This window comes from Kitasatospora sp. NPDC101176 (assembly GCF_044768035.1).
Lineage (GTDB): Bacteria > Actinomycetota > Actinomycetes > Streptomycetales > Streptomycetaceae > Kitasatospora.
Window position 1 is genome coordinate 56,819 of the sequence record NZ_JBIWPA010000020.1, and the last position, 55,403, is coordinate 112,221.

Annotated in this window: 52 protein-coding genes and 1 pseudogene (1 of these 53 cut by a window edge); 29 read left to right on the plus strand and 24 right to left on the minus strand. The window is 74.4% G+C overall.

Going from position 1 to position 55,403, the window contains the following annotated elements; genetic code table 11:
- Positions 1–73: 73 nt before the first annotated feature.
- Together lepB and ACIRS1_RS24980 are read right to left on the minus strand one after the other, a co-directional pair.
- Positions 74–1,000, minus strand: coding sequence for a signal peptidase I (gene lepB / locus ACIRS1_RS24975; RefSeq protein WP_402843555.1), 927 nt, complete (start codon positions 998–1,000; stop codon positions 74–76).
- A gap of 64 nt (positions 1,001–1,064) precedes the next feature.
- A complete protein-coding gene (locus ACIRS1_RS24980) occupies positions 1,065–1,661 on the minus strand; it encodes a helix-turn-helix transcriptional regulator (RefSeq protein WP_360206054.1) in 597 nt (198 codons plus the stop codon).
- A gap of 305 nt (positions 1,662–1,966) precedes the next feature.
- Here ACIRS1_RS24980 and dacB point away from each other — a divergent pair, with 305 nt between their 5' ends.
- Positions 1,967–3,559: a D-alanyl-D-alanine carboxypeptidase/D-alanyl-D-alanine-endopeptidase gene (gene dacB, locus ACIRS1_RS24985; RefSeq protein ID WP_402843558.1), complete on the plus strand. Its 1,593-nt coding sequence runs from the start codon at positions 1,967–1,969 to the stop codon at positions 3,557–3,559.
- Between the two features lie 299 nt (positions 3,560–3,858).
- Positions 3,859–5,196 carry an FAD-dependent monooxygenase gene (locus tag ACIRS1_RS24990; RefSeq protein ID WP_402843561.1) on the plus strand — a complete coding sequence of 446 codons (1,338 nt, stop codon included), beginning with the start codon at positions 3,859–3,861 and terminating at the stop codon, positions 5,194–5,196.
- A gap of 176 nt (positions 5,197–5,372) precedes the next feature.
- Here ACIRS1_RS24990 and ACIRS1_RS24995 read toward each other — a convergent pair whose 3' ends face one another.
- The 9 genes from ACIRS1_RS24995 to ACIRS1_RS25035 form a co-directional block, all read right to left on the minus strand.
- The gene (locus ACIRS1_RS24995; RefSeq protein ID WP_402843564.1) at positions 5,373–6,305 is read right to left on the minus strand and encodes a RimK family alpha-L-glutamate ligase; all 933 of its coding nucleotides are present in this window, start codon (positions 6,303–6,305) and stop codon (positions 5,373–5,375) included.
- A gap of 429 nt (positions 6,306–6,734) precedes the next feature.
- A complete protein-coding gene (locus ACIRS1_RS25000; RefSeq protein WP_402843567.1) occupies positions 6,735–8,327 on the minus strand; it encodes an FtsX-like permease family protein in 1,593 nt (530 codons plus the stop codon).
- Positions 8,324–9,124: a class I SAM-dependent methyltransferase gene (locus ACIRS1_RS25005; protein WP_402843570.1), complete on the minus strand. Its 801-nt coding sequence runs from the start codon at positions 9,122–9,124 to the stop codon at positions 8,324–8,326. Before ACIRS1_RS25005 ends, ACIRS1_RS25000 begins: the two co-directional genes overlap by 4 nt.
- A 34-nt stretch (positions 9,125–9,158) precedes the next feature.
- Entirely contained in the window at positions 9,159–9,668 is a 510-nt protein-coding gene (locus ACIRS1_RS25010; RefSeq protein WP_402843573.1) for a topology modulation protein, read from the minus strand.
- A gap of 83 nt (positions 9,669–9,751) precedes the next feature.
- Positions 9,752–10,594 carry a radical SAM protein gene (locus tag ACIRS1_RS25015; protein ID WP_402843576.1) on the minus strand — a complete coding sequence of 281 codons (843 nt, stop codon included), beginning with the start codon at positions 10,592–10,594 and terminating at the stop codon, positions 9,752–9,754.
- Positions 10,591–11,646: a hypothetical protein gene (locus ACIRS1_RS25020; protein WP_402843579.1), complete on the minus strand. Its 1,056-nt coding sequence runs from the start codon at positions 11,644–11,646 to the stop codon at positions 10,591–10,593. Before ACIRS1_RS25020 ends, ACIRS1_RS25015 begins: the two co-directional genes overlap by 4 nt.
- Positions 11,643–13,361, minus strand: a complete 1,719-nt coding sequence (locus ACIRS1_RS25025; protein WP_402843582.1) for a carbamoyltransferase — start codon at positions 13,359–13,361, stop codon at positions 11,643–11,645. Before ACIRS1_RS25025 ends, ACIRS1_RS25020 begins: the two co-directional genes overlap by 4 nt.
- 5 nt (positions 13,362–13,366) lie before the next feature.
- Positions 13,367–14,335 (minus strand): thymidylate synthase, encoded by a 969-nt coding sequence (locus ACIRS1_RS25030; protein WP_402843585.1) that lies wholly within the window; start codon positions 14,333–14,335, stop codon positions 13,367–13,369.
- Positions 14,336–14,367: 32 nt separating this feature from the next.
- Entirely contained in the window at positions 14,368–15,363 is a 996-nt protein-coding gene (locus tag ACIRS1_RS25035) for an NAD-dependent epimerase/dehydratase family protein (protein ID WP_402843587.1), read from the minus strand.
- Positions 15,364–15,867: 504 nt separating this feature from the next.
- Here ACIRS1_RS25035 and ACIRS1_RS25040 point away from each other — a divergent pair.
- The 7 genes and pseudogenes from ACIRS1_RS25040 to ACIRS1_RS25070 all read left to right on the plus strand — a co-directional run bounded on the left by ACIRS1_RS25040 (position 15,868) and on the right by ACIRS1_RS25070 (position 20,188).
- Entirely contained in the window at positions 15,868–16,842 is a 975-nt protein-coding gene (locus ACIRS1_RS25040; RefSeq protein WP_402843590.1) for a hypothetical protein, read from the plus strand.
- The gene (locus ACIRS1_RS25045; RefSeq protein WP_402843593.1) at positions 16,839–17,375 is read left to right on the plus strand and encodes a GNAT family N-acetyltransferase; all 537 of its coding nucleotides are present in this window, start codon (positions 16,839–16,841) and stop codon (positions 17,373–17,375) included. The genes ACIRS1_RS25040 and ACIRS1_RS25045 overlap by 4 nt, the downstream gene beginning before the upstream one ends.
- A gap of 628 nt (positions 17,376–18,003) precedes the next feature.
- Positions 18,004–18,588 carry a glycosyltransferase gene (locus ACIRS1_RS25050; RefSeq protein ID WP_402843596.1) on the plus strand — a complete coding sequence of 195 codons (585 nt, stop codon included), beginning with the start codon at positions 18,004–18,006 and terminating at the stop codon, positions 18,586–18,588.
- Positions 18,588–19,070, plus strand: a pseudogene (locus tag ACIRS1_RS25055) (DNA polymerase I); the annotation flags it as partial. The gene ACIRS1_RS25050 and the pseudogene ACIRS1_RS25055, both read left to right, overlap by 1 nt.
- On the plus strand, positions 18,961–19,452 hold the full coding sequence (locus tag ACIRS1_RS25060) for a 5'-3' exonuclease H3TH domain-containing protein (protein ID WP_402843772.1): 492 nt from the start codon (positions 18,961–18,963) through the stop codon (positions 19,450–19,452). The pseudogene ACIRS1_RS25055 and the gene ACIRS1_RS25060, both read left to right, overlap by 110 nt.
- Positions 19,449–19,883 carry a PIG-L deacetylase family protein gene (locus ACIRS1_RS25065; protein ID WP_402843795.1) on the plus strand — a complete coding sequence of 145 codons (435 nt, stop codon included), beginning with the start codon at positions 19,449–19,451 and terminating at the stop codon, positions 19,881–19,883. Before ACIRS1_RS25060 ends, ACIRS1_RS25065 begins: the two co-directional genes overlap by 4 nt.
- Positions 19,856–20,188 (plus strand): hypothetical protein, encoded by a 333-nt coding sequence (locus ACIRS1_RS25070; protein WP_402843599.1) that lies wholly within the window; start codon positions 19,856–19,858, stop codon positions 20,186–20,188. The genes ACIRS1_RS25065 and ACIRS1_RS25070 overlap by 28 nt, the downstream gene beginning before the upstream one ends.
- Positions 20,189–20,528: 340 nt before the next feature.
- Here ACIRS1_RS25070 and ACIRS1_RS25075 read toward each other — a convergent pair whose 3' ends face one another.
- Positions 20,529–21,341, minus strand: a complete 813-nt coding sequence (locus tag ACIRS1_RS25075) for a methyltransferase domain-containing protein (protein ID WP_402843601.1) — start codon at positions 21,339–21,341, stop codon at positions 20,529–20,531.
- Positions 21,342–21,594: 253 nt separating this feature from the next.
- On the opposite strand from ACIRS1_RS25075, the gene ACIRS1_RS25080 reads away from it, so the two are divergent.
- On the plus strand, positions 21,595–23,070 hold the full coding sequence (locus ACIRS1_RS25080) for a purine-cytosine permease family protein (RefSeq protein ID WP_402843604.1): 1,476 nt from the start codon (positions 21,595–21,597) through the stop codon (positions 23,068–23,070).
- A gap of 193 nt (positions 23,071–23,263) precedes the next feature.
- Here the strand turns inward: ACIRS1_RS25080 and ACIRS1_RS25085 are convergent, their stop codons facing one another.
- The gene (locus ACIRS1_RS25085) at positions 23,264–23,935 is read right to left on the minus strand and encodes a hypothetical protein (RefSeq protein WP_402843607.1); all 672 of its coding nucleotides are present in this window, start codon (positions 23,933–23,935) and stop codon (positions 23,264–23,266) included.
- Positions 23,936–24,209: 274 nt separating this feature from the next.
- Between ACIRS1_RS25085 and ACIRS1_RS25090 the strand changes: the two genes are divergently transcribed.
- Complete coding sequence (locus ACIRS1_RS25090) at positions 24,210–25,049, plus strand: class I SAM-dependent methyltransferase (RefSeq protein WP_402843609.1); 840 nt, start codon at positions 24,210–24,212, stop codon at positions 25,047–25,049.
- Positions 25,050–25,389: 340 nt separating this feature from the next.
- Here ACIRS1_RS25090 and ACIRS1_RS25095 read toward each other — a convergent pair whose 3' ends face one another.
- From ACIRS1_RS25095 to ACIRS1_RS25105, 3 genes are all read right to left on the minus strand, one after another.
- Positions 25,390–25,896 carry a DUF1877 family protein gene (locus ACIRS1_RS25095; RefSeq protein WP_402843612.1) on the minus strand — a complete coding sequence of 169 codons (507 nt, stop codon included), beginning with the start codon at positions 25,894–25,896 and terminating at the stop codon, positions 25,390–25,392.
- 118 nt (positions 25,897–26,014) lie between these two features.
- Positions 26,015–27,136, minus strand: coding sequence for a DUF6745 domain-containing protein (locus tag ACIRS1_RS25100; protein WP_402843615.1), 1,122 nt, complete (start codon positions 27,134–27,136; stop codon positions 26,015–26,017).
- A gap of 177 nt (positions 27,137–27,313) precedes the next feature.
- A complete protein-coding gene (locus tag ACIRS1_RS25105) occupies positions 27,314–27,640 on the minus strand; it encodes a hypothetical protein (RefSeq protein ID WP_360206089.1) in 327 nt (108 codons plus the stop codon).
- Positions 27,641–27,839: 199 nt separating this feature from the next.
- Here ACIRS1_RS25105 and ACIRS1_RS25110 point away from each other — a divergent pair, with 199 nt between their 5' ends.
- The 9 genes from ACIRS1_RS25110 (at position 27,840) to ACIRS1_RS25150 (ending at position 36,664) form a co-directional block, all read left to right on the plus strand.
- The gene (locus ACIRS1_RS25110; RefSeq protein ID WP_402843618.1) at positions 27,840–28,820 is read left to right on the plus strand and encodes an STM4015 family protein; all 981 of its coding nucleotides are present in this window, start codon (positions 27,840–27,842) and stop codon (positions 28,818–28,820) included.
- Positions 28,821–28,977: 157 nt separating this feature from the next.
- On the plus strand, positions 28,978–29,907 hold the full coding sequence (locus ACIRS1_RS25115) for an STM4015 family protein (protein ID WP_402843621.1): 930 nt from the start codon (positions 28,978–28,980) through the stop codon (positions 29,905–29,907).
- A 15-nt stretch (positions 29,908–29,922) separates the two neighbouring features.
- Entirely contained in the window at positions 29,923–31,071 is a 1,149-nt protein-coding gene (locus ACIRS1_RS25120) for an STM4014 family protein (RefSeq protein WP_402843624.1), read from the plus strand.
- A 116-nt stretch (positions 31,072–31,187) separates the two neighbouring features.
- Positions 31,188–32,075 (plus strand): STM4013/SEN3800 family hydrolase, encoded by an 888-nt coding sequence (locus tag ACIRS1_RS25125; RefSeq protein ID WP_402843775.1) that lies wholly within the window; start codon positions 31,188–31,190, stop codon positions 32,073–32,075.
- Positions 32,072–33,403: an STM4012 family radical SAM protein gene (locus ACIRS1_RS25130; protein ID WP_402843627.1), complete on the plus strand. Its 1,332-nt coding sequence runs from the start codon at positions 32,072–32,074 to the stop codon at positions 33,401–33,403. The genes ACIRS1_RS25125 and ACIRS1_RS25130 overlap by 4 nt, the downstream gene beginning before the upstream one ends.
- A complete protein-coding gene (locus ACIRS1_RS25135) occupies positions 33,400–34,356 on the plus strand; it encodes an STM4011 family radical SAM protein (RefSeq protein WP_402843630.1) in 957 nt (318 codons plus the stop codon). The genes ACIRS1_RS25130 and ACIRS1_RS25135 overlap by 4 nt, the downstream gene beginning before the upstream one ends.
- A gap of 101 nt (positions 34,357–34,457) precedes the next feature.
- The gene (locus tag ACIRS1_RS25140) at positions 34,458–34,844 is read left to right on the plus strand and encodes a VOC family protein (protein WP_360206108.1); all 387 of its coding nucleotides are present in this window, start codon (positions 34,458–34,460) and stop codon (positions 34,842–34,844) included.
- Between the two features lie 515 nt (positions 34,845–35,359).
- On the plus strand, positions 35,360–36,319 hold the full coding sequence (locus tag ACIRS1_RS25145) for a LysR family transcriptional regulator (protein WP_402843633.1): 960 nt from the start codon (positions 35,360–35,362) through the stop codon (positions 36,317–36,319).
- A gap of 111 nt (positions 36,320–36,430) precedes the next feature.
- The gene (locus ACIRS1_RS25150; protein ID WP_360206113.1) at positions 36,431–36,664 is read left to right on the plus strand and encodes a hypothetical protein; all 234 of its coding nucleotides are present in this window, start codon (positions 36,431–36,433) and stop codon (positions 36,662–36,664) included.
- A 52-nt stretch (positions 36,665–36,716) separates the two neighbouring features.
- Here the strand turns inward: ACIRS1_RS25150 and ACIRS1_RS25155 are convergent, their stop codons facing one another.
- Positions 36,717–39,506 carry a tetratricopeptide repeat protein gene (locus ACIRS1_RS25155; RefSeq protein WP_402843637.1) on the minus strand — a complete coding sequence of 930 codons (2,790 nt, stop codon included), beginning with the start codon at positions 39,504–39,506 and terminating at the stop codon, positions 36,717–36,719.
- Between the two features lie 434 nt (positions 39,507–39,940).
- On the opposite strand from ACIRS1_RS25155, the gene ACIRS1_RS25160 reads away from it, so the two are divergent.
- The 3 genes from ACIRS1_RS25160 to ACIRS1_RS25170 all read left to right on the plus strand — a co-directional run bounded on the left by ACIRS1_RS25160 (position 39,941) and on the right by ACIRS1_RS25170 (position 44,026).
- The gene (locus tag ACIRS1_RS25160; protein ID WP_402843640.1) at positions 39,941–41,818 is read left to right on the plus strand and encodes a serine/threonine-protein kinase; all 1,878 of its coding nucleotides are present in this window, start codon (positions 39,941–39,943) and stop codon (positions 41,816–41,818) included.
- An 80-nt stretch (positions 41,819–41,898) separates the two neighbouring features.
- Positions 41,899–42,753, plus strand: coding sequence for a hypothetical protein (locus tag ACIRS1_RS25165; protein WP_402843643.1), 855 nt, complete (start codon positions 41,899–41,901; stop codon positions 42,751–42,753).
- 358 nt (positions 42,754–43,111) lie between these two features.
- On the plus strand, positions 43,112–44,026 hold the full coding sequence (locus tag ACIRS1_RS25170) for a ribonuclease BN (RefSeq protein ID WP_360206123.1): 915 nt from the start codon (positions 43,112–43,114) through the stop codon (positions 44,024–44,026).
- Positions 44,027–44,090: 64 nt separating this feature from the next.
- Here ACIRS1_RS25170 and ACIRS1_RS25175 read toward each other — a convergent pair whose 3' ends face one another.
- Entirely contained in the window at positions 44,091–44,810 is a 720-nt protein-coding gene (locus ACIRS1_RS25175; protein WP_402843646.1) for a rhomboid-like protein, read from the minus strand.
- Positions 44,811–44,912: 102 nt separating this feature from the next.
- The gene (locus tag ACIRS1_RS25180) at positions 44,913–46,988 is read right to left on the minus strand and encodes a SpoIIE family protein phosphatase (protein ID WP_402843649.1); all 2,076 of its coding nucleotides are present in this window, start codon (positions 46,986–46,988) and stop codon (positions 44,913–44,915) included.
- Positions 46,989–47,248: 260 nt separating this feature from the next.
- Between ACIRS1_RS25180 and ACIRS1_RS25185 the strand changes: the two genes are divergently transcribed.
- From ACIRS1_RS25185 to ACIRS1_RS25200, 4 genes are all read left to right on the plus strand, one after another.
- Entirely contained in the window at positions 47,249–47,926 is a 678-nt protein-coding gene (locus ACIRS1_RS25185) for a rhomboid-like protein (RefSeq protein ID WP_402843652.1), read from the plus strand.
- Positions 47,927–47,990: 64 nt separating this feature from the next.
- Positions 47,991–48,521: a hypothetical protein gene (locus ACIRS1_RS25190; RefSeq protein ID WP_360206132.1), complete on the plus strand. Its 531-nt coding sequence runs from the start codon at positions 47,991–47,993 to the stop codon at positions 48,519–48,521.
- Positions 48,522–48,841: 320 nt separating this feature from the next.
- On the plus strand, positions 48,842–50,260 hold the full coding sequence (argG, locus tag ACIRS1_RS25195; protein WP_387900292.1) for an argininosuccinate synthase: 1,419 nt from the start codon (positions 48,842–48,844) through the stop codon (positions 50,258–50,260).
- Between the two features lie 317 nt (positions 50,261–50,577).
- A complete protein-coding gene (locus tag ACIRS1_RS25200; protein ID WP_396316540.1) occupies positions 50,578–51,246 on the plus strand; it encodes a GAP family protein in 669 nt (222 codons plus the stop codon).
- Positions 51,247–51,323: 77 nt separating this feature from the next.
- Here ACIRS1_RS25200 and ACIRS1_RS25205 read toward each other — a convergent pair whose 3' ends face one another.
- The 3 genes from ACIRS1_RS25205 to ACIRS1_RS25215 form a co-directional block, all read right to left on the minus strand.
- A complete protein-coding gene (locus ACIRS1_RS25205) occupies positions 51,324–52,016 on the minus strand; it encodes a hypothetical protein (RefSeq protein WP_360206140.1) in 693 nt (230 codons plus the stop codon).
- Positions 52,013–52,585, minus strand: a complete 573-nt coding sequence (locus tag ACIRS1_RS25210; RefSeq protein WP_360206143.1) for a sigma-70 family RNA polymerase sigma factor — start codon at positions 52,583–52,585, stop codon at positions 52,013–52,015. Before ACIRS1_RS25210 ends, ACIRS1_RS25205 begins: the two co-directional genes overlap by 4 nt.
- 312 nt (positions 52,586–52,897) lie before the next feature.
- Positions 52,898–53,371: a MarR family winged helix-turn-helix transcriptional regulator gene (locus tag ACIRS1_RS25215; RefSeq protein WP_402843657.1), complete on the minus strand. Its 474-nt coding sequence runs from the start codon at positions 53,369–53,371 to the stop codon at positions 52,898–52,900.
- Between the two features lie 115 nt (positions 53,372–53,486).
- On the opposite strand from ACIRS1_RS25215, the gene ACIRS1_RS25220 reads away from it, so the two are divergent.
- A complete protein-coding gene (locus ACIRS1_RS25220; RefSeq protein WP_360206149.1) occupies positions 53,487–53,897 on the plus strand; it encodes an organic hydroperoxide resistance protein in 411 nt (136 codons plus the stop codon).
- A 197-nt stretch (positions 53,898–54,094) separates the two neighbouring features.
- Here ACIRS1_RS25220 and ACIRS1_RS25225 read toward each other — a convergent pair whose 3' ends face one another.
- The gene (locus tag ACIRS1_RS25225; RefSeq protein ID WP_402843661.1) at positions 54,095–54,463 is read right to left on the minus strand and encodes an SHOCT domain-containing protein; all 369 of its coding nucleotides are present in this window, start codon (positions 54,461–54,463) and stop codon (positions 54,095–54,097) included.
- A 154-nt stretch (positions 54,464–54,617) separates the two neighbouring features.
- Between ACIRS1_RS25225 and ACIRS1_RS25230 the strand changes: the two genes are divergently transcribed.
- Positions 54,618–54,989, plus strand: coding sequence for a hypothetical protein (locus ACIRS1_RS25230; RefSeq protein ID WP_387900284.1), 372 nt, complete (start codon positions 54,618–54,620; stop codon positions 54,987–54,989).
- Positions 54,990–55,063: 74 nt separating this feature from the next.
- On the opposite strand, the gene ACIRS1_RS25235 is transcribed toward ACIRS1_RS25230, so the two are convergent.
- A protein-coding gene (locus tag ACIRS1_RS25235; RefSeq protein WP_402843665.1) for a beta-glucanase crosses the window boundary here: on the minus strand, positions 55,064–55,403 show its 3' portion. Its footprint extends 311 nt past the window's final position; the window shows 340 of its 651 coding nt (coding positions 312–651); the start codon falls outside the window, past its right edge; the stop codon is at positions 55,064–55,066.

A 55,403-nucleotide genomic window follows, 5' to 3' on the forward strand; every position in this document is an offset into this window, starting at 1 on the left:
TCTACAGGCGTGTAGAGGATCACGGAGGGGGTTTCGCCACCGACGGCGGGGCGGCCCGCGGCCCGGGGGCGTCTCAGTCGCGCCCCCGACGGGCACTCAGCACCGAACGCGCCCGGGAGACCGGGGACGGAGCGGCACCCCGGCGGCGACGCCAGAGCGCGACCGGCAGCACGGCACCCAGCGCGACCGCCCCCGGAACCGACGGCGTCGCCGCCGGGGCTGCGGCGGCACCCGACGGCACCTTGTCGAAGGTGTCCGGGACGGGCAGCGTGGACCAGTCCGAGAGCGGCCAGGCCACCACGAAGGCCCGGCCCACGACGTTGTCCACCGGCACGAAGCCGTCACCCGTCTCGTTGTGGTGCGGCCGGGAGTCCCGGGAGTTGTTGCGGTGGTCGCCCATCACCCACAGCTTGCCCTTGGGGACGGTGACGGTGCCCACCGGGTCGTTGTCGCAGGGCGTCGAGCCGGGGAACAGGTACGGCTCGTCGAGCGCGACGCCGTTCACCCTCACCGGGCCGCCCGCCTTGCACTCCACGGTGTCCCCGCCCACCGCGATGACCCGCTTGATGAGGTCCTTCTCGTCCGCCGAGGGCATCAGACCGACGGTGCTCAGGGCCTTCTGAACGGTGCTCATCACCGAACCGCCCGAGTGCGTCGGGGCGCCCTCCAGCCAGCCGCCCGGGTCGCGGAAGACCACCACCTCCCCGCGCTCGGGCTCGGCGCCGAACCACGGGGTCAGCTTGTCGACCAGGACCCGGTCACCGATCTCCAGGGTCTGCTCCATCGAGCCGGAGGGGATCGAGAACGCCTGGACGAAGAAGGTCTTGATCCCGAGCGAGAGCAGCAGGGCGATCACCAGCAGGATCGGCAGCTCCTGCCAGAACGGACGCTTCCTGCGCCCGGCCTTCCCGCCCGGCCCCGGCGACCCGGCCGCCGCGGTCCCCACCCGCTCCCCGGCCCCACCGCTCTCGCCGGACTCCGTGCTCTGCTGCACACTCATAATTCGCGGCCCCTCCCGACGGCCTGACGGGAGCCCGGAACGGACTCCCTGTCAGGGAACGAACCTACCGAACAGAGGTTCCCGGGCGCGCCCTGACGTGGATCCGCTCACCCTGGGGGCCGAACAGGCTGAGGAACTCCACGGGCTGCGGCCCGGCGTTGCCGAAGGCGTGCGGGGTGCGGGTGTCGAACTCGGCCGCCTCACCCGCCGTCAGGACCAGGTCGTGCGAGCCGAGCAGCAGGCGGAGCCGGCCGGACAGCACGTACAGCCACTCGTAGCCCTCGTGCACCTTCAACTCCAGCCCGGGCCCGGTGCCGTGACCGGGCGGCATGATCTGCTTGTAGGCGTGCAGGCCCCCGAGGTGACGGGTCAACGGGACGACGGTCTGGCCGTTCCTGGTCACCGGGCGCGCGTGGATCCGGGGATCGCCGGTCGCCGGTGCACCGACCAACTCGTCCAACGGCACCCGGTACTCCCGCGCCAGCGGCAGCAGGAGCTCCAGGGTCGGCTTGCGCTGCCCGGACTCCAGCCGGGAGAGGGTGCTGAGCGAGATCCCGGTGGCGGCGGCCAGGGCCGCGAGCGTGGTGCCGCGTTCGCGCCGCAGGGCGCGCAGCCGGGGGCCCACCGTGGTGAGGACGTTCTCGAAGTCTTCGTCGGCCATGTCCGTCATTCGCCGCTACGGCAAGGGCGTTTGTCAAACCGGCACACCGTGCGCGCCGCCGGGCCCGCCCCGGGCGCCCCCGTCGGCCGGTCCGCGGCCGGAGCCGGTGCCGGTCCGCGGCCAGTGCCGGAGCCGGTCCGCGGCCGGTGCCGAAGCCGGTGCCGGTCGGCCGACCGGATGACGTTCGCCGCGCACTCCGGCCACCCGGCGCGGCCCGCCCCGCCGACCACCGCCCGCCTCCCTACGATGCGGCGGTGACCGCCCGGGCAGCCTCCGGGCCCCGACTCCAGAACGGCTGATCTCCCATGAGACTGACGACCCCCGGTCGGCTCCGGGCCTGGGCCGCCGCCGGCGCGGCGCTGCTGGCCGTCACCGGGCCGGCGGCGACCGGGACGGCCACCGCCGCACCGGCCCCCGACTCCGGCGAGCGCCTCTCCCCCGCCATCCGGGCCATCATGGCCAAACCCGCCTACCAGCACGCCCAGTGGGGCCTGCTGGAGGTCGACCCGGCCAGCGGCGAGACCATCCACGCGCAGTTCCCGGACCAGCGCTTCATCCCCGGCTCGACCGCCAAGGTGGTGACGATCTCCGGCGCCTGGCACGCCCTCGGCCCCGACCACCGCTTCACCACGCCGATCCACGCCATCGGCCGGCGCACCGGTTCCACCCTCACCGGCGACCTCTCCCTGGTCGCCCAGGGCGACCTCACCATGGGCGGGCGCACCAAACCCGACGGCTCGGTCGACTACACCGTGATCGACCACACCTACGCCAACGACCTCCCGGGCGCCACCCTCACCCCGGAGGACCCGCTCGCCGGGATCGACCAGCTCGCCCGGCAGGTCCGCGACTCCGGGATCACCCGGGTCAACGGCGACGTCATCGTCGACCCCCGGATCTTCACTCCCCCGGCACTCGACCCCCAGCCCACCCCGCTGATCATCAACGACAACCTGATCGACCTGCTGGCCACCCCCACCTCACCCGGACAAGCCGCCCGGCTGGACTGGCGCCCGCAGGTGGCGCCGTACCAGGTCACCTCCACCGTCCGGACGGTGGAGGCGGGCGGCCCGACCGACGTCCAGGTCTCCGCCTCCCCCGACGGCACCCGGATCACCCTCTCCGGGACGGTCGCCGCCGACGCGCAGCCCGTCCTGCACACCGCCCCCGTCAAGGACCCGAACGCCTTCGGGCGCACCGCCCTGATCGAGGCGCTCGCCCGCGCCGGCGTCACCGTCACCGCCGACCCGACCGGCCCCAACCCGCAGGACGCCCTGCCCGCCGACTACACCGGCGACCCGCAGGTCGCCGCCTTCGTCTCCCCGCCGTACAGCCAGTACGCCAAGCTGATCCTGAAGATCAGCCACAACCTCGGCGCCAACCTCGCCCTGTGCAACATGGCCGTCGCCGCCGGCAGCACCGACTGCGACGCCGGCTACCCCGTCGTCCACGCCTTCCTGGCCGACGTCGCCCACGCCGACCCGGACCAGTTCCAGCTCGCCGACGGACGCGGCGGCGACCCCGTCGACCGGGTCACCCCGCGGGGGCTCAACCAGGTCCTCGCATACTGGCTGCGCACCCCCGACGCGGACGCCTTCCGACTCTCCCTGCCGATCCTCGGCGTGGACGGCTCCGGTGCCCTCACCTGCACCACCGACTGCCCGGCCAAGGGCAAGGTCTTCGTCAAGCCGGGCAGCGCGATCGGCGGCGACCGTCTCAACGACCGGATCGCGGTGAGCGGTCAGGCGGTGGCCGGCTACCTGCTGACCAACAACGGCTGCCTGCGCACGTTCTTCGTGGCCGTCAACGGTGCGGCCACACCGACCATCGAGACCTTCTTCGACGTCAGCAACGACGTCTTCCAGATCGCCGCGCTGCTGCAGGAGGAGTCGCCGTAGGTCCGGTCCCATGACGGCCCGGGGCCGGTGGCGGTCCGTCCGCCACCGGCCCCGCGGGCTGTCCGGCCGGGCCCGAGTGCTCCGCCGGCGCCCGGTGCTCCGGCGGCGCCCGGTGCTCCGGCGGCGCGCGGCTCTTCGGCACCCGGTTCGGCGGGCACCCGGTCCGGCGGGCGCTCGGGCACCCGGCCCGGCGCGGGTCGTGCGCCCCGCGTGCAGGGGCGTCAACACCCGCCCGGACCAGGCCCGTTCGTCCGGCCTGCACGCCCACCGGCCCCGTCCGCGCCACTACGCTACGTGTCATGACTTCTTCGGACACGGCCCCCGGACGGGGCACGGCGGTGGTGATCGGCGGCGGGCTCGCCGGCACGGTGGCGGCCTGGGCGCTGCGCGGGCACGCCGAGCGGATCGTGGTGGTGGAGCGGGACCGCTACCCGGCGGAGCCGACGTTCCGGGCCGGGGTACCGCAGGGCCGGCACGCGCACCTGGTGCTGGAGGCCGGCCACCGGGCGCTGGAGGAGATGATGCCCGGCATCAGGCAGCAGCTGGCCGACGCGGGCGCGACCAGGGTCGCCGTCTCGGGTGACCTCAAGTGGCTCAGCTCCGCCGGCTGGATGGCGCAGTACCCGGCCCAGCTCGGCTTCCTCTCCTGCACCCGACCGGTCCTGGACAAGGTGGTGCTGGACCGGGTCCGCACCGAGCCCTCGATCGAGTTCCTCGAGGGCGTCGACGTGGTCGGCCTGCTCGGCTCGGCGCGGGCCGTCACCGGGGTGCGGATCCGCGAGCGCGGCCCCGAGCGCGGCGAGGTCCGGGAGATCCCGGCCGAGCTGGTGGTCGACGCGGCGGGCCGCTCGACCTCGGCGCCGCAGTGGCTGGCCGAACTCGGCCACCCGGCGGTGCCCGAGGAGCGGGTCGACGCCGGCGTCTCCTACTCCTCCCGGATCTTCCACCGCCCGGCCGGCGTCGACCTCGGCCACCGGGCGATCTACCTGCAGACCAAGGCCCCCGACGCGCCGCGGCTCGGGGTGCTGCTGCCGGTCGAGGGCGACCGGTGGATCGTCAGCGTCGCCGGCATGCGCGGCGCCGAACCCGAGCCCGGCGAGGCCGGGTTCACCAAGCAGGTCGGGCTGCTGCGCGACCAGAGCATCCGCGAGGCCCTCCGGAACGCCGAACCGGACGGCGAGGTGCGCGGCTTCGTCCCCGGCCCGGGCGTGCGCCGGCACTACGAACGCAGCTCCCCCGACGGCCTGGTGGTGGTCGGCGACGCGGTCAGCACCTTCAACCCGGTCTACGGCCAGGGCGTCACGGTCGCGCTGTTCTGCGCCCAGGCGCTGCGCCGGACCGCCCTGCGGCACGGCGGCATCGGCCACGCCACGGCCCGGGACGCCCGGCGCGAGATCGCGGCCGCGTCGAAGAACCCGTGGGTGATGTCCTGCAGCGAGGACGCCCGTTTCGCCGCCACCACCGGCGCCCCCTCCGGCGCCCTGCTCAAGCTCCAGCACCGCTTCCTGGACAAGGTGCTGGCCGCCTCCGTGAACGACCCGGCGGTCACCGCCGCCTTCCACGAGGTGATGTCGCTGGTCGCACCGCCGACGCTGCTGTTCCGCCCGTCCGTCCTGGCCGCCGTCCTGCGGAGCTGACGGCCGCCGGGCCCCGGCCCGGCGGCCGGCGGCGGTGCCCTGCGGCGGTGCACCTGGGGCCGGTGTGCCCGGGGCCCGCATAACTGGCCGTATCGCTGGGGCCCGTACAGCCGGGGCAGTGCACTGCGCCCGGGGCCGGTCGGCGGCGGTGCCGGGACCCGTGCCCCCGGGGCCGGTCAGGGTCGGTGCCCGGGCGTCAGGTGCGCGGCCACGTACGGCACGGCGACCTGCTCCAGCGCGCCGTCACCGAACGCCGGGTGGACGTTGACCTCGAACACCACACCGCCGCTCTCGGCCGCCAGGTCGACGCCCGCCAGCGGAAGGTCCAGGGAGGCGGCCGCCCGGATCGCCAACCGGTCCAGGCCCGCGGGCAGCCCATCGGTCGCGAGCACGGTGGAGACCGCGCCCCGGCTCTCGTTGCAGGGGGCGTCCGGGTCGGCCTGGACGTGCTCCACGGCGCGGACCACCCGGCCGTCGAGCACCACCACCCGGTACTGGTGACGGACGCCCTCCGGGGTGAAGTTGCGGGCGTCCCGGGCGATCAGCCAGTCCAGTCCCGCCTGCTCGTAGTACCGCGCCGCGGCGGCGAGCTGGGCGTGGCTGGTGACGTGGAAGACGTCGTCGCCGCCCATGCCGACGCAGGGGCGGGCCCAGACGTCGCCGCCGAGGCGCTCGAAGGCCGCGGCGACGGCCCGCGCACCCGGCCGGGAGAACGCGATGGTGGGCATGTGCGGGACGCCGTCGCGAACGAACCGCGCCACGGTCGCGTCCTTCTCGGTGGCCGCCCGCCAGGAGCGCGGGTCGGTGCCGAGCGAACGGGCTCCGTGCGCGCGCAGCAGGCGCTGGCAGGCCGCGAACTCCCGCCGCCGGTGCGGCGGGATCTCGTAGACCACCACGGTGTCGGCGGCCACGACGCGCCCCTCCGCCTCCAGGCGCAGCCCGCCCCCGCCGTCGGAGCGGATCCGGCCGCCCCCGCCGGCCATGAAGCACCGGGCGTCGAGCAGCACGGGCGCCCGGCCGGTGACGGCCCGCGCGGCGTCGGCCAGTACCTCCCGGCTGCCTTCGGTCGAGCTGTGATCGGTCAGGATGACGAGGTCGTCTCGGCCCATGCGGCCATCGAAGCGAGCGGCCCGGGGCCCGGCAAGACGGCCCCGCGCGCCAGTCGCCCACCGGGGTGGCCGAAACCCGCGCGCGCCCCGATGCCCGCGGGCCCGTACGCCCCACGCGCTTCGCGCCCGCCGCGCCCGCTGTGCCCGCTGTGCTTCATGCGGCTGCCCTGTCCACCGGGACAGCGACGGCGTACTCCGGGCCGGCGCCGGATGGTTCCTGGAATACATCGGCCGCCAGACCGGTCGGCCCATCACCGCGCACGCGCGCTGCTCAAAACACCGCACCCACACGGTCACCGCGCACGGGAGAGCCACGGCTACCGGGTTCGATCAGGCGCTCGGCAGGGACACCGAGCAGCCGCTGGCCGCAGTGGCTGACGAGAGCTGGGAACGAACCAGCGGCTCGCACGTGGTCCCGGCCGACCGGTCCTATTCCCGGATGCCTGCGGCTTCGATCGCCCACTGACGGGTAGCCCGCCCGGTCGCTTGCAACGCGGTGACCAGGGTGACGAGGGCGCACAGCGCGATGGTCCCCCCGATCTGGGTCCACGGGATCACCGTCGGTGGTGCGGTCGCGAGCCTGCTCAGTGAGACGTGTTGGGTCACTGCGGCGAGGCCGGTCGCTACGGCGGCGAGCACGGTGGCGACGACCACCGCGATGGCCGACTCGGCTGCGGCCACCTTCACGATCTGGCTGCGCACCACGCCGGCCATCCCGAGCAGGGCGAACTCCCTCCGTCGTCCGGCCATCGCCATGATCAGAGTGTTGGCGACCGCGATCAGCGCGTAGGCCAGCGCGATCCCCAGGACGATCACCGCGGCGTTGTCCGTCTGCTCCGCGGCGTGCGCTCGCTGGGCCTCCAGGTAGTCGTCGTAGGTCACGATGCGCGCACCGGAGCCGGCCAGCGCCTGGTTCACCGCCACCGTCTGCTGCTCGTCGAGCGGCCGGCCCGCGCCCGTCTGGGAGTCGAGGTAGACCCGGCTCGGCATCACCGCGCCGGTCAGCGACGCGGACAGATAGGTGTCGTCACCGTTCAGGCCGCGTGCGACGACCGCCGCGACGACGGTCGACACCCGCGCGCCGGACGGCAGCAGCGTGACCACCTGCTCCCCGACCGAGAGACCGTCGGACTGAGCCGCGTGCTCGTCGACGACCAGAAAGTTCTCCGGCAGCGAGGTGAGCGAGCCGGAGACCACGGGCGGAGTGACGGTCGTGCCCAGCGCGGACGCGGGCACCGCGTTCGAGCTCAGCGAGTCGATCTGCTCGCCCTTCGCGGTGCCGATCCGGATGTTCATCGAGGTGCCCGGGGTGACCCGTACCCCGGGCACGGCCGCCAGCTTCTGGGCGGTGAGGGCGTGGTGGAACTCGCACCAGGCCGCGAACTCGCGCCGGGAGCGGCCGGGCAGACCGCGGCTTCTGGGGTGGTCGTTGTAGGTGTCGAGGGCCTGTTGGACGGTGTGCTGGACCAGCGGGCCGCTGGTCATGGTCGTGCTGACCACCAGCTTGGCGAGGTCGTACCCGAAGGGCGCGAGGGTGAGGGAGTCGAAGTCGATGACGGCCACCGCGGTGTCGGTGACGAGGAAGTTGCGCGGATTGGCGTCCTTGTAGAACGCGGCCGGCATGTCGGCGGCCCGCTGGAGCCAGCCGGCGGCCGCCTCGGGAGTCAGGGCGGGGCCGGGTACGGATCCGGAGGCCAGGAGGCGCCGGAGCCGCTCGCGCCGGCCGTCGACGAACCCGTCGATGGTGGTGCCGCCGCTGGTGAAGGCCGTGTCCGGGCGAGCGTCCTTCAGCACACTGAGGTAGGCGGAGGTGTGCTGGTGGCCGAGGAGGTCGGCCACGACGACCAGATCGGCCGGACCGACGTGGCAACCGTCAAGGTGCTCATAGACGATCTCCCCGGGACGCTGTTCGACGACCTGCGGCGTGCGAACGTCCGGGTTGACGCCGGCGATCCACCGTTGGTGGGCGAGGGAGCGCTGTTGGAGCAGCGGGTGGTCGTAGGTCTTGGTGAAGGTCCTCATCGGCGGGCAGCCACCACGTAGGTGACGGTCGAGGCTGTCTCCAGCGGGCCGTCGCCGATCGTCTGCCGCAGCCTCTCGGCGATCTCCCGCGCATCGGAGGGGAGTTGGTACTTGGGGTTGGTGGCGGCGTAGGCGGCGATGTGCGCGGCGCCGGTGAAGCGGAAACGGTGCTCGTCGTGGATGATCTCCCGAATGTCCAGGCAACTACTTACGATGTCGGCCTGGTTGTCGCTGTGGAAGGTCTCGTACAGGCTCGGCCGGTCGGCCGCCTCCGGGTCCAGGCCGCTGGCGGCGATCGCCTCGTCCAGCTCCCGGTAGCTGTCGGCGGACTTGGTGACCGTGATGGACAGCCCGCCGGGCGACAGGCAGCGGGCGATCTCCGCGACCACCGCCGCAGGCTCCGGCGAGTGGTAGAGGCAGAACGCAGCCGCAGCGACCGCGACCGAGGCGTCGGGCAGGGCGATGGTGTGGAAGTCGCCGCGCATGTACCGCACCCCCATCCGCCCGGCCAGCCGCCGCTGGGCCTCGCTGAGCAGGGCGACGGACTGGTCGAAGGCGATGAGCTTCGGCGGGTCGAGGCGCTCGGCGAGCACGACCGTAGTGGTGCCGCGCCCGCAGCCGATGTCGAGGACGGTACCGCGCGGCCCATCGGCGGCGAGTTCCGCGATGACGGCGGCCGGGTGTCGGCCGAAGGTCTTGGCTCGGGCGAGTGCGGTGGTGCGTTGGGCGAGGCGGCCCGCGTCGGAGTACAGGGTGTCGCGGACGCGGTCGGTGTCGAGGAACGGGTTGGCGGTCATGGACAGGTGGAGCCTTCCCGGGGAGGGGGTCGGATCATGTTCGAGGAGGCACGCCCTCGACGAAGCGGCGTGCGGCCCGGCGGCTGGTGAGGGTGACGACGCGGGCGTGGCCGGCGTGCTCGGCGATCAGGGCGCGGACCTTGGGTCGCATGTGGCGCCGGAAGCCGAGGACGTAGCGGATGAAGCCCCAGTGGATGCGGTCGAAAACGCCCTGCTCGGTGTGCTGTCCGCCGCGGTAGCGGCGACGGCGCTGCAGGATCCCCCAGAGGCAGACGATCGGGGGGATGTCGAGGAAGACGACGGTGTCGGCTCGCCTGAGGCGGATGGGGAGGGTGGAGGCGAAGTTCCCGTCGATCACCCAGCGCGGTTCGGCGACGAGTTCCTCCTGGACCGCCGCGAACTCCTCGGGCGGCAGGGTGTTCCAGTCGGAGTCGTAGTAGACGCCGTCGAGGTGGGTGACGGGGGCGTTGATCTTGTCGGCGAGCTGGCGTCCGAGGGTGGTCTTGCCGCTGCCGCCGCAGCCGATGATGGCGATCCTGTCCATGTCGCCACAGGCTACCGAGGCTGGCGACGGACCGGATCGTGCTCGGCCTCGGCCGGTGCCCGAGGCGGGACTCTTCGACCCGCTCACGGCGCCTCGACGGGGACCAGGACGGCCCGGTCGAAGTCGAAGCGGACCTCCCGTCCGGGGCCGGCGGCCTCGGCGCAGGACAGGTAGACCCGCCCGTCGGGCGCGATCTCCAGCTTCTCCACGACGTCGCTGGGCGGCGGGCACCGCTCGGGCAGCAGGATGTCGGTGTTGACCTTCATCCCGCCGAGGTCCATGGCGCTCAGCTGTTCGTGGAGGTCCTCGGCCTGTCCCCAGGTGACGGCGGTGACTCCGCTGGTGGCGGCGTTGCCGACCGGACGGACACGGTGCAGCATCAGGTCGCCGGCACCGAGGTCGCGCAGTCGCTCGGCGAGGGCCGGGATGGTCGCGATGTTCTCCCCGGTAAGGGTGCAGGTCGCGCCGAACCGGAGGTTCCGGCCGAGGGCCCAGGCGAGGGTGTCGAAGGCGGCCTCGAAGGAGCCCGGCCGTCGGATTCGGTCGTGGGCCGCGGCCGTGCCGCCGTCCAGGGAGACCCGCAGCATGTCGAGGTGCTCGGCGGCGCGGGCGAGGAAGGCCCGCCGCTTGTAGCCGTTGGTGCAGATCTCGGTACCGTAGCCGAGCGACTTGGCAACGGTCAGGACGGTCGGCAAGCCCTCGAAGAGCAGGGGCTCCCCGCCCAGCAGGCACACCTCGCGGCAGTCGAAGCGGGCGAGGAAGTAGGTGAGGGCGGCGGTGGCCTGGTCGACGGTGACGGTGTCGGGCCGCTTGAGGTCCTCGCCGTGGTAGCAGGTCGTGCAGGAGAAGTTGCAGCGGAAGAGAAGCTCCAGGTAGAGCTTTTCGATCCGCTGGATCCCAGGAAGCACGGGCGGGAGCGGGTTCACCTGCGGTTTCCTTCCGTCGGTGGGAGCGGGGTCGGCGTGCCGTTCAGCACGCGGTCGATAGTGCGCAGTTGGCGGGTGAGGCGGAACCGGTCGAGCCCGTCGATGCAGCGGGCGATCAAGACGGCGTGGGCCCGGCTGCCGGTGATGCGGGCGAGCGCGGTGACGGTGGCCAGTACGTCGGGGCCGCTGGTGACGACCAGCTCCCGCGGCACAACCGCGTCAGCGCCCCGGTAGGTGGCCGGCACCAGGGGCAGGCAGCCGGCGAGGACGGACTCGAAGATGCGCTGGGTGAACTGGCCGCTCCGCGCGTACCGCTCGGGGGCCAGCAGCACGGTGGTCACCGAGGCCTCGTAGAGCGGAGCGACGTCGGCGAAGGGGATGCGTCCGGTGAAGTTCACATCCGGCCATCGGGCGGTGTCGGTCCACTTCCCGGTGACCCTGTGCGGCAGCCGGGCCGCGGCCGGGGCGAAGTACAGGTCGAAGGCGGCGTCGCGGTCGTACTGGTTGCCGATGTACACCAGCGGCAGTACGCGCCCGTGGGCGGCGAGAGCCGCAGGGTGTGCCCGGTCGAGCGCGTCGTCGTCGACCGGGAAGAGCAGGCTCTCGCTTCCCCGCGAGGGGTGCAGGGCCGGTTCGCAGACCTGCACGTGGCCGACGGCTCGAAGCGGGTCGTCGGCGGGCAGCTGCTGGTCCTTGTCCCAGAGCACCGTACGGACGCCATGGTGATGGGTGTAGTGGTCGAGGAGTTCCCGCTGCCGGTGGAGGTCGCAGGTATGTCCTTCGCTGCCGCACGGCGTGGTGTTGCGTTCGGGGATCGGCCAGCGCCATTCCAGGAACAGGGCGTCGATCTCGGGGAGGCCGCCGTCCCATGTGTAGTGGGCGGTGAGATCGGTGCCGGCCTCCGCCAGGTCCCTGTCGGCCTGCAACAGGATGACGTCATGGCCGCGGGCGGTGAGCCCGTCCAACAGGGTGCGGCGGTGGCTCCGTCCGCCGTCGGGGGTGTCGGTGATGCCGGACCCGAGGAACCCCCAGAAGCTGTAGCCGATCCTCATACCTTGGTCACCCACCAGTCCCCGACCAGCAGCGCGTCCAGCCCGGACTCGGCCAGGCAGTCGAGCGCCATCTCCGGCGTGCCGCACATCGGCTTGCCCTTGACGTTCAAGGAGGTGTTGATCAGCACGGGCACGCCCGTGATCTCGACGAAGGCCGCCAGGATCCCGGCGAGGAGCGGGTTGTCCCTGGGCGCCAGCGTCTGCACCCGAGCGGTCCCGTTGGCGTGGACGACGGCCGGGATCCGCTCGCGGGCCAGGTCGGTGACCGGCGAGGCCATCGACATGAACGGCGCTTCCTGGCCGAGGGTGAAGTAGTCGTCGGCCCGGTCGGCCAGCACGACCGGCGCGAACGGGCGGAACGGCTCCCGGAACTTCACCGTGGAGTTGAGCCGTTCCACGACGCCGTCCCGCAGCGGCGACGCGAGGATCGAACGGTTCCCGAGCGCCCGCGGCCCGGCCTCCCCGCTGCCCTGGAACACTCCGACGATGGTCCCCCGGGCGAGCTCGCCGGCGACGTGTCCGGCCGGGTCGAGCAGCCGCCTGGCGGTCATGCCGGGCCGCGGCTCGGAGGACAGCTCCAGGCCGGGGAATGCCGGCCCAAGGTAGCAGGACCGGGCCAACCCGGCCGGAAGGTTCCCGTGCCGGCCGAGGTGGACGGCGGTCGCGGCGCCGATAGCCGTGCCGGAGTCGCCCGGCGCCGGTGGAACGGCGACCTCGTCGAACAGTCCGGAGGCGATGATCTTCCCGATGCTGACGCAGTTCATCGCGACTCCCCCGCCGACGCACAGCAGCCGAGCGCCCGTCCGCTCGCGGGCGATCCGCGCCAGGTGCAGCATCACCTGCTCGGTGCGCTCCTGGAGCGCGGCCGCGAGGTCCGCGTGGACCGCTTCGACCGCCTCATCGGGCCGTCGAGGCGGGCAGGTGAACGCCGTGAAGGCGGCCGTCAGCCGCGGGAAACGGCTGTCCATGACGCGCAGCCCGATCAGCCGGTGGTCGAGAGCGAAGCCGTCGGTGGTGAGCCGAACGGCCTTGGCGAACAGCGGCCGGAGCCGTCCCGGGTCGCCGAGGGCGGCCAGCGCCATGACAGTGCCCTCCTCATCGCCCCGCTGCCAGCCGAGGTGCTCGGTGACCGCGCCGTAGACGTAGCCGAGCGAGGCCGGGTCGTCCTGGGCGTGGACGATCCGGTACGAGCAGCCGTTCGCGTTCCGTCGGGCGTGCCCGATCGTGGTGGCCTGCACCTCCCCCAGGCTGTCCACCACCAGCACGGCGGCGTCCTCATAGCCGGAGGCGGCGAAGGCGTACAGGCCGTGGGCCCGGTGGTGGAGGACGGGCTGAACGGAAGCGTTCGGGAAGGCTCCGGACAGGCGCGCCAGGCGTCCGCGGGTGTTGGCCGCGACCTTGGCGAACGAGCGGGCCCTCGGCAGGGCCCTGGCCGACGTCGCCAGCCGCACGGCGTGGGCGAGCGCGGCGGGAACCGCCCGCAGGTAGAGCTGCGGCGTGAAGTTGTACGCGACGGTGTCGACGTCCGCGCGGGCCAGGCCGGCCTCCTCCAGGAGCCATTCCACGGCGAGGGTCGGGAAGCGCTTGTCGTGCTTGACGCCGCTGAGCCGTTCCTCCTCCACGAAGCCGACGAGCCGGCCGTCGACGACCAGAGCGGCGGCGGAGTCGTGGGTGTAGGAGCACAGGCCCAGCACGGCGCTGCGGTTCGCGGTCACCCCGGTCACCACTTCGCCGGGATCGCCGGTGCCGGCATCGGGGCGAGCGGGACCTTTTGCTCGCGCTGGTCGTACCAGAGCCCCATCGCCTCGGGCAGCGGCCCGCTCACCTCGGCGGCCCGGGCACGGGCCTCGTCGCACCGCCCGGCCTTCCAGAGCCGGTAGCTGGCCAGGACCGCGGCGAAGCCGTCCCAGACCGGATGCCCGACGGCCTCCCCTGCCGTCACCTGCTTCAGCACCGGGTCGAAGTCGTCCCACGGGACGCCGACCGGCTGCCACCGTCGTGAGGGCTCCTCCTCGACGGGCAACTGCCAGGAGCTGTCCTGGTGTTGGGCGTACAGGTGCAGGGAGTCGACGTGGTGGTGGTAGTCGCCGACCTCGACGCCGAGCCAGCCGGCCATCAGTTCGTGCAGAACGGTGGTGGTGATCAGGTCGTACGGGAGACCGAGCCACACGTCCTGGCTCCGCATGCTGGTGTGCATCTCCAGGCGGCCGGCGCGCAGGTAGAAGCGGTAGCCGAGGGTGCAGGGGACGTCCTTGTGGCCGGCGGTGTCCCTCCTGGGGTCGAAGATCTGAACGACGGCCCGACGGCTCTCGCTGTCGCGCGTCAACTGGCGCCGGACGTAGTCGAGCTGGTCCAGCTGCCCGTGCCAGCGCCGCAGCCGCGGCCCATAGGCGCCCTGGAGGGCGCCGTGGTCGGTGAGGCCGGCGAGGCGGCTGTTGAAGTCGTGGATCCAGTCGGCACTGGAGCCGGAGAGAATCCAGACCGTCTCGGCGGCGGCGAACGCCGGGTTGAGCACCCGGTGCGGGTCCAGATGGACGAGCCGGGCCGTGGGGTCGGTCAACTTGAGGTAGGCCCCCATGAGCTCGGCCGTGGCCATGCCGCGCGGCGCGACGCTGCGGCCCTGGCTCAGGATGGTCTTGCCGGCACGGGTGAACAACGCGTTCGCGCTGTCGGCGGCGGTGACGAACACAGCGACTCCGTTGGACGTCGGGACGGGACCGTTCAGGCGCTCGCGATCTGCGGGGAGTTGGCCGTGAGGTGGGCGAGCTGGCGGGAGATGCCCTGGACGAGGGCGGTGCAGGGCTTCCAGCCGAGGAGTTCACCGGCCCGGGAGCGGTCGGCGAGGGTGGCGTCCACGTCGCCGGGCTTAGCCGGCATCCGGTTGACCGGCACGGGGCGGCCGGTCAGTTCCTCGATCGCGGCCAGGACGTCGAGCACGCTGGTGCTGACACCGGCGCCGATGTTGAGCACGGCGCTTTCGATCCCGGTGGTCGCGCCGGCGATCGCGGCTTGGACGACGTCGCCGACGTACGTGAAGTCCCGGCGCTGGTCGCCGCTCCCGTACAGGTTCAGGGCGGCACCTCCCAGCGCCGCCGCGAGTGCGCGGCCGATCAGCATGTCCGGCCGCTGACGCGGGCCGTAGACGGTGAACAGCCGCAGCGCCACCGCGGTGACCGCCGACGAGGCCTTGCCCGCGTGTGCGAGGCACAGCTGCTCGCCAGCCAGTTTGCTGACCGCGTACGGCGACTCCGGCGTCGGCGTCCGCTGCTCGCCGGACGCGCCTTCGCGGATGGTGCCGTACACGCTGGACGACGAGGCGTAGACCAGCCGGGGAACGCGAACGTCCTCGCAAGCGGCCAGCACCCGCTCGGTCGCGAACACGTTGCAGCCGGTGTACTCGGCGAACCGCTCGCCCCAGGACCCGCGCACCCCCGGCATGCCGGCGAAGTGGAAGACGGCGTCGGCCTGGAGGAACAGCGCCGCGACCGGGCAGGTCCTCAGGTCGGCGGCGACGAAGGTGAAGCCCGGGTGGCCCAGGGCGTCCGCGAGGTTGGTCGCCGCCACGGGGTCGGTCCCGGGATCCCGGCGATCCACGCCGACGACGGTGGCCCCGGCTGAGAGGAGCGCGTCGACCAGGTGCGAGCCGATGAAACCGGCCGCTCCGGTCACGACGGCCCTCTTCAAGCGGTGACGCTCCACGCCATGACGATCGTTCATGAAGTCTCCTGAGTGCAGGGTGAGTTGGTGCCGCTGGCACGCACGTCCAGGTCCGCCGATCAGCGGAGCCTTCGGACGACTGCATCCAGTCAACGGCCCTCGGAGCACCAAGGGTCAGGAAGAACTCGGCAGCCCGCACTCGCGGACGACCGAAAACTTGACCTTCCCATTACTCGAAAGCGTGCGCGTCAGTAGTCGCGGCGCTACTTTGTGCACATGGCGGACAACCTCGCACTTCGCCGATTCATGGACGACCTCGGCCTGACACAGGCCGAGTTGGCCCATCGCGTCAACCTGGAGATCGGCCGCCTGACGGGAAAGCCGGGCACCGCATCAGAGCGAACGGTCCACAACTGGCTGACGGCCAAGACCAGTTGGCCGCCAGCCAAACATCGGGAAGCGCTCAGGGCAGTATTCGGGTGTACTGGTCCAGACCTCGGGTTCGTTCAACCCGGGGGAGGCAATCGCGTGCACCCGGAGGATGATGTGAAGCGACGATCTTTCATGACCGCCGTGACCGGAACCGCACTCGCGGTCGGCTCCCCTGCCGTGGCAGCGCCTCGTAGGATCGGCCACAGCGACGTGGAGCGGCTCAACGCCCGGTTCGCCGAGGTGATCGCCAGCGACCATCGACACGGGGGAAAGCTCAGCATCGAAGCTCACGCCGAAGTACTCGCCGACGAGGCTCTCGACCTCCAGCAGCACGGGGCTGCCAGCCAACGCGTCCGCGCCGCGCTCTTCGGTTGTGCCGCGTCCTTCATGTCCTCCGCCCTGTGGGCCGCCATCGACGGCCGACGCTTCGACACCGCACTGCGACACCACGAGCGAGCCGCGAGCCTTGCCGCGATGTCCGGGAACGCCGCCATCCAGTTCCGCATCTGGTCCCACGCCGGCAGCCTCTACCGACACATGCGCAAGCCGAACGAGGCCCTCGCGGCCAATGACGTCGCCCGCAACCTCCCGATCGCCCGCCGCGACCCCCTCTTCGCCTCCCTCGGCCACGCTCGACACGCCGCGATCCACGGCCTGACCGGCGACGTGAACGCCGTCCGCCGGTCCGTCGGCCGCGCCCAGGACGCGCTCAACCGGGCGGGCACCGGCGACGCCCGCCCGGTCTGGCTGGTGGCGCACTACGACCAGGCCGAACTCGACTCCCTCGCGCTCGCCGCCCACCTGGCGCTCGGCCGCTACGAGGACGCCGAGTCCCACGCTCACCGAAGCCTCGGCCTGCTCCGTCCCCACATGCAGCGGAGCCGCGCCATCACCAACGCCCGCCTCGCCCGCGCCCAGCTCGGCCAGGGCGACCTCGAACCCGCCGTCACCACCGCCATGGCCATCCCGGCAGGGTTGGCCGCACACCCGCGAGTCGCCGGGATGCTCGATCGCTTCAGCTCGGCCCTGCTGAACGTGGCGCCGAACAGTCCCCATGCGCAACTCTGGGACCAGTACACCCACGACACCCGGAGGACTCCCGCGTGACCGAGCCGGACCTGCACCACTTCACCGAGCTGACCCCCCTCGCACGCCAGACCCTGATCGACCTCTACGCGGACGTGCGCGCACCGCTGCTTCACCTCCCCAACTACGCCGTCACCACGTTCGCCGAGCGCCTCGACCGCCACAGCGGCGAGCCCGGCTTCGAGGCCGTCATCGGCTACGACGAGAACGAACCGATCGGCTACGCCTACGGCAACACCATCTTTTCCGGCGACCGCTGGTGGACCCGGATGTCCAAGCCGATAGCGCCCGAGCTCACCGCCGACCCGGTCTTCGCCCTCAAGGAGCTGGGAGTCCGCCCCCCATGGCGCGGCACGGGCGCCGCACGCCGCATCCACGAAGAACTCGCCGGCAACCGCCCCGAGGAGCGGATCACCCTGATGGTGAACCCCGCCGCCGGCGACGGCAAAGTGCTCGCACTGTACGAGTCCTGGGGCTACTCAGCCGTCAACGAGGTCCAGCCGAATCCGGACGCACCGCCGCTCGTGGCCATGATCCGGAAATGCGTGGTGTGAGCGTAGCGGCCGAGCCTGTTGAGGGTCGCCGCCCTTGAGCGGGGACCAGTCGTCCTCGCCGACGTACCACAGGCCCTCGTCCCCTACGGCGAAGCTGCCATCTCCGTAAGCGTGCAGCTGGCTCCCGACCGAGATGTCGGACGGTGTCACCGCGGCGGCCGTACCGGCCTTCTCCAGGCGCATCACGCGCCGGACCCCGCCGTTGTCGGGATCGGACTGCAACCACCACAGCGAGCCTGCCGCTGCCTGGAGTTCGTCGTAAGTGACGAGCTTCCGCGCGATCCACGCGGGTGAGAGCCCGCTGCCCTGAGACCTCATGGGAGGGATCCTGCCGAATTGCGCAAGTAAGCGCCACCTCCGGCTGATGGCCACTACTCGATTCCCCCGTGGCTCGGCCGCGATCCGGTGCAAGCAGGGACAGGATCCGGGCAGTTGGGCACATCGGTCCGCGCCGGCACGCTCAGGGCCGGCGATGGGTCGGGCGAGGATCATATCGAGGGTGGTTTTCGTAACAACCTCTTGTATGTATCCCCCGCTGGGATCGTCAGCCCCCAGGAGAACCCCGGAAGGGGCACCGCACCACCCGGAAGGACCCGGCGGCACCGCCCTCGGCGCCGGGCCTACACGCATGTCCCACGGACGGGTCCGAACCCGCTCAACTCCGCCTCGTGGCGCGCTGCGCGTCCTGGCGCGGCTCGGGCCGGAAAAGGGCGTCCTCGACCTGCTGGAGGCCACCTCGGGGTGGACCCGGCCGGTCGAAGTAGCCCTCGCCGAGGCCGGGTTCGAGGACAGCGCAGGCTCGCAGTCCGAGCTCCTCGAACGCTGCCGCCGAACGACGACCCGTACCGGGGGCGTCCGGCTGCGCGGGGCGCTTGCCTGGGACGAGGCGCTGCCCTGGCTAGCCGGCGCGGCCGTGGTGATCGCCCCCAGCCACAAGGAGACCTTCGGCCTGGTGGCGCTGGAGGCCATGAGCGTCGGCACCCCGGTTGTCGCCTACCGGATCGGCAACCTTCCCGCCCTGATCGCCCCGACCAGCCACGACGACCACCTGCTCGTCGACCACGATGACGGCCCCGCCGCTCTCCACAAGGCGGCACAGACCCTCCTGGAAGATGACATACTGCACGCCGCGACTACACAGACCGTGTATCGGAGAGCGGCCGCCTTCCAGCCGCGCCGAATCGCTGATCTCTTCCCAGAGGCGGTGTCGTGATGCCCGAAACCCCAGTAACCCCCGCTCCGCTGCTGCTCGTCGACGGGTTCAACCTTCTGTGGGCCGGCACCTTCGGTTTCCCCGCCCCGATCTTCTCCCGTGACAAGTCCCGTGAACTGACCGGCCTGTTCGCCTTCTTCGCGCTGTTGCGTGCCACGATCCGCGACGATGTCGACGTCGCACCGCCCGAGGTCCTGGTCGTCTTCGACGGCGAGCACGGCGCCGCCGACCGCGTGGCCACCGACCAGGAGTACAAGGCGAACCGGGAGGCGACACCGGAGGCACTCAAGCCGCTGCAGTTCCTCGCCCCGGTGAAGGACGGCCTGGACGCGTACCGGATCCGGTGGATCGAGGTCGACGACGCCGAAGCCGATGACGTCATCGCCACCCTCGCCACCCGGGCCGCCGCTTCCCGGCCGGTGCTCATCATGTCGAGGGACATGGACTTCTACCAACTCCTCGACGACCGCGTGCGCATCCTCGACCGCTCCCGGAAGTCCTCCCAACGGATCATCCCCCCCCGACGAGGTCGTCACCCGCTACGGCGTCACCCCCGCCCAGTGGCCGGCCTTCCGCGCCCTCACCGGCGACAAGTCCGACAACATCCCCGGCGTCCGCGGCATCGGCCCGAAGTTCGCCGCCGCCCTGCTACGCGACGGCATGCAGCTGAGCGACCTGCCCGGCTCCGGGCGGCTGACCGGCGCCAAGGGCGCCTCGATCACCACCGCCTGGGCCGACGCGCTCCGCTGGGAAGCGATGATCACGGTGCGCCGCGACGTGAACGTCCCCTTCGCCTTCGGTGGCGGGGCGAGCCCCCAGTTGCCGAAGCCCGCCGACATCGTCGAGAAGCTGGGGCTCTGGTGACCAGCCCCCTGCCGGGCTCGATCCTGGCAGCCTTCGCGCACCCCGACGACGCCGAACTGTGGGCCGGAGCCACCCTCGCACTCCACGCCAGGCACGCCGCCGTCACCACCGTCGTCCCGCATCGCGACGACGTCCGCGATGACGAGGCCCGCAAGGGCGCCGCAGCCCTCGGCGCCGACCTGCGCGAGGTCTCCCGGCTCGACCACGCCACCGTGCAGCAACTGCTTCTGGAGGCGCAGCCGGTGATCGTCGCCACTCACCCGTTCAACGGCGTCCACCCCGAGCACCGGGCCGTCGCCACCACCGTGCTGGCGGCCGTCCCCGAGCACCGGATCGCCACCGGCCGCCCGAGTCGCTTCTACACCTGCGATACAAGGACAAGGGCCAGTCCACCGAGGACAAGGTGCAGAACACGGTCGAGTTCCCGGTGACGGTGTCCGGTTCGAACGCGTTGCACCTGGGCGCGAAGGCCACCTTCGCGCTGGCCTTCCAGGCTTCGTTCTCGCGCCAGTGGCAGGTGCAGAGCACGGAGACCACCAAGGCCGCCTTCTCGGTCAGCCCCGGTGACGCGATCCAGCTCGGGGTGGTCAACGCCACCTCCCGCACCACCGGGGAGCTGAAGATGCCGGGACAACGAACCCGTCCGCCGCGGGTCACCCGCCTCAGCGCGTCGGGGCCCGGCTGCTATCCGATGACCTCGGCGCGCTTGATGATGGCATCTCCGCATCGAGCCTGACCGGCATGACGGCCCGACCAGGGACCCTCTCAGGACACGGGAGGGTGACCGCTGCGGCCGGCCGCAGCCCTGCCAATCCTCAGGGCGACCTGCCCATTCCGGCTGTGGCATACAGCCGATGGGGCGTCAGACGTGGTCAGCAAAAGGTCAGCATAGGTACGAGCAAACCCTGTCCAACGAGTACACACGTGGGACTCGACCACTCTCGACATTCCGCTCGCGGAGCCTCTCCCCACGGGGGGCCAAACGGTGCTCTCACCAGCAGGGACGGCCGGCCAAACCTGACAGCCCTTCCTTAACCCTTCCATATCTGTACAATGCGGACACCGGATCGGTCGATCTACTTGCGGGCCTCGATCAGGAAGCGCGCCGAGTGGGCCACGAACGGGCCCTCGGCCCGGATCCGGGCGTCCAGTTCGCGCAGCCGGTCCCGGTACGCGTCGACCGTGAAGCCCGGGACCATCCAGATCACCTTGCGCAGGAAGTAGACCACCGCGCCGATGTCGCGGAACTCCATCCGCAGGCGCTCGGAGCGCAGGTCCACGACCGCCAGGCCAGCCGCCCTGGCGGCGGCGCTCTCGCCCTCGGGGCGGCGGGCCTGCCGGGCCTGCGGCTGCGGGCCGAGGAAGTACTCGACCAGCTCGAAGACGGACGCCGGGCCGACGTGCTGGGCGAAGTACGTGCCGCCGGGCCGCAGCACCCGCTCGATCTCCGACCACCAGGCCTTCACCGGGTGCCGGCTGGTGACCAGGTCGAAGGCGCCGTCGGCGAAGGGCAGCGGCGGCTCGTCCGGGTCCGCGACGACGACCGCGCCCAGCGGGTGCAGGAGCTCCGTGGCGCGGGCGACGTTCGGCGGCCAGGACTCGGTGGCGGCCAGGGCGGCCGGCAGCGCGCGGGGGGCTCCGGCTCCGTCGCCGCCGACCCCGCCGGCGCCGAACGCCGCGGTCGCCAGGCGTGCGGCGCCGGCCAGGACCTCGCCGCCGCCGGTCTGCACGTCCAGGGCCGCCGAGGCCGCGCCCAACCGTTCGGCCAGCATCCGCTGGTACCCCCAGGACGGCCGTTCCTCCGTGGCACGGCCGTCCAGCCAGGAGAAGTCCCAGCCGTCCACGGACACGGCCCCGGCCTCGGCGACGAGCTCTTCGAAGGTGCGCATACCGGCATCATCCCGGCGCCGCCCCGCCCTGACCAGCCGATTTCCCTCGACCCGGGCCACGCCGCACGGCCGCACCACGGGGTACGCGTCAGCCCCTTCCCCGGCTGCCCGCCGCCGCGGGGGGACAACCGCGTCAATCGGGCTACATCGTGAACAAGTAGGATGACTCAACTTCCGCGCTACGCGCGGAGACTTCCATAAATGTTCCATTTGCCCGATTCATCTCCCGCTTCACACGCACGGAGCCACCCTCATGGACAACCCGTCCGCCGTCGACGTCGACGGCGCGATCGAGACGCGCGGTATCGAACCCGTCCCCGACCACGAGCGCCAGGGCAGAGTCCGCGAGCTCTTCCCGACCTGGGTCGCGGCGAACATCAGCGTCCTGCTGCTGACCATGGGCGCCGCCCTGGTGGTGTTCAACCAGTTGAACTTCTGGCAGGTCCTGATCGTCGCCGCGTGCGCCGCGCTCGTCTCGTTCGGCATGGTCGGCGTGCTGTCGGTCTCCGGGAAGTGGGGCGGTGCGCCCGGCGCGACCCTCTCCCGGGCCACCTTCGGGGTGCGCGGGAACCTCTTCCCCGGCGCGATCCTGTGGATCGCCCGGTTCGGCTGGGAGACGATCAACGCCGTCACCGGCGCCTACGCCGTGCTGACCGTCCTCGACCTGCTCTTCGGCGTGAAGAGCAACACCGCGCTGATCGTGATCACGCTCTTCGCCTTCGTCGCCTGCACCTTCCTGGTCTCCGGCATGGGCCGGAAGGCGCTGAACGTCTGCAACACCTGGTCGACGTACCTCTTCGGCGTCTTCAGCGTCCTGGTGCTGGGCTACCTGGTCGCCACCATGCACTGGAGCGAGGTCTTCTCCAAGCCCGCGGGCACCACCGCGATGATGATCGCCGGCATCGGGACCATCGCCGCCGGCGGCATCAGCTGGGTCCCCACCGGCCCGGACTTCGCCCGCTACCTGCCGCACGCCGCCTCCGGCAGGAAGATCGTCGGCGTGACGGTCTCCGGCGCCGGCCTGGTGATGGTGCCGATGGTGCTGATGGGCGCCGTGATGGCGGTGGCCTCGCCCGGCCTGGCGGACGCCGCCGACCCGGTCTCCTTCCTCGGCGACCTGCTGCCGACCTGGCTGGCCGTGCCCTACCTGCTCACCGCGATCGTCGGCATGCTGCTGATCAACAGCCTCTCCATGTACTCGGCCGGCTTCACCGCGCAGACCATGGGCGTCCGGCTGCCGCGCGCCCTGGCCGTCAGCATCAACGCCGTGATCTCGCTGGTCGGCGGCCTGCTGCTGATGCTGGTGGCCAAGAGCTTCCTGGGCTCCTTCATCACCTTCCTGATCCTGCTCGCCGTCTCCTTCTCGGCCTGGATCGGCGTCTACGCGGTGGACATGTTCCGCCGCCGCTCGCGCGCGGTGCGCTACGACGCCGCTGCACTGATGGACACCGGCAGGAACAGCCGGTACTGGTACGTGGGCGGCTTCTGCTGGCAGGCGATGGTGTCCTGGGTGCTCGCGCTCCTGAGCGGGCTCGCCTTCACCAAGTGCGACTGGTTCGCCGGACCGCTCTCCGACACCCCCGTCGGCAGGTACGGGCTCGCCTGGGCGGCGACCATCGTCATCTCCGCCGCGATCATGGCCGTGCTCCCCGCGCCGCGGGAGAACACCCCGGCCGCCGAGCGGACCACCGGCCCCCGGGCGGAGCGGACCGAGACCGTCACCGTCTGACCCCGCGGCGCCGACCGCGCACGCCCCGACGCACCGGACCGCCCGGTCGCCCGCTCGACCGAGCCGGCGGCCGGGCGGTCCCGTTGCGACCGGGCCCTCCCGTTGCGGCGCCACCGTCCGTCCCGGTCGGCTGCACCCGGCGAGCACCGCCGGGCGGGCACCATCGGGCGCGCCGCCCCTCCGCCCCTCGACGTCACCCCGGCCATCGGGCCGGGCGGCCCTGGACCTCGGCGACGGCCGGGTGGCGAACGGCCTCCAGGACGTCATCGGCGAGCAGGGCCTCGATCAGGGCGGGCGGGCCGAACACCTCGGTGGCGCTGAGGTCCCAGTCGGTGAGGACGAACCAGGAGCCGTCCAGCGGCCACCAGTGGGCCGGGAACTGCAGTCCGCTCGCACGGGCCGGGCCCTCGCAGGCCTCGTGGTGGGCCACCACCTCGCCCAGCCGGCCGCGATGGGCGGGGACGGGCGCCGACAGGTCCTCGATCGCCGCCTGCGCCCAGTAGCACTCCGTCGCCGTCCCGTCGGCGCCGTGCCGGGCCAGCAGCTCCACCAGGCGGGTCAGGCAGTCGCGGTCCGGCACGCCGATCCACGGGTACTCGACCCCGCCGGGCAGCGCGGCGCGCACGGGCCCGTCGAACACCAGGGAGGAGAGCGTGAACGGCCAGTCCGCGAGCCGGCGGCCGGCCGCCGCGAGGGCGTCGGCCCAGCGCACCCGCTGCCCGTCCACCCGCAGGGTGTGCAGCACCCAGCAGCGATCGGCGAACCGGTGCCCCGGGCCGACCGGTTCGTAGCCGAGCACGGCGTCGCCCGCCTCGAGGAACGGGCGCATCCCACCCAGCGGGTCCTCGTCCGGTATCCGTTCCACCGCTCCGCCGTCCTCCGCCCGCGCTCTGCCCGCCCCTTCCGTGCCCCCGCGTCCGCCGTGTCCGCCTCGTCCGCCGCGTTCCCGGACGGGCCCCGGCCCGGGGTGGTCGGCGCGGGGTGACGCCGTCGGCGCGGGGTGACGCACCGTCGGAAAACCGCTGTCCGGCCCGGCTCGACCTGGGCGAGGATAGCCGCACGACGACCGGGCGGACCGCCGGGGTGCCACGTCCGGTCGGCCCCACCGCCCGCCCCGCCGACCGTGGAGGCCCGACGCCATGACCGACTTCCCCGCCGACACGGCCGACGCCGCCGGCCTCGCCGGCCCCGGCCGTCCCACCGGCCCGGTCGGGCACTTCTACGACGGGCTCGCAGCCGGCTACCACCTCCTCTACGCCGACTGGTCGGCCTCCGTCGGCCGGCAGGGCGCCGCCCTGGACACCCTGATCCGCACCGACCTCGGCGACCGCCCCGGCAAACCACCGCTGGACGTCCTGGACTGCGCCTGCGGCATCGGCACCCAGGCCATCGGCCTGGCCGGCCTCGGCCACCGCGTCACCGGCACCGACCTCAGTCCGGTCGCCGCCGCCCGGGCCGCCGACGAGGCCGGCCAACGGGGCCTGCACCTGCCGACGGCCGCCGCCGACATGCGCTGGCTCCCCTTCCCCGACGCCCGGTTCGACGTCGTCGTCTGCGCCGACAACGCCCTCCCCCATCTGCTCACCCCCGAGGACGTCGACGCCGCGCTCACCGAACTGCGACGCGTCCTGCGGCCCGGCGGCCTACTGCTGCTCAGCACCCGGCCCTACGACGAACTTCGGCGCACCCGCCCGGCGTCCACCCCGCCGCAGACCGTCGACCGGGACGGCCGGCGATCGGTCGTCTTCCAGCTCTGGCACTGGCACGAGGACGGCGAACGCTACGACCTGGAACTCTTCCGCCTCGTCCCGGACGCCGCCGGTGCCTGGCAGGTCGACGTCCACCGCTCCACCTACTGGGCACTGACCGCGCCCCGGCTCACCGCCTTCGCCACCGCGGCCGGCTTCACCACCGTCCGCTGGCGACACCCCGCCGAAACGGGCTTCTTCCAGCCCGTCCTGATCGCCCGGGCCCCCTGACGCCGCCGGGCGGTCCCCGGCGGCGGGCGTGCGACGGCGGTGAGGGCGGGCGCCGCCCTCGCGGGTCTGTGATCATGCCCGGGCAGTGGGTGCACACACCGCAGACGACCACGGTGTCGGCAGCGATCCGGGTGCCCGCGGCAGGCTGGTGCGCGACCGCGCACTCGGGCGGACCAAGTCGGAGGCGATGCGGCGGCCACGACCCGTCGGACACACTCCGAACGGGCTTCTCACGGCCGGTCCTGACCGCCCGGAACACCTGACGACGCCGGGCGGGTCCTGCCGACGGGCCCTGCTCCGGCGGCCCGGACCTGGGCGACACCCCGCCGCCCGGGCGCCGTCAGTCCCACCAGAGGACCACGGCCAGGCCGCGCCGGGCGGCCTCGGCGTAGAAGCCGAACAGTGCGGCGAAGTGGGTGGCCGCGTAGCGCCGGGCGCCGCCCGTGATGCCCTGGGAGAGCGGGCCGAGGTCCTCGGGCGAGACGGACTCCCACAGAGCCGGCAGGTCGATCCCGTGGAGCAGCCCGGCGGCCCGGGCCACCTCCGCCGGGGCGAGTGCGGTCGGGGTGCCGCCGAACGCGGCGATGGCGTACGGGTACCGGTTGAGGAAGGCGAGGTCGAAGCCGGGATCCCCGTCGAGGGCCAGGTGCAGCGCGGCCAGCGGGGCCTGGTCGAGGCCTCCGAGTTCGGCGACGCGCTTGAGGAGGAAGGGCGCCCAGTCGAGGTCGAGGCAGTCCGCGGCCGGCGGGTCGAACCCGTGGTCGCCGTCGGCCCGCTCGGCGGCCAGGGTGCGGCAGCGCTCGAGGTAGGCGACGGGGACGCGGGCGAGTTGTTGGGTGACGGCCATGCCCACCAGTGTCCGGAGCGTGTCCAGCGTTTTTCGCGACCCTGGGCGGCCCTGAGCGGCCCTGACGGCCCGACCGCTCGGGCCGCTCGGGCCGCTCAGGGGGCCCGGCGCGGCCCGGTCAGGTTTCGCGCTGCGGGTGGTACTCGGATTCCGGGACGCCGAACGTCCAGGCGACCCCCGCGCGGGCGGTGCGGGTGCTCGGCGGGACGCGCAGCCAGTAGGTGCGGAAGGTGCCGTCGGGCTCGGCGGTCGAGTTGACCACCTCGACCATCACCACCGGCTCGTCGTCGGGCAGGGTGATCCGCCAGAGCACTCCGGTCTCGTCACGGTCGACCGGGACGGCGCCGGAGTCGGCGAGGTAGCGGTCGTAGCCGTAGTGCTCCAGCAGGACGCGGCGCAGCTCGGCGTTCTCCTCGGTGCGGATCCGCTCGGCCGTGACGTCGCCGAGCCCGGCCAGGAACTCGGCGGGCACCGGCATGCCGCGCCAGGCGTGCAGGGCGAAGCCGTCCGCGTACTCCAGGGCGGGGCCGTCCGCCCGGTCGAGCCGCCCGGCCTCGTCCCGGTGCAGGGCGACCGGGCGTTCGCTGACCAGGGCGACGTCGTGGTACGGCCACCACCAACCGGCTTCCCGGGCCACCGCGGCGAGCGGCTCGGCGGCGCCGGCACCCGGCTCGTCCGTGCCGAACGCCGCCTCGAAGGCGGCGAACCAGGGCGCGTCGTGCTGGCCCCGCACCGCGTCCAGCAGGGCGAGCCGGACGGCGGTGCGGCGGGCGCGGGCGGCGTCGGCCGCCCCGCCCGGGGCCTGCGCGCGGTCCGCCTCGGGGGCGAGCCGGTCCAGGACGGCGTTGCGGACGCGGTCGGCGAGCGGGGTGGCGACCGGGCCGAGTTCGCCGCCGGTGACCGCCCAGTGCGCCGCCCACCCGGCGGCGCCGACCCGCTCGACGGCCCGCCGCCGGTCCCGCTCCCAGGGCCCGGTGCGCACGGCCTCGCGGACGCTCGCCGCACCGGCGGCCCGCAGCTCCAGCGCCGCCTCGGCGGCCGCCAGCGGCGAGCCGAACCAGCGGACGGCCGCGGGTTCGGCCAGCCCGGCCGCCCGGTACGCCGCGCGCACGGCCCGCTCGGCCGCCGCCCGGTCGGCCGGTCCGGTGGCCGCGGCGACCGCCCGCCAGCGGGCCGTCACCCCGGCGGGACCGTCCGCCGTCGCCGCCCCTGCCGCGTCGTCGGGAATCACCGTCTGCATCGTCCTGCTCCGTTCCCGGCCGGGCTCCCCGCCCGGCCGCATGCTGCCGTTCCGTTCCGAGTTCCGGGCTGCCTGTCGTGCCGCCCGCCGCACCGCCCGCACCGACGCCGCCCGACCGCCGGTCGCTCCCGACACCGGTCGGTCCGGGCACCGGTGCCGGCGGGCCGGTCGGTCGGCTCAGTCCGCGACCATCCGCACCGCGCCCGGGACGTACTCGCGCTGACGCACCACCCGGTACCAGCCCCTGGGCAGCGGTATCGCCGCGTGCTCCTCGTGCACCACCCGGCCCCCCTCGGGCAGGTGCAGCCAGCCGGCGCCGAACGGCCCGGCCTCCCGCCGGAGGGCGCCGGGGCCGACCACGGCGTGGGCGTGCCCGGTGACCTCCCCGAGCGCCAGCACCATCCGGCCGCGCCCGTCCCGCGGCTGCTCGGCCAGCGCCGCGACCCGGCCCGGCACGGCGCCCTCCTCGACCGGCACGATCAGCACATCGCCCTGGCGGTACATCAGTCTCCCCTCACCGTGGACCGGGCCCGGCGGACACCGGACCCCGCGGCTCCGCCGTGCCCTGCGCGGTCACGTTCCGGAGCCAGGACCCGAACGTAGGGCACGGGTCCGACAACCCGCCCCCGCCCGCCACCCGGGCACCGGACTGTCAGACCCTGCTGGTAGACATCTGTTCGGCCCGACCCCAGAGGAGCAGCGCATGACCGTCAACCACCACATCGAGCAGTTCCACGGTCTCCCGGTCTTCGACTTCGTCCAGGCCGTGGACGCCGCCGTGGAAGGCGCCGCGGACGAGGCCGCGGAGGCCGGCGGGGCGGTGGTCCCGGGGCTCCCGGAGCCCACCGCCGTCGCCTGGCGGATCGGCCTGAACTACGAGTCCGAGGAGGCCTTCACCGAGCGCTGGGAGCAGTTCCTCGACACGGTCGACGCCGGGCGCGTGGCGGCCGTGGTGATCGGCCCGTGGTTCTCCGAGGAGCCGGAGGGCCTCGGCTCGGCCCTCGAGGCCATCACCGGCGCGGCGGGCCGGCTGCCCGCCCTGCGCGGGCTGTTCGTCGGTGACATCACCTACGAGGAGAGCGAGATCTCCTGGCTGGAGATGGAGGACGTCACCCCGCTGCTGACGGCCTTCCCGCGGCTGACGGAGCTGGTGGTGCGGGGCGGTACGGGCCTGCGGCTCGAGCCGGTGCGCCACGAGGCGCTGACGGCGCTGCGGTTCGAGGCCGGCGGGCTGCCCGTCGAGGTGGTGCGCGCGGTGGCCGGCTGCGACCTGCCCGCCCTGCGGCGGCTCGAGCTCTGGCTCGGCGTGGACCACTACGGCGGGGACGCCGGCGTCGTGGACCTCGCCCCCTTCCTGGACGGCACCCGCTTCCCCGCGCTGCGCCACCTGGGCCTGCAGAACAGCCTGCTCCAGGACGACATAGCGGCCGCGGTGGCCCACGCCCCGGTGGTCGCCCGGCTGGAGTCGCTCAGCCTCTCCATGGGCGCGCTGACCGACCAGGGCGTCACCGCCCTGCTGGAGGGCCAGCCGCTGACCCACCTGCGCACCCTCGACCTCCACCACCACTTCCTCACCGAGGACGTCCAGCAGCGGTTGCGGGAGGCCCTGCCGGAGGTCGGGCTCGTCCTCACCGGCGCCGGCAAGCCGGACGACCGCCGGCGCTACGTGGCCGTCTCCGAGTAGCGGCGGCCGCCCGGCACCCGTCACCGGCCGCCGCACCGGCCGACCGTACCCCGCCGACCGACGGCCCGACCGACCCGCAGCCCTACCGGCCACAGCCCGACGGCCGGTTCCGCCCCACCCCGCACCCCGCCCGCCGAACTCCCCGCCTGGACCGAACATGACCGTCTCGCAGCACCCCGACCGCTTCCACGACCTGCCGATCCACCCCTTCGACCCCACCGCGGCCGCTCGGCCCGCCGCGGGCGAGGTCGCCTGGCGGCTGGCGCTGGAGTACGACACCGACCACGACTTCGACCGGCTCTGGAAGGCCTTTCTGGACGCCGTCGACCCTGCCGGGGTCCGGGCCGTGGTGATCGGCCCCTGGTGGCAGGACGGCTACGTCTCCGTGGCCGCCGCCGTCGCCGCCGTCACCGCCGACGCCGCGCGGCTGCCCGCCCTGGAGGCGCTCTTCCTGGGCGACGTGACCTTCGACGAGTGCGAGATCTCCTGGATGGAGATGGACGACGTCACACCGTTGCTGACGGCGTTCCCCGGGCTCACCGAACTGACCGTCCGCGGTGGCATGGACCTCGTCCTCGCACCGGTGCGGCACGACCGGCTGACGGCGCTGCGGTTCGAGGCCGGTGGGCTGCCGGCCGCCGTGGTGCGGGCCGTGGCGGCCTCCGAACTCCCCGCGCTGGAGCGGCTGACGCTCTGGCTGGGCACCGACGAGTACGGCGGCGACACCACGATCGACGACCTCGCCCCCTTCCTCGACGGCGCGCGCCTGCCGAGCCTGCGTCACCTCGGACTGGCCAACAGCGACATCCAGGACGAGATCGCCTCGGCCGTGGCGCACGCGCCCGTGGTGGCCCGGCTGGAGTCGCTCGACCTCTCCATGGGCGTGCTCTCCGACGAGGGTGCGGCCGCCCTGCTGGAGGGCCAGCCGCTCACCCACCTGCGCAGCCTCGACCTGCACCACCACTACCTCGGAGAGGAGATGCAGCAGCGGCTGACGGAGGCCCTGCCCGGGGTCGAGGTCGACCTCGGCGACGCGGAGGACGACGACGAGGACGACGGCTGGCGCTACGTCGCGGTCGCCGAGTAGGCGGGTGGGGGCACGATGACGCCGCAGCTGACCGTCCTCGGCAATCCCGAGCACCGGCGGGTGACGCTGTTCGCCGCCGCGGCCCGGGCCGCCGGGCTGCCCGAGCCCGCCGTCCTGCCCTGGCTGGACGTGCTGCGCGGCCAGTACCGGCCGCCCACGGGCGGCCTGCTGCGGATCGAGTCGCCGGGCGAGGACGCCCGGGTCGACGAGCTGCTGCGCGGCCCGGCGCTCGGCCCCTCCTACGCGCCGACCAGGGTCGAGGGCACGGCAGCCTGGTACGCGGGCGTGCTGGCCGCGCTGCGCGGGCTGGCTGCCCGCCCGGGCGTGCGGCTGCTCGGCGACCCGGAGGAGATCGGCGTGATGTTCGACAAGCGGCGGGCGCACGCGCTGCTCGCGGCCGCCGGGGTGCCGGTCCCCCGGGCGCTCGGCGGGGAGGTCACGGGCTGGGAGCAGCTGCGCGGCCGGCTGGCCGAGGCCGGGCTCCACCGGGTCTTCGTCAAGCCCGCGCACGGTTCCTCCGCCTCCGGGGTGCTCGCCCTGGAGTTCGGGCCGCGCGGGCAGGTGCTGGCCACCACCTCGGTCGAGCTGGCCGACGGCCGGCTGCACAACTCGCTGCGGGTCCGCCGCTACCGCGACGAGGCGCAGGTCGCCGCGATCGTCGACCGGCTGGCGCCGGACGGCCTGCACGTCGAGCAGTGGATCCCCAAGGCCTCCCAGTCCGGCCGCTCCGCCGACCTGCGGGTGGTGGTCGTCGCAGGCCGGGCCACCCACGTGGTGGTGCGCACCAGCGCCCAGCCGATGACCAACCTGCACCTCGGTGGCGCCCGGGGCAGCGTCGACCTGGCCCGGGAGGCCGCCGGGGCGGCCTGGCCGGTCCTGCTGGAGACGGCCGAGCGCGCGGCGGCCTGCTTCCCCCGGGCGCCGATGGTCGGTGTCGACGTACTGCCCGCGGCCGGCTGGCGGCGGGCGCTGGTCGGCGAGGTGAACGCCTTCGGGGACCTGCTGCCCAACCTCACCGGCCTGTCCGGAGGCCCCGCCGAGGGCCTGGACACCTACGGCGCCCAGCTCGCCGCGCTCACCCGGCCCGCCGCCTTCACCCGTTCCACGGGAGGGGCCCCCGGCCCCGCCCCGACGACCCACCAGATGACGGAACACGCACCATGAACCACCGCTCTCCCGACCGCACCCCCGCCCAGGCCCCGGCCCCGGTACCGCCGCGGGCCAGCCGGGTCCCGACCCCGGAGCCCGCTCCCGCTCCGGAGCCCGCTCCCGCTCCGGACATGAACGCGGTGGTCGGTACCCACGACCTCCTGCTCGTCACCCTGGACACGCTCCGCTACGACGTGGCCGAGGAGCTCGCCGCCGCCGGCCGGATCCCGCACCTGGCCGCGTTCCTCCCCGGCGGCCGCTGGGAGCGCCGGCACGCGCCCGGCAGCTTCACCTACGCCTCCCACCAGGCCATCCTGGCGGGCTTCCTGCCCACGCCGGCCTCCCCCGGCGGCCCGCACCCGCGCCTGTTCGCGGCCCGCTTCGCCGGTTCCGAGAGCACCGCCCCGCGCACCTGGGTGTTCGACGCGCCGGACCTGCCGACCGCTCTCGCCGGGGCCGGCTACCGGACGGTCTGCATCGGCGGCGTCGGCTTCTTCAACAAGCAGGGCCCGCTCGGCTCGGTGCTGCCCGGCCTGTTCCAGGAGAGCCACTGGGAGCCCGCGATGGGCGTGCCCTCACCGACGTCCTTCGAGGAACAGGTCGCCCGGGCCGAGCGGGTGGCCGCCGAACAGCCCGCCGGGCAGCCGCTGTTCCTCTTCCTGAACGTCTCCGCGCTGCACCAGCCCAACTGGTTCCACCTGCCCGGCGCCACCCGCGAGCACGGTGACTCCCGGGACAGCCACGCCGCCGCGCTGGAGTACGTGGACGCGCACATCGGGCGGCTGTTCGGCGCGATGAGCGCCCGCCGGCCCTGCTTCGCGATCGTCTGCTCCGACCACGGCACCGCGTACGGCGAGGACGGCTACACCGGGCACCGGATCGGCCACGAGGTGGTCTGGACGGTCCCGTACGCCCACTTCACCATCCCGGCCCGGCCCGGAGCCGGTACCGCCGCCGACCCCACCGACCCCGGCACCTCCGCCACCACCGCCACCGCCACCACCGAGGAGCGCGCATGACCACCGCCCCCCCGCGCCCCGACTCGCCCTACCGCTCGTACGTCTACGCCTACCCGCACAAGACCGCCTACCGCCCGCTGCCCGAGCGCCCGGCGCTGCGCGAGCTGTGGGCCGGCGAGGCGCAGCACGCGCTCTCCCTGTACCTGCACGTCCCGTTCTGCGAGGTCCGCTGCGGCTTCTGCAACCTCTTCACCCGGATCGGCAGCCCCGAGGGCCTGACCACCGCCTACCTGGACGCCCTGGAGCGCCAGGCCGTCGCCGTCCGCGCGGCGCTGGAGGAGGACGCCCGGTTCGCGCTGGCCGCGTTCGGCGGCGGCACGCCCACCTACCTGACGGCCGGCGAGCTGGAGCGGCTGTGCGACATCGCGGAGCGGCGGATGGGCGCCGACCTGCGGGCGGTGCCGCTGTCGGTGGAGGCCTCCCCGGCCACCGCGACCGCCGACCGGCTGGAGGTGCTGGCCGCCCGGGGCGCCACCCGGCTGAGCCTGGGCGTGCAGTCCTTCGTCGACGCGGAGGCCCGCTCCGCCGTCCGCCCGCAGCGGCGCGCCGAGGTGGAGGCCGCGCTCGGCCGGATCCGCGCGGCCGGGTTCCCGGTGCTCAACATCGACCTCATCTACGGCATCGACGGCCAGACCGAGGCCAGCTGGCTGCACTCGCTGGACGCGGCGCTCACCTGGCAGCCCGAGGAGCTCTACCTCTACCCGCTGTACGTCCGCCCGCTGACGGGCCTGGCCCGGCGCGGCGAGCAGGAGAGCCCGTCCGCCTGGGACACCCGCCGGCTCGCGCTCTACCGCGCCGGCCGGGACCACCTGCTGGCCCGCGGCTACCAGCAGGTGTCGATGCGGATGTTCCGCCGCGCCGCCTCCCCGCAGGCCGGGGCGGGCGAGTACGCCTGCCAGACCGACGGCATGGTCGGCCTGGGCTGCGGCGCCCGCTCCTACACCTCGCGGCTGCACTACTCCTTCGACTACGCGGTGAACGCCACGGAGGTGCGCGGCATCATCGACGACTTCGTCGCCACCGAGGACTTCCACCACGCGGAGGTCGGCCACCGGATGAGCGGCGACGAGCCCCGCCGGCGGCACCTGGTGCAGTCCCTGCTGCAGGCCGCGGGCATGCCGCTGGCGGACTACCGCGCCCGGTTCGGCAGCACCCCCACCGAGGACTTCCCGGTCGAGCTGGCGGAGTTCGCCGCCCGCGGCTGGCTGGCCGAGGACGGGGAGCGCCTGCTGCTCACCCCGGAGGGACTGGCCCACTCGGACGCGGCCGGGCCGATGCTGTTCTCACCCGGGGTCGCCGCCCTGATGGCCGCCTACGAGGCGAAATGACCTTCCTCGGCCTGCCCGTCGTCCGGCCCCCGCACGCCGCCCCCGTGCCGGGCCTCGCCACCGCGGCCCCGGTGGAGCCCGGTCCGCGGGCTCTCACCCTGCTCTACCGCGGTCCGCTCGCCTCCTGTGACTACGACTGCCCCTACTGCCCGTTCGCCAAGCGCCGCGACACGCCCGACCAGCTGCGCGCCGACCGGGCGGCGCTGGAGCGGTTCACCGGCTGGGCGGCCGGGCGGGCGGGCAGCGGCGACACCCTCTCGGTGCTGTTCACGCCCTGGGGCGAGGGGTTGGTGCGCTCCTGGTACCGGCGCGCCCTGGTCGGGCTGAGCCGGCTCCCGCACGTGCGCCGGGTGGCGATCCAGACCAATCTCAGCTGCCGCACCGGCTGGCTGGCGGAGACCGACCTCGACACCCTCGCGCTCTGGGTGACGTACCACCCGGGCCAGGTCTCCCGCGAGCGGTTCCTCTCCCGGTGCCGGGAGCTGGACGCGCTGGGCGTGCGGTACAGCGTCGGGGTGGTCGGCCGGCCCGAACACCTCGCAGAGGCCCGCCGGCTGCGCGCCGAACTCGCCCCGGAGGTCTACCTCTGGATCAACGCCGCCGAGGGCCGGACGTACTCGGACGCCGAGGCCGCCGACTGGACGGCGCTCGATCCGCACTTCGGCTACAGCCGGCACGCCCACCCCAGTGCCGGCCGCCCCTGCCGCACCGGGGAGTCCGTGCTCTCGGTGGACGGCGACGGCACCGTGCGCCGGTGCCACTTCGTCCGGGACGTCCTCGGCAACCTCTACGACGGCTCGTACCGCACGCGGCTGGGGCCGCGCGGCTGCCCGTTGCCGGTCTGCGACTGCCACATCGGCTACGTCCACCTGGAGACCCTGCCGCTGTACGAGCTGTTCGGCGCGGGCGTGCTGGAACGCGTCCCGGCGGCCTGGCCACCCGGCGCCGGCTGACGGCCGCCCGACGACCGGCCGAGGACCGGCCGAGGGGGCCCGGGGCCCACGTTTCCCCGGGCAGCCCGGCGCGGACGTACCTAGCCTGGTGGTAGGAGGCGATGGACATGCTTGGAGACGCACCCCTGATAGCCATCATCCCGGCCGCCGATCTGGCCCGCGCCAAGGCGTTCTACACCGACACCCTCGGTCTGAAGCTCACCGAGGAGAACCCGCACGAACTCGTCTTCCAGTGCGGCGGCACCGAGGTCGGCCTCTACGAGACGCCCAGCGCCGGGCAGGCCGCCCACACCCTCGCCAGTTTCAAGGTCGCCGACCTCGACGCCGAGATGGAAGCCCTCCGCAGCCGCGGCGTCACGTTCGAGGACTACGACTTCCCCGGTCTGAAGACCGTCAACGGCGTCGCCGACGACGACGGCATGCGCGCGGCCTGGTTCAAGGACAGCGAAGGAAACATCCTCTGCGTGAACGAACGCACCACCGGATAGCACCGCACCCGCCCGCCCGATTCGGCGGAGGCAGGAAGGGCGCCGCACTGCACCGGGGCGGCGGCCGCTGAGTGAAGCTGCCGGGGCTGGCGCTCGACCGGCCCCGTGCTGGGCCGCGCCCGGCTCCGGGGGTGGACCCGGTCCTGAGTCCGGCGGGGTCAGCGGCCGGAGGAGACCGCGAAGGGGGTAAGGCCGTGGCGTCGCGGGGGGCGGGGGATCACGAGGCATGGCCCCGGCGGTGCGGGCCGTGGTGATGCCGCCGAGTTCCTCGACCTGTACGGGCTGCCAGCCGCGGTCGCCGTGCAGGCCGGTGACGGCTGCCAGCCGGGGTCGCCGTGCAGGCCGGTGACGGCTGCCAGCCGGGGTCGCCGTGCAGGCCGGTGACGGCTGCCAGCCGGGGTCGCCGTGCAGGCCGGTGACGGTCTGCACGGCGTCGGTCGCCACCCGGGAGATACGCGGCCCCGGCCTCGATCGTTAACAACGAGTGCATGCCACGCACTTGTAGAGTTCCCTCCATGCAGCTGGATCTGAACCTGCTCACAGCACTGGACGCGTTGCTGGAGGAAGGCAGCGTCGCCGGCGCCGCGGCACGCCTCCACGTCACCTCACCGGCGATGAGCCGCTCCCTGGGCCGCATCCGCAAGGCCACCGGTGACCAGATCCTGGTCCGCACCGGCCGCAGCATGGTGCCCACCACCCGCGCGCTGGCCATGCGCGCCCAGGTCCACGCCCTCGTCGAGCAGGCCCACCACCTCCTGTCGGCCCATCAGGAGCTCGACCTGGCAGCGCTGGACCGGGTGTTCACCGTGCGCTGGCACGACGCCCTGACCGCCGCCTGCGGCACCGCCCTGACCACGGCCGTCCGCCGGCAGGCCCCCGGCGTCCGGCTGCGCCTGTCCACCGAGCCCGGGGCGGACGACGCCGAGTTGCGCCGGGGCGAGGTCGACCTCGAATCGAGCTCCCGCGCCCCGGAACTCCCCGACATCCGCCACCGCCTCGTCGGCAGCGACCGGTTGGTCGTCGCCGTCCGGCCGGGCCACCCCCTCACCGAAGGCCCGTCGGACCCGGAACGCTACGCGGCCGCCGACCACCTCACCGTGTCGCGCCGCGGAAGCCTGCGCGACCCGATCGACGACGCGCTCATCACCCGCGCTCTCGCACGACGCGTCGTCGCCGCCGGGCCCACCACCGCCTTCGCCCTGCAACTCGCCCTCGAATCCGACCTGGTCGTCACCCTCCCCGACGCGGTCACCCGCACCGCCCGGGAACGGCTCGGCCTGGTCACGCTGCCGCTGCCACTCCCGCTGCCCGACGTCCCGCTGTACCTGCTGTGGCACCAGCGCTACGACGACGACCGCGCCCACGCCTGGCTGCGCGACCTCGCCGCCGAGACCGTCCGGGCCCTGTTCGCCCCGCCAACCGCTGCCGGAGCACCGCCCGTCCCGGAGCCGGCCGCGCCCGGGGCGGGCGGCTGACCTCGGACTCCCCGGCGGCTCCTCGAAGGCTTGCCCACGGCTCGGGGCGGTGATTCGCTGCTCGTGTCAACTCCCGGCACCACGACGGGAAATGAACGGGGGAGGCAGCACATGCCGGAAGTGACCGGCGGGCTCGCGAAGATGGCCGTCACCAGCGCCGTCGTGGCGAGCGCCGCGTTCGGCTTCGCCACACCGTCACACGCCGCCGCGCCGCAGGCCCCGGTGTCCGCGGCCCACGCGGCCGACGCGACCCACCAGGCCGACAGGGCCCTCGGGGCCGACGGAGCCACCGACACCGCCGCGCCCGTGCACCCGGTGGTGGACAGGCAGAACCAGGGACACTAGCCGGAGGTGACGGGTGCCCCCCGGGCCCGCGACGGCGCGCCCGGGGGCATCATCAGCCTTCGCCTTCTCTCCGCCTCGTGCTCGTGCCGGGCACGCCCGGCACGCCCGGCACTCCGCCGCGGGCCCGCAGCGCGGCCCGGGCCGCCTCCGCGAGGCGGTGGGCACCGGGCAGGACCTCGTCCATCTCGGGCACCCGCGGCTCCACGTGCGGGCCGACGGCCTCGATGGCCACCGCCGCGTCCTCCGCGGCCTGCTCCGGATCCTCGGCGAGGACGGCCTCGCCCCGGTGGACCCGCAGCAGGGCGACAGCGTGGCGTCCGATCAGCGTGTCGCGGTGCGTCGGGCCGAAGACGCGCTCCTGCTGGGGCCGCAGGGCCTCGGCGAGCTTCAGCGCACGGGCGACCTCTCCGTTCGTGGCATAGGCGTTGACCAGGTTGGCCGCGGAGACCAGGGTGTCCGGGTGGTCCCGGCCGAGGACCCGGGCCCGGGCCGGCAGGACCCGTTCGGAGAGCTCGACGGCCTCCTCACGCCGCCCGGTCCGGCGGCAGGACACCGCGAGGTTCGCCAGCGCGGTGAGGGTGTCGGGGTGCTCCGGGCCCTGGATCCGGGTCAGATCGGCCGCGGCCTGCCGCTCCAGGACGATCGCCTCCTCGGCACGGCCGCTCCGGGCGTAGGAGACCCCGAGCTCGACCTTGGTGTTCAGGGTGTCGCGGTGGTCCGGGCCGAGCGCACGGGTCCTGGCCGGCAGGACGGCCTCCAGGATCGCGATCGCCTCGGCGTACCGCCCTGACGCGTTGTACCCGACGGCCAGGTTCGCCCAGGCACTGAGGGTCTCGGGATGCTTCTGGCCGCCTTCCGCGCTCCGGCCGTCGAGCTGCACGCGCTCGGCCACGACCCGTTCAGCGAGCGCTACGGCCTCCTCCGACCGGCCGGCGTCGTGGTAGGCGCGCACCAGGCTTCCCCGCGCCCGAACGGTGTCCTGGTGGAACGCTCCTAGGACCCGCTCGTGAGCCTCCAGCACGCGTTCCCTGAGCGCCAGCGCGTCGCTGTAGCGGCCGGCATCGCTGTAGGAGCCGGCGAGACCGGCCAGGACGGTCAGGGTCCCGGGGGCGTCGGCGCCGTGGCGGCGCTCCGTGGCGACCGCGACCTGCTTCTGCAGGGCGATGGCCTCGGCGGTGCGTCCGGCCTGTCGGTAGGCGGCGGCGAGGTTGGCCCGCGAGGCGAGCGTGCTGTCGTCGTCCGCGCCCAGTTCACGGGTGTCCCCCTCCACCTCCTCCTCCCAGTGGGCGATGGCAAGCTCGTGCAGGCCGGCGTGGAGCAGGCTCATCCCCGCCTTCGTCCGCAGGACGAACCCGGGGAAGAGCCGCAGCACCTCGCTGCCGACCGTGTCGCGCAGGATCGCGGTGTTGGCCCGGAGGCTGGCCGCGAGGCGGTGGTCGGTGTGGTCCTCCTCGGGCCAGAGCAGGTACATCGCGAACATCACCGCGGACTGGACGGGCGTCGGTTCCGGGGTGGTGTCCCTGGCCGCGCGGGCCGTCAGGGCGTGGACGGAGACCTCCCGGTGGGCGGGGACCGCTCCCCGGTGGGGGAGGTCGACTCCGGCCGGGTAGCTGCTGAGCAGGTTGTAGCTGTGCAGGACGGCGAGGGCGGTGAGCGCGTCGTCGGCGCTGACCGGCGGGGGTTCGCCCGGTTCGGCGGGCTCCGCGCCCGGGACGCCGGTCGGCGACGGCCGACCGGACACCGCGGCCGCGTCCGCGGCGGCGCGTTGCTCCGTGAGGTAGTCGGTCACCGATCGGGTGGTCCAGAGGTCCCTGGGGTGTCCGGCCGGGTCGAGCAGGGCCGCCAGCCGGATCGCCGGGACGGCGAGCCCCCGGGGCTCGGTCCGCTGGGCGGCCTCCAGGGAGATCAGCAGCGCGGCCGCGACGGGCCTGCCGTACAGCTCGGTGTCCGCCTCGGGCGGCAGCAGGGCGTCCAGGGTCCGGGTGCGCTCCCGGAAGAGTTCCAGGTAGGCGGTGCAGGTCCGCTGCTGGTTGACCATGTAGGCGGCGGCGTGGGCGAGGGCGAGCGGCAGGCGCCCGAGCGCCTCGGCGAGTTCACCGGCCTGCGGGTCGAGCAGGTAGGGGTAGCCGGCGGTGGTGAGGCGTTCGCGCAGGTAGGAGACGGCCTCGGCCGCGTCGTAGACGTCGACCGGGACGATCGCCCGACCGCCGCCGGAGGCGTGGGCACCGCGCTGGCGGGTGGTGGCGAGGACCCGGCCGTTGCCCCGGCGGGACCGCCCGGGCCACAGCGGTCCGGTGGCGGTGAAGTCGGTGACGTCGTCGAGGACCACCAGCCAGCTGCGCTCGGTGCTGCGGAGCCAGCTCAGGAAGCGCTGGGCGTCCTTCTCGACCCGGTCGGCGGCGTTGGTGGCACCGGGCAGCTGGACGGCGGCGGCCGCCTCGGCGTACGCGAGGAGGACGGTGACCGGGTCGGCGGCCGCCGCCCAGACGACCACCTCGACGCCGTCCTCGAGGGCCTGCCAGGCGTAGTGCGCGGCCAGTTGGCTCTTCCCGACCCCACCGCCGCCGGCGAGCACCTGGGAGAGCACCACGGTCTCGCTGCCGGCCCGCACCCGGTCGACCGCCTCGCGCACGGCGGTGCGCGGCTGGAAGGCGCTGGCCAGGATCGGGATGGCGCCGATCGAGACCGGCCACTCCGGCGGCGCCGGCGGAGGCAGGTGGACGGTGCCGCCCTGGACGACCGGGCCGTTGACCGTCGAGTTGGCGATCACGTTGACGACGTTCAGGCCCCCGCCCGCCTCCGCGCCGTCCCCCGACCGCGGCGGCGGCGTCACTTCGTTCATGATCTGATCCTCCGTCAATCATTCGACGGCGCACATCCTTGCGCGCGGGGCCGCCGCCCGGAAGCCGTTTGCCCGAATCACCCCGCGACCCGGCGACACCCGGGAACACCCGGCGGCCCCGGCGCCCCCCGGCGTCCCGCGCCGACGCCCCACCCCGGTGACGGCGTGTCAGGCCCGCCGGGAGCCCTCGTCGGGGCGCTGTCGCGCACGACGGGCGCGAGCCGCCTCCGCGCGCGACTCCCGAGTGCGCCGGTGCGTCCCAGATCCTCGAAAGGCCAGGTGGGGCGGCCTGCCTGCAGGAACGCGGAGGTGGTGCACGACCCACCCCCGGGCGCGGGTTCGGACGGCCTCCGGAGCGGGAACCCGGCCGTCCACGGCCGCGTCGACGGCAACGGCCGCAGCACGGGCGGCGGCCCGGAGCCGAGGGGGTCGGGATGCACGACGACGCGTCACAGGACACCGCACGGGACACCACCGGCTGGGAGCTGCCGGGGTACCGGCACCAGCGGGAGCTCGGGGCGGGGGCCGGCGGCCGGGTGGTGCTCGCCCTCCACGAGGCCACCGGCACACCCGTCGCGATCAAGTACCTGCACGACGGCCTGGGCGGCCCGGCGCTGCGACGGGAGGCCGAGATGCTGGCCAGGGTCGACTCGCCGCACGTCACCCGGCTCTACGAGTACGTGGAGGGCGGGCCGTCCCCGGCGCTCGTGATGGAGCTGGTGGACGGCCTCTCGCTGCGCACCCTGCTGAAGGAGCTGGGGGCGACCACCCCGCAGGCGGCGCTCACCGTGCTCAAGGGCTCCCTGCTGGGCCTGGCCGCCGCCCACGCGGCCGGGCTGGTGCACCGCGACTACAAGCCCGCCAACGTCCTGGTCGACCGTCAGGGGTCCTCCAAACTCGTCGACTTCGGCATCGCCGTGCCCGGCGGCGACGACCGCGACGTCTCCGGCACGCCCGCCTACCTGGCGCCCGAACAGTGGGAGGGCGCCCCCGCCGCGCCCGCCGCCGACGTGTACGCGGCCACCGTCACCTTCTTCGAGTGCCTGGTCGGCCACCGCCCGTTCACCGCCGAGGGCATCGGCGCGATCGGCGAGCAGCACAGGTTCGCGCCCGTCCCCGAGGAACTGGTCCCCGAGCCGGTCCGGCCGCTGATCCGCGCCGGGCTCGCCAAACGACCCGCGGACCGGCCCGCGGGCGCGGCCGAGTTCGTCCGCCGGCTCGACGCGGTCGCGACGGCCGGGTACGGCGAACGGTGGGAGGAGCGCGGGCACGAGGACCTCGCGGCCCTGGTGGCCCTGCTCGCGGCGCTGCTGCCGTGGCCCGGGCCGAGCCCGGCCGCCGCCGGGACGACCGCCCTCGCCCGCACCGTGCTGACCGCGGGCACGGGCACGGCCACCGCGACGGCGGTGCGGCGGCCCGTACGGCGGCGGGCATCGCGAAGACCGGCCCGGCTGGGCATCGGGGCGGTGACGGGTGCCCTCGTCCTGGCGTCGATCGCCGGGATCGCCCTGGCCGGGGTCACCGACCGCAACGAGCGCACGGTCGCGGGCGATCCGATGCCGCTGGCGACCACCACGCTGTCCGCGGCCGGGGGCACCACCGGGGAGCCGTCCGGCCGCGCCGCTCCGCCCACCGTGGCCGCCGACCACGGCACGGCGTCGCCCTCACCGTCACCCACCGCACCGCACTCGCCGTCGCCGTCCCCCTCGCCGGTCACGTCCCCCTCGCACGGATCCTCCGGCAGCAACGGCGGCAACGGCGGCGGGAACGGGGGCAACGGGGGCAACGGCGGGGGCACCGGCGGCAACACCGGCCGGCCGACCTCCGGACCGCCGCACCCGCCCACCACCCCGCCGACGACACCCCCGCACCCGCCGACCGTCCCCACCCCGCCCACGACACCGCCGACCACCCCACCGAGCACGCCGCCCACCACCCCGCCGACCAGCAAGCCCCCCACCACCAGCCCGCCGCCGGTCCGCGTCACCTCGCTGAACATCGACTCGATCGCCTGCGACGGCGGCTACGGCGTCCAGGCCAACGTCACCGTGGTCACCTCCGGGCCGCCCGGCGCCACCCTGGAGATCAACTGGATGCACAACTCGACCCCGCGCGACCCGACCTCGACGGTGGTGGCGAGCGACACGGTCAAACTGGCCGTCGGCCGCTCCACGGTGACGGTCCGCCACCAGTTCGGCACCGGGGACAACTGGCTGCAGTGGGGGCTGCAGGTGGCCACCGCACCCTTCTCCGAACGCGCCTCGACGACCTACCGGGAGCTGTACTCCCCGGGCTGCCACGAGCCCGGCTGATCCGCCCCGCCACCACCCGGGCCGGGCAACGGCCCGGCGGAGTCCATGCCACCCCGCCTCGTCAAAGCCTGGAGGACCCCGTGCCCCGTACCGGACCCGCTCCCGACGACGAACCGACCGAACGCCTCACCCCGGGCGCACCCGCGCCCGCCCACCCCACTCCGGCCACCGGCCGCCCGGGCCCCCTCGACCGGGCCGAGGAGGCTCCGGTCGCCACCGCCCTCGACCCCACCGCCTGGGCCACCCCACCCAGCCGAGACCATACCGGCCGCCCGAGCCCCACCGACCGGGCCGAGGAGGCTGCAGTCGCCACCGCCCTCGACCCCACCGCCTGGGCCACCCCACCCACCACCACCGCCACCGTGACCGCCGCCTCCGAGGCCGGCCCCGGGCCGGCCCCCCGACCCGTCCCCCAGCCCGCCCCCGCGCCGACGGCCCCCGAGCTGCGCCGCTTCGGCCCCGGCGTCCCCCCGCAGGCCGCCGCGGCCTGGCGCGGTACCGCCGCGCCCGTCGATCCGCCCCGGCGGCCCGCCCGGCGCCGGGCGGCCGGCTGGCTGGTCTGGGCGGCCGTGCTGCTCGCCCTGCTGGCCCTGCTCCTCAACCGCTGCCACACCGACCCGCCGCTCACCGTCACCGGCGTCACCGTCGCCGCCGATCCGACGGCCGGGCCGTCCTGCGGTGGGACGGCCGTCATCACCGCCACCGTCACCACCGACGGCCACCCGGGCACCATCCGCTACCACTGGCTGCGCAGCGACGGAACGACCTCCGGCGAGCTGTCCCAGCCGGTCCGCTCCGGGGAGCGCCAGGTCGGCCTGGTGCTGCGCTGGACCTTCGACGGCCCCGGCAGCATGCGCGCCGACGCCGTCGTGGAGATCCTCGCCCCGCAGGCCCTCCGGGCCGACACCACCTTCACGTACTCCTGCACGCGCTGACCTCCCCAGGCCGACCGGCGGCGGAGACACCGGCGCGGAGAGGTGGCGACGCGGACAGGTGGCGACACGGACAGGTGGCGACGCGGACCGGTGGCGACGCGGACCGGTGGCGACGCGGACCGGTGAAAGGCCTGACAGGAGAGGGCAGTTGGCGACGACCGCACGGTCCCGAGACCTCGCCGCCGGCAGGCCGCGCCTCCCCGCAGGCGCCGCGCACGCCGCACCACGGCCGCCGCCTGGCGGGCGCCGGACGTCCGTCGAGGCCACCGCCGTCCCGAACGGGCTCCCCCGGTGGCGGAGCGCCCCGGCCTCGCCTTGACTGGTGCCGATCGTTGCCCGGCTGTGGGAGGACCGAGGGATGGTGTCGGCGAGGGAGGTGGCCGCCCGCTGGCAGGCGCGGCTGGTCCGGGCCCGCACCCGGTTCGAGCACGGACGGGCCGAGGCCGAACGGCGCTTCCCGGTGATCACCGAGCTGACGGCCCGCCTGCTCTCCCCCGGCCTGCTCGACGCCGCCACCCGGATGGCCTCCCAGGTCTTCCTGACCTCCGTCCCGCTGCTGTTCGCGGTGGCCGCGTTCGCCCCGGACGGGGTGCGGGACCAGCTGGTCTCGTCGGTCCGCTCGCTGTTCGGCATCTCGGGCTCCGCGGACCAGCAGCTCCACCAGTCGCTGTACGGCACCGGGGACCTCCGCGAGACCAGCGGGTACATCGGTCTGGTGATGGCCCTGCTGTCGGCCACCAGTTGCAGCAGGGCGGTGTCCCGGGTGTGCGAGCGGGCGTGGCGGCTGCCGAAGGCCGCCACCAGGGTCGCGGCGTGGCGGTGGGTGCTGTGGATCGTGGGCTGGGTGACCGTCCTGATGTTCCAGGGCCCGCTGCGCAGCGGCTTCGGCGCGGGCCTGTGGCTGGGCCTGCCGCTGACCTTCCTGGTGTCCCTGATCGTCTGGTGGTGGACCACCCACCTGTTGCTGAGCGGCCGGGTCCTGTGGCTCCCGCTGCTGCCCGGAGCCCTGCTGACGGCCACCGCGGTCACCACGATGGCGCTGAGCGCCCGGATCTACATGCCGGGCGCGCTGAACCGCGCGCTGAGCCAGTACGGCTCCCTGGGCCTGGTCCTGATGATCCTGTCGTGGCTGATCGCGATCTGCGTCGCCGTCACCTTCGCGATCACGGCGGGGGCGGTGCTCGCCCAGGAGCCGCCGCTGAACGCCTACCTGACCACGCCCGCCCCGGAGGAGCGGCATCCCGGCTCCCCGGAGGAACGGCATCTCCGCTGAGCCGCCCGACCACGCCGCTCGCGCCGCACCGCGCCGCACCGCACAGACGACGCCGTACCGCTCGTCACCCGGGGCGCCGCCACGGTAGCCGCCGCAGGAGCAGGCGCCCGGTGGCGACCGGGTCGAAGGAGCCCGGCCGCCCCCGGGTGATCGGGTAGCAGGCCAGGCCGATCAGCACCGCACTGAAGTGGCCGACGCTGGTGTAGTCCCGGCTCTGCACCACCCCCAGGGCGTAGAACCCCAGCACGCCCGCGGCGTACAGGTACCGCCACGGCCGCACGACCAGGTAGGTGAGCACCGCGACGACCCCGGCGAGCGCGTAGCTGACGCCGTAGTCGAGCGTGTAGACGGCCCGTGGCGGCGCGAGGCCCCGGTGGATCGCCCAGCCGAGGACGCCCTCGCTGAGGTAGGTCGCGCCGACGTGCGCGGCCGCCGCGACCGAGATCCAGCGCAGGGTCCCGAGCCAGCGCTCGGCGGGCACGTGGAAGACGTTGTAGAGCAGGAAGTAGCTCGGCCAGCCCCCGCCCGCGATCCACAGCGCGCTGGTGATCAGCACGCGCACCGGCGAGGTCTGCAGGTGGTGCAGGTTGGTCGAGCGCCGTTCCAGGATCCGGTCCGCGGTCAGCGGGTCGACGTGGCGGATGACCTGGGTGGTGACGAGCAGGATCGCCAGCCAGACGTAGGTGCCCGGGGCGCGGCGTACGTAGGCCCAGGCGGCGTGCGCGAGGCGGGCCCACCAGGGGCGCCTGTGCAGCTCGCCCGCCCGGGTGGTGCTGCCGCTCATCGGCGCCTCCTCCACGGTCCGCGCGCGGTCCCCCGGGCTTCACCCTCTCCCGGGGCGCGGCGGGGCGCGAGGGCGCGTTCGGCCCTCCGGGTGAGGGCGGGATCAGTCCTCGGGCAGCGCCAGTTCGGTCCAGACGGTCTTGCCGCGGGTGCCGTACCGGGTGCCCCAGCGCTCGCTGAGCTGGCGCACCAGGAACAGTCCGCGGCCGCCCTCGTCGGTGGCCCGGGCGTGCCGCAGGTGCGGTGAGGTGCTGCTGGAGTCGCTGACCTCGCAGATCAGCCGCCGGTCCCGGACCAGTCTCAGCCGCACCGGGCCCTCGCTGTACCGGATGGCGTTGGTGACCAGTTCGCTGACGATCAGCTCGGTCTCGAAGGCCGGCCCGGTCAGCTCCCAGGCGGCCAGCTGGTGGCGGACCAGCTCGCGGGCGGTGGCGACGACCGCCGGGTCGTGCGGCAGCGTCCAGCTCGCGGTCCGGTCGTCCGGCAGCCCCCGGGTGCGCGCCAGCAGCAGGACGGCGTCGTCCTCGGCCCGGTCGCTGGCGAGCGCGTAGGCCACGGCGTCGACGAGGTCCGGCAGGGGGCGGTCGGGCTGGGCGAGGATGCGGCGAAGGGCGGCGGGGGCGTTCTCGTCACCGGACACCAGGCCGTCGGTGTACAGGCCGACGACGGTGCCCTCGGCGAGTTCGATCGTGAGCGCCTCGTACGGGTCCTCCCGCTGCCCGGGCGGGGCACCGAGGGCGGCTCCGGGCGGCAGGTCGAGCCGGGTGACGGTGCCGTCGGGGGAGACCAGCAGCGGCTCGGGGTGCCCGGCCCGGGCGGCGGTGAGCTGCCGGGTGACGGGGTCGTAGACCGCGTAGACGCAGGTCGCGATGGCCGGGACGGTGGACCGGTCCGCCGGGTCCGGCCGGGCGGTGGTCCCGTCCAGCCGGGCGGCGGTCTCGTCGAGGCGGGCGAGCAGCTCGTCCGGCGGCAGGTCGAGCACGGCCAGGCTCCGGACGGCGGTGCGCAGCTGGCCCATCGCCGCGGCCGCCTCGAGGCCGTGGCCGAAGACGTCCCCGACGACCAGGGCGGCCCGGGCGCCGGAGAGCGGGATGACGTCGAACCAGTCCCCTCCCGCCGTGGCGGGCAGGTAGAGGTGGGCGGTCTCGACGGCGGAGAGCTCGGGGGTGCGGCCGGGTACCAGGTGGCGCTGCAGGGCGGTGGCGGTGGTCCGCTCGCGCAGGTAGCTGCAGGCGTTGTCGATGCTCAGGGCGCCGCGGGAGGCGACCTGCTCGGCGAGGTCGAGGTCGTCCCCAGTGAAGGCCTCCGGGCGTGCGGCGCGGTAGAGGGTGAGCACGCCCTGGACGGCGTCGGCGGTGGTGAGCGGCAGCGTCATCAGCGAGTGGACGCCCGCGGCGGCGAGCCGGTCGGCGCGTTCGGCGCCCAGGGCCGCCCGGGCACCGTCGTCGTCCAGCCGCGCCATCAGGCGCGCCTGGCCGTCCTCCAGGGCGCGGCTGAACGGGGTCGCGAACGGCAGCGTCTCCAGGGCGTCGCCGGCGAGGGACCAGCCGGGGTCGGCGGTGCGGACGGCCGCCCGGCGCAACGGGCGGTCGGCGGCCACCGGTCCGGGCCGGCGGCGCTCGCCGCGCAGCAGCTCGTCGAGCACGTGCACCACGGCGGCGTCGGCCAGCGCGGGCACCACGACCTCGGCGAGCTGCTCGGCGGTGGTGACGGCGTCCAGGGTGGTCCCGATCAGCCGGTGGGCCTCGTGCAGGACGTCGAGGCGGTCCCGGGCGGCCTCCTGTTCGGTGACGTCCTCCACGGCGACGGCCAGTCCGTGGCGGTCCGCGGCGAGGCCCTCCAGGCGGAACACCGAGACCGAGACCGCCGCCTCGCGCTCCGGCGCGTCCGGCAGCCGGCCCCGCAGCGGGTAGCCGCGCAGCGGCCGCCCGGTGGCCAGCACCTCGCGGGCGAGTGCGGCGAGTTCGGTGGTGCGGAAGCCCTCGACGAGCTCGTCCAGGCGCCGGCCGAGGACCTCCTCGACGGGGAGGCCGCGCAGTCCCCGCGCGGCGGTGTTGTAGCGCAGGACGCGCAGGTCCCCGTCGAGGACGTACAGGCCCAGGGGCGCCGAGGTGAACAACGCCTCGAGCACGGCGGAGGTGAACCCGCCGTCCAGTCCGTCGCCGTCGGCGTCGCGCATCCGGTCCGCCTCCCTTCACCGCCCTCCTCCCGACCCTCCGTGCTGCGGCCCGTACCTGCCAGGCCCGCTGCTGCAATCGGGGGACGGGGTCGCCTGCGGCCGCCCTGCCGGGGTCGGCGGCTGGCGTACGCTGGCGATCCGACCGCCGGGGCGGGCCGCCGGGGACCGGCCGGGCGCCAGCACCGGTCACCACCACCCGGGGCAGCACCGGGCAGCGCACAGCGGGGGCGACGGGCACGATGAGGCAGCACGGCGGAACGATGGCCCCCGCGGACCGGGGCGCCGGTACCGGCTCCGGACCCGACACCCGCCACCCGGCGCTGCGCGTGGCGGCCCGGCTGCGGCTGACCACCGCGTACGTGCTGCTGCTGACCGTGACGGCCTGGTGGCTGGCCGGTCAGGGCCACGCGGCGCGGGCCCGGTTCGTCCGGCACAACAGCAGCAACGTCCACCACATGGAGGTGGGCAAGTGGTGGACGATGTTCACCAGCGGCCTGGTGGTCGACGGGGTGCCGGCCTGGGCGGGCATCGCGGCGGTCGCGGTGGCGCTGGGGCTGGCGGAGTGGCGCTGGGGGCCGGCCCGGGCGGGCGCGGTGTTCGTCGCCGGTCACCTGGGGGCGACGCTGCTGACCGAGGGCGCGATGTGGGTGATGCTCACCGCCCGGATCCCGGGGGCGCTGTCCCGCGCGCGTGACGTGGGGATCAGCTACGGACTGGTGGCGACGGTCGGCTGCCTGGTGGCGCTGGGCCCGGCACCGCTGCGCCGGTACGGCCCGCCGGTGCTCGCGGCGGCCCTGGCCGTGGCCTGGGCACTGGACCAGCAACTGGCCGACGCCGGGCACCTGGTGGCCCTGGGGATCGGCGTGCTCGCGGCCCGGACGGCCTGGCTGCGCGCCCGGGTGCCGGCTTCTCGGACGTCCGTACCCGCCGCACGCTGAACCGCTCCGCACGGGTCCTGTTCCGGCCCTTGCCCATCTCCGCACGGCGAGTAATGCTGATTACATGATTACAACCTCACCCGAAGAACTCCGGGGATGGTTCACCGGCCGCCTCCCCGCGGACCTCTACACCGAGATCGTCGAAATCACCGCCGACCGCGAGGAGATCACCGTCGTCGGCCGCATCCCCGAGCCGGACCTCGACGGCGCCGCGCCGGACGCCGAACGCGAGGCGGCCTTCGAGGGCCGGATCGCCGAGTTCCGCGACCGGACCAGGGACGCCCGGATCGGCGTCGCCCGCGAGGCCGAGCGCCGCTACGGCCGCAAGGTCTCCTGGGGCGCCGAGTGCGGCGACCTGCGGGGCATGTTCACCACCGTCTCCTCCCCCGTCATGACCCGGCTGCGCCAGCCCGAACGGCAGGTGCTCGACACGCTGGTGGAGGCGGGCGTCGCCCGCAGCCGCAGCGAGGCGCTCGCCTGGTGCGTCCGCCTGGTGCAGCGCCACTCCGACAGCTGGCTCACCGAACTGCGCGAGTCGCTGGAGCACGTCCGTCGCCTGCGCACCCAGGGCCCGGACGCCGACCCCACCCCCTGAGCCCGCCCCCGACCTCGCTCCGACCACCCCGCTCCCGACCCCGACCGCCCTGTCCCCGCTCCCCCGACCGGCCATCTCGACCCCGGAACCAGCCCGACCGGAAGCCGACGGCCGGCCCAACACGACTGCGAGAAGGCCGGATTGACGCCGCCGGCCGCGGCGGGCGGCGGCGTCCCGAGCGACCGCCCCCGCCGTACGCGATCGTATTCTCTTGCGTTACTCTGCAAACCTATGCCAAAGTGCGGGGCATCGGATACGCCGAATCCCACTCACACGTCGCTAAGTCAGGAGCCCGCGCCGCGCGGGTCAAGGGTGCATTCATGTCGAAGGTCTTGAGCAAGCTGCCGGTCGGTGAACGGATCGGCATCGCATTCTCCGGTGGATTGGACACCTCCGTCGCGGTCGCGTGGATGCGCGAGCACGGCGCCGTCCCCTACGCCTACACGGCCGACATCGGCCAGTACGACGAGCCCAACCTCGCCGACGTGCCGGCCCGTGGCCGCGCCTACGGCGCCGAGCAGGCCCGCCTGGTGGACTGCCGGGCGGCCCTGGTCGAGGAGGGCCTCGCCGCGCTCGCCTGCGGCGCCTTCCACATCCGCTCCGCCGGGCAGACGTACTTCAACACCACCCCCCTCGGCCGCGCCGTGACCGGCACCCTGCTGGTCCGCGCGATGCAGGACGACGAGGTCTCCATCTGGGGTGACGGGTCCACCTACAAGGGCAACGACATCGAGCGGTTCTACCGCTACGGCCTGCTCGCCAACCCCAACCTGCGGATCTACAAGCCGTGGCTGGACCAGGCGTTCGTCGACCAGCTCGGCGGCCGCAAGGAGATGTCGGAGTGGCTCGCCGAGCGCGACCTCCCCTACCGGGACTCCGCAGAGAAGGCCTACTCCACCGACGCCAACATCTGGGGCGCCACCCACGAGGCCAAGCGGCTGGAGTACCTGGACGCCTCGCTGGAGATCGTCAGCCCGATCATGGGCGTGGCCTTCTGGGACCCGGCGGTCGAGATCCCGACCGAGGACGTCACCGTCGAGTTCGAGTTCGGCCGCCCGGTCCGGATCAACGGCCAGGAGTTCGCCGACGCCGTCGCCCTGGTCCACGAGGCCAACCGCATCGGCGGGCGCCACGGCCTCGGCATGTCGGACCAGATCGAGAACCGGATCATCGAGGCCAAGAGCCGCGGCATCTACGAGGCCCCGGGCATGGCGCTGCTGCACATCGCCTACGAGCGGCTGCTCAACGCCATCCACAACGAGGACACCCTCGCCACGTACCACACCCAGGGCCGCCGCCTCGGCCGGCTGCTCTACGAGGGCCGCTGGTTCGACCCGCAGTCGCTGATGCTCCGGGACAGCATGCAGCGCTGGATCGGCCACCCGGTCACCGGCAGCGTCACGCTGCGGCTGCGGCGCGGCCAGGACTACTCGGTCATCGACACCCAGGGCTCCAACTTCAGCTACCACCCCGAGAAGCTGTCGATGGAGCGCAGCGTCGACGCCGCGTTCGTCCCGGACGACCGCATCGGCCAGCTGACCATGCGCAACCTGGACATCGCCGACTCGCGCAGCAAGCTGGAGCAGTACGCGGTGCACGGCCAGCTGGCGCCGTGGAGCGGCCTGATCGGCGAGCTGTCCCCGGGCGGGGCCGCACCGATCGCGGCCGGCAGCTCCGACGCGGACCCGGCGGAGTCCACCGCGCTGGACAACGCGGCGATCGAGTCGGGCAACGACTGATCGCCCGGTTCCCCCGCGTGACGAGTGACGAGTGACGCGCCCGAGGGCCGCCGCACCGGTGAGGTGCGGCGGCCCTCGGGCGTTCGGCGCGGGCGCCGCCCCGGCTGCGGGCCCGACCGCCTGGCACACCCGCGACGACCCTCCGCGCCCCGACCCACCCCGGCGACCCTCCCCGGCCCGGCGACTCACCCGGACGGCGGCGGAGCCCGTGCACGGCGGCCCCGGCCGTAGCTGAATGGGCGGGACGCGCGTCGGGCGACGGAACGGAGCACCGGTGCCGACGGACCCGGTCGGGCGGCCCGGAGGCGGGAGTGGGGATGGGCGAGGCGGTCGGCGCGATGCTGGTGTCGGCGGTGGGCATCGCCATCAGTCCGCTCGCACTGGTCACCGTGGTCCTGATGCTCGCCACGCCGCGCGGGCGGGCCTGCGGCGCGGCCTTCACGGCCGGCTGGGTGGCCGGCCTGGCCGGGGTGGTGGCGGTGGTGGTGCTGGCGGGCGGCGGGACGGGCCCGGGCGGCGCCGCCCCGACCTGGTCGTCCTGGCTGAGGCTGGCGCTCGGCGCCCTGTTCGTGCTGCTGGCCGCGAAGCAGTGGCGCGACCGCCCGCGCGAGGGGCACGTCGCCGCGCCGCCGGAGTGGATGCGGGCGGTCGACCGCTTCACCCCGGGACGGTCCGCCGGACTGGGGGTGGTGCTGGTCGCGGCCAACCCGAAGAACCTGGTGCTGGCCGTCGGCGGGGCCGCCTCGATCGCCACCAGCGGCGCCGGCCCCGGGGGCGAAGCGGCGGCCGGCGCGCTGATGGTGCTGGTCGGCTCGCTGTGCACGCTGGTTCCGCTGGGGGTCGACCTGCTCGGCGGCGACCGCTCGGCCCGGGTGCTCGGCGAGTGGAAGGCCTGGATGGCCGCCCACAACACGGCGATCACGACCACGGTGCTGGCGGTGCTCGGGGCGAAGTACCTCGGCGACGCCCTCACCGCGCTCGCCTGAGGCCTCCCGTCCGCCTGCGCGCCCACCTGCCGGCCCGGGGCCGGGCGGCGGGCCCGCGGGCCCGCCGCCCACCCGCCTCAGCGGATCCGCACCACCCCCCGCCCGCGCACCGACCGCAGGCCGAGGCGCGGCCCGTCGTCGGCGCCGGGGCGCACGTCAAGCACGTCCCGCAGCGTCAGCAGGATCTCCCCGTCGTAGTCCTCCGCGAGCGTCCGCGCCAGCCGCGCCGCGCCGGCCGGACCGGCCTCCGGGGCGAGCGCGGGCAGCCGGCCCGGGGCGCTGAGGTCCTGGGCCTGGGCGGCCCAGCGGGCCGCGTCCCGGGCCTCGCCCTCGGCCGTGTAGTGCACGGCCAGGCAGTGCACGGCCAGCTGGTCGCCGTACTGGGCGGCGATCCGCCACCAGAAGACGCCGTCGGCGGCGCGGCCCATGCCGTAGAGCAGGCAGCCGAGGGTGCGGAAGGCGGTCTTCTCGGCCAGCTCCAGGTCCAGCGCCAGCTCCCCCGGTTCCGCCGCTCCCGCCACGGCGGCGCACAGGTGCCGCAGGTCCCGGCGGAGCTCGGCCCGCCCGCCGGCCCCCGGGGCGCGGTCGTGGGCGTGCGGCGGACGCGCGGCCGCGGGCGGGCGGGCCGGCCGCTCGCGCGCGGTCGGGGCGGGCCGGCGGGCGGCGGCCAGGCGCTCGGCCAGCCGGCGGGTGAACGCCGCCGGGTCGTGGTCGCGGAGCTCGCGCTCGAGCACGGCGGCGTCCGCGCGCAGCAGCTCGGCGACCTTCACTGCGCCGGCCCGTCGTCCGGGTGCTCCAGCAGGTACTCCAGGTGGCGCCGGCCGAGGCTGTAGTACGTGCGGGCGGTGGTGTGCGCGATGCCGAGGGCGTGGCCGATGTCGGGGTAGGACAGGCCGGACTGGCGCAGCCGGACGACGTCGGCCTGGACGGGGGCGGCGCGGGTGAGCTCCTCCATGGCCCAGTCCAGGGCGTCGAGTTCGGCGAGCCGCTCCAGTTCGTCCTGGCTGGTGTCGGGCCGGTGCTGGGCGATCACCCGCAGCCGTTTGCGTTCGGCCCGGCGGCGCTCGCGCAGCTGGTCGACCACCGCGTCCTTGACGACCTTGAAGGCGAAGGCGCGCGGGTCCGCGCTGGCGAGGGCGCGGCGCCAGTTCTTGTACAGCGTGGCGCCCGCGTTCTGGACGGCGTCCTGGGCGTCCTCGCGGTGGCGCAGGCGCTGCTGGGCGTACCGGAGGTAGCCGGGGTTCTCGCGGGTGAAGAAGGCCTCGAAGTCGGCCGGCAGGTCGTCGAGCGGGTCCGCCCGCAGGCCCCGCCTCTCGCCCGGCCCGGGGGTGTTCAGCACACACGCCCCCCTTCCGTGGGTCAGCTGGCCGGCCCACCGGGTGGCACGCCGACGGCCCCTTGGGGGCTCGTGGTGTAACCGTCCGGGGGATGCGGGTTGTCGACCGGATCGGGCGGACAATTGGCGACCGTTTCCGGTCACTTCCGAACACCACCGCTGACCTGCCGGTTCGCCGCCGGGGAGCGTCGCACCGCGCGGGCCGCGTGACCCACGTCACACTCTGCGGGCCGCCGACTTGACAGCCTCACGGCACCGGGCACCCCACCCGGCCCCGCGACGTGGGGCCCGACCCCCGGGGCACAGGCCCCGCCCCTACGGCACGGGTTCCACCGCCGAGGAGTCCAGCGCGACGGTCACCCGCTCCAGCAGCACCCGCAGTGCGGCCAGGTCCTCGACGGGCAGCCCCGTCGCGGTGAGCAGCCGGCGCGGCACCTGCCCGGCGCGCTCGCGCAGCGCGGCGCCCTCCGCGGTCAGGGCGACGGTGACGGAGCGCTCGTCCTGCGGGCTGCGCTCGCGCCGGACCAACCCGGCCGCCTCCAGCCGCTTCAGCAGCGGGGAGAGCGTGCCGGAGTCGAGCCGCAGGCGCTCGCCGATCCGCTTGACGGGCAGCTCGCCGTCCTCCCAGAGCACGAGCATGACGAGGTACTGGGGGTAGGTGAGCCCGAGGTCCTTGAGGAGCACCCGGTAGACGCCGCCGAAGGCGCGGGAGGCCGCGTTCAGCGAGAAGCAGATCTGCTGGTCGAGGCGGAGCAGTTCCTCGTCCGCCATGCCGGGGAGCGTGGTCATGCCCCCATCGTACCGATCACATCCGCGCGATTGAGTTGTGCGCAATTGAATTGCGTGCTCTACTTGATGGCGAAGGGCGGCCCGCGGCCGCCGCAGGAGACGAAGGGAACGGACCATGGACGCGCTCTACACCGCAGCCGCCACCGCCAACGGCCGGGAGGGCCGTGCCGTCAGTTCCGACGGGCAGCTGGACCTCGCGCTCGCGATGCCGGCCGCACTCGGCGGCAACGGCCAGGGCACCAACCCCGAGCAGCTCTTCGCGGCCGGCTACGCGGCCTGCTTCGCGAGCGCGCTGGGCCTGGTCGGGCGCCAGTCGCGGGTCGACACCAGCGAGGTCTCGGTGACCGCCGAGGTGTCCATCGGCAAGGACGGCGCCGGCTTCGGCCTGGCCGTCGTGCTGCGGGTCGAGCTGCCCGAGGCGCTCGCGGGCGAGACCGGCGAGCTGCTGGTCAAGCAGGCCCACGAGGTCTGCCCCTACTCCCGCGCCACCCGCGGCAACATCCCGGTCGAGCTCGTCGTCGAGTAGTCGCCGCGCCCGGCCCGGGCGGCGTCCCGGCGTCCGACGGCCGACTCCCGCCGGACCCGCCCCCCGCCCGGGCCTCCCCCGCCCGACCGCCGAAGATCCGCACCCTGACGGCCGACGGCGCCGCGCGGACCGCGCACGGGCCCGCCGCACACCCCGGTGCGGCGGGCCCTCCCCTGCCCCCGGGTCACCGGCCCGGGTCAACCACCGCCCGGCCCGTCCGCCGAGCGGAGCGTGTCGAGTCTGTGCCGGTACTCCTCCGCGTCGATCTCGCCGCGCGCGAACCGTTCCGCGAGCACCTGCTCGGGCGTCGGGCCCGCCGCCGACCCGTGGGCCCCGCCGCCCCAACCCTGGCCCGCCCGGCCGGCACCCGGCGCCGCGGGACCCGCACCCGCGGCCGGCGCCCCGTACGGGACCGGCCGCCGCGAGCGGGTGATGTACCGGAACAGGGCGATGGCGGCGAGCACGAGGACCACCAGGACCACCAGCGAGCCGATCACCGCGATCGCGATGCCCCAGCCGCCCAGCCAGTGGCCGTGGCCGTACCCGTTCGTGTGCCAGTGCCTCATCAGGACCTCCTCCTCCGGCCCCGCCGCGGGGCCCGTCGAGGCGATGAGCGCCTTACCACCATCGTGCGCCCGCGACCGGCCGAAGCGTCGTGAGGAAAGCCTGAGAAAACGTTCCGGCGCCCGGTGCGCCGCCACCGGGGTAGCGTTGCCGCCCATGAACCACCACCCGCCGGCCGACCGCCGCTCACCCGAGCAGCTCGTCGCGGCCGGGGTGCTCCGGCGCCACGGGGACCCACACCCCCACCCGGCCCTCGGGCACTCCCCGGTGGCCTACGTGTCCACCGCGCTCTGGGACGAGCTCACCGCGCTCGCCATCGCACCGGACGCGGCCGAGGCCACCGCCACGGCCCTGCTGCACGCGCTCGCCGAACGCGCCGTGGACGCCGCGCTGTCACCCGGCAACGAGCGCGCCCCGCGCGACGACCTGTACGTGACGCACCCCGCCCACATCGGCCCGCAGCGCCGGACGGTCTGGTTCCAGCGCTCCGGACCGCGCGGCCCGATCACCGCCGGGTTCGCCCCCTGAGACCTGCCGACTCCCCTCGGCCCCGTCCGCTCGGCGCCCGACCCCTCAGTGCTGGACCCCCAGCGCTGGACCCCTCAGCGCTCGACCCGCAGACTGTGGCACACCCAGCTCAGCCGGTCCGGCCCGCCCAGCGGCGGCCGGTCGTGGTACGTCCCGTCCGCGACCGACAGGTTCACGATCAGGTACGCGTGCCAGCCCGGGCCGACCCCGTGCAGGTCCGCGTAGACCAGCTGGCCGTCGACGTACCAGTCCACCGAGTTGGCGCCGAGCACGACCCGCAGGTCGAAGGTGGCGCCCGGTGCGATCCCGGCGCCGGCGCCGTGCCAGTAGCGGAAGCCGCCCCGGACGTGGTTGGAGATCTCCAGCAGGTCCGGGTTGTCGGGGTGGTACTCGAAGAGGTCGACCTCGTTGCCG

Coding starts and splice junctions, on each gene's coding strand:
- ACIRS1_RS25005 (WP_402843570.1), bottom strand. CDS start 9,124: ATGACCGCCAACCCGTTCCTCGACACCGACCGCGTCCGCGACACCCTG.
- ACIRS1_RS24990 (WP_402843561.1), top strand. CDS start 3,859: ATGACTTCTTCGGACACGGCCCCCGGACGGGGCACGGCGGTGGTGATC.
- ACIRS1_RS25060 (WP_402843772.1), top strand. CDS start 18,961: ATGACGTCATCGCCACCCTCGCCACCCGGGCCGCCGCTTCCCGGCCGG.
- lepB (WP_402843555.1), bottom strand. CDS start 1,000: ATGAGTGTGCAGCAGAGCACGGAGTCCGGCGAGAGCGGTGGGGCCGGG.
- ACIRS1_RS25220 (WP_360206149.1), top strand. CDS start 53,487: ATGGACGCGCTCTACACCGCAGCCGCCACCGCCAACGGCCGGGAGGGC.
- ACIRS1_RS25105 (WP_360206089.1), bottom strand. CDS start 27,640: ATGTACCGCCAGGGCGATGTGCTGATCGTGCCGGTCGAGGAGGGCGCC.
- ACIRS1_RS25175 (WP_402843646.1), bottom strand. CDS start 44,810: ATGAGCGGCAGCACCACCCGGGCGGGCGAGCTGCACAGGCGCCCCTGG.
- ACIRS1_RS25185 (WP_402843652.1), top strand. CDS start 47,249: ATGGCCCCCGCGGACCGGGGCGCCGGTACCGGCTCCGGACCCGACACC.
- ACIRS1_RS25150 (WP_360206113.1), top strand. CDS start 36,431: ATGCCGGAAGTGACCGGCGGGCTCGCGAAGATGGCCGTCACCAGCGCC.
- ACIRS1_RS25145 (WP_402843633.1), top strand. CDS start 35,360: ATGCAGCTGGATCTGAACCTGCTCACAGCACTGGACGCGTTGCTGGAG.
- ACIRS1_RS25080 (WP_402843604.1), top strand. CDS start 21,595: ATGGACAACCCGTCCGCCGTCGACGTCGACGGCGCGATCGAGACGCGC.
- ACIRS1_RS25180 (WP_402843649.1), bottom strand. CDS start 46,988: ATGCGCGACGCCGACGGCGACGGACTGGACGGCGGGTTCACCTCCGCC.
- ACIRS1_RS25110 (WP_402843618.1), top strand. CDS start 27,840: ATGACCGTCAACCACCACATCGAGCAGTTCCACGGTCTCCCGGTCTTC.
- argG (WP_387900292.1), top strand. CDS start 48,842: ATGTCGAAGGTCTTGAGCAAGCTGCCGGTCGGTGAACGGATCGGCATC.
- ACIRS1_RS25190 (WP_360206132.1), top strand. CDS start 47,991: ATGATTACAACCTCACCCGAAGAACTCCGGGGATGGTTCACCGGCCGC.
- ACIRS1_RS25215 (WP_402843657.1), bottom strand. CDS start 53,371: ATGACCACGCTCCCCGGCATGGCGGACGAGGAACTGCTCCGCCTCGAC.
- ACIRS1_RS25100 (WP_402843615.1), bottom strand. CDS start 27,136: ATGCAGACGGTGATTCCCGACGACGCGGCAGGGGCGGCGACGGCGGAC.
- ACIRS1_RS25160 (WP_402843640.1), top strand. CDS start 39,941: ATGCACGACGACGCGTCACAGGACACCGCACGGGACACCACCGGCTGG.
- ACIRS1_RS25200 (WP_396316540.1), top strand. CDS start 50,578: ATGGGCGAGGCGGTCGGCGCGATGCTGGTGTCGGCGGTGGGCATCGCC.
- ACIRS1_RS25075 (WP_402843601.1), bottom strand. CDS start 21,341: ATGCGCACCTTCGAAGAGCTCGTCGCCGAGGCCGGGGCCGTGTCCGTG.
- ACIRS1_RS25115 (WP_402843621.1), top strand. CDS start 28,978: ATGACCGTCTCGCAGCACCCCGACCGCTTCCACGACCTGCCGATCCAC.
- ACIRS1_RS25020 (WP_402843579.1), bottom strand. CDS start 11,646: ATGAGGATCGGCTACAGCTTCTGGGGGTTCCTCGGGTCCGGCATCACC.
- ACIRS1_RS25155 (WP_402843637.1), bottom strand. CDS start 39,506: ATGAACGAAGTGACGCCGCCGCCGCGGTCGGGGGACGGCGCGGAGGCG.
- ACIRS1_RS25095 (WP_402843612.1), bottom strand. CDS start 25,896: ATGGCCGTCACCCAACAACTCGCCCGCGTCCCCGTCGCCTACCTCGAG.
- ACIRS1_RS24980 (WP_360206054.1), bottom strand. CDS start 1,661: ATGGCCGACGAAGACTTCGAGAACGTCCTCACCACGGTGGGCCCCCGG.
- ACIRS1_RS24995 (WP_402843564.1), bottom strand. CDS start 6,305: ATGGGCCGAGACGACCTCGTCATCCTGACCGATCACAGCTCGACCGAA.
- ACIRS1_RS25130 (WP_402843627.1), top strand. CDS start 32,072: ATGACCACCGCCCCCCCGCGCCCCGACTCGCCCTACCGCTCGTACGTC.
- dacB (WP_402843558.1), top strand. CDS start 1,967: ATGAGACTGACGACCCCCGGTCGGCTCCGGGCCTGGGCCGCCGCCGGC.
- ACIRS1_RS25035 (WP_402843587.1), bottom strand. CDS start 15,363: ATGAACGATCGTCATGGCGTGGAGCGTCACCGCTTGAAGAGGGCCGTC.
- ACIRS1_RS25125 (WP_402843775.1), top strand. CDS start 31,188: ATGAACGCGGTGGTCGGTACCCACGACCTCCTGCTCGTCACCCTGGAC.
- ACIRS1_RS25225 (WP_402843661.1), bottom strand. CDS start 54,463: ATGAGGCACTGGCACACGAACGGGTACGGCCACGGCCACTGGCTGGGC.
- ACIRS1_RS25010 (WP_402843573.1), bottom strand. CDS start 9,668: ATGGACAGGATCGCCATCATCGGCTGCGGCGGCAGCGGCAAGACCACC.
- ACIRS1_RS25000 (WP_402843567.1), bottom strand. CDS start 8,327: ATGAGGACCTTCACCAAGACCTACGACCACCCGCTGCTCCAACAGCGC.
- ACIRS1_RS25090 (WP_402843609.1), top strand. CDS start 24,210: ATGACCGACTTCCCCGCCGACACGGCCGACGCCGCCGGCCTCGCCGGC.
- ACIRS1_RS25140 (WP_360206108.1), top strand. CDS start 34,458: ATGGACATGCTTGGAGACGCACCCCTGATAGCCATCATCCCGGCCGCC.
- ACIRS1_RS25050 (WP_402843596.1), top strand. CDS start 18,004: ATGTCCCACGGACGGGTCCGAACCCGCTCAACTCCGCCTCGTGGCGCG.
- ACIRS1_RS25040 (WP_402843590.1), top strand. CDS start 15,868: ATGACCGCCGTGACCGGAACCGCACTCGCGGTCGGCTCCCCTGCCGTG.
- ACIRS1_RS25170 (WP_360206123.1), top strand. CDS start 43,112: ATGGTGTCGGCGAGGGAGGTGGCCGCCCGCTGGCAGGCGCGGCTGGTC.
- ACIRS1_RS25120 (WP_402843624.1), top strand. CDS start 29,923: ATGACGCCGCAGCTGACCGTCCTCGGCAATCCCGAGCACCGGCGGGTG.
- ACIRS1_RS25135 (WP_402843630.1), top strand. CDS start 33,400: ATGACCTTCCTCGGCCTGCCCGTCGTCCGGCCCCCGCACGCCGCCCCC.
- ACIRS1_RS25230 (WP_387900284.1), top strand. CDS start 54,618: ATGAACCACCACCCGCCGGCCGACCGCCGCTCACCCGAGCAGCTCGTC.